This window comes from Xylophilus ampelinus (genome assembly GCF_003217575.1).
In the GTDB taxonomy this organism is placed as follows: Bacteria; Pseudomonadota; Gammaproteobacteria; order Burkholderiales; family Burkholderiaceae_C; genus Xylophilus; species Xylophilus ampelinus.
The window spans coordinates 1-57,318 of sequence record NZ_QJTC01000020.1 but is presented as its reverse complement, the minus strand read 5'-3'; the positions used below and the strand labels follow the sequence as shown (position 1 = coordinate 57,318).

The 57,318-nt window shown below is 68.0% G+C and carries 45 protein-coding genes and 2 pseudogenes (1 of these 47 only partly in view); 22 read left to right on the top strand and 25 right to left on the bottom strand.

The genetic code is table 11. The features are described 5' to 3' along the window. Positions 1-184 carry the beginning of a Fe2+-dependent dioxygenase gene (locus DFQ15_RS12890; RefSeq protein WP_110466362.1) on the bottom strand. Its footprint begins 509 nt before the window's first position, so only the first 184 of its 693 coding nucleotides appear in the window; it begins with the start codon at positions 182-184; its stop codon lies beyond the left edge, outside the window. A 148-nt stretch (positions 185-332) separates the two neighbouring features. Next, on the bottom strand, positions 333-2,633 hold the full coding sequence (locus DFQ15_RS12885; protein WP_233504493.1) for a TonB-dependent receptor: 2,301 nt from the start codon (positions 2,631-2,633) through the stop codon (positions 333-335). A 274-nt stretch (positions 2,634-2,907) separates the two neighbouring features. On the opposite strand from DFQ15_RS12885, the gene DFQ15_RS12880 reads away from it, so the two are divergent. Then, positions 2,908-5,103, top strand: coding sequence for a hypothetical protein (locus tag DFQ15_RS12880; RefSeq protein ID WP_110466361.1), 2,196 nt, complete (start codon positions 2,908-2,910; stop codon positions 5,101-5,103). Between the two features lie 56 nt (positions 5,104-5,159). On the opposite strand, the gene DFQ15_RS12875 is transcribed toward DFQ15_RS12880, so the two are convergent. Further along, positions 5,160-5,894, bottom strand: coding sequence for a 16S rRNA (uracil(1498)-N(3))-methyltransferase (locus DFQ15_RS12875; RefSeq protein WP_110466360.1), 735 nt, complete (start codon positions 5,892-5,894; stop codon positions 5,160-5,162). A 2-nt stretch (positions 5,895-5,896) separates the two neighbouring features. Further along, positions 5,897-7,045 carry an aminoglycoside phosphotransferase family protein gene (locus DFQ15_RS12870; RefSeq protein WP_110466359.1) on the bottom strand — a complete coding sequence of 383 codons (1,149 nt, stop codon included), beginning with the start codon at positions 7,043-7,045 and terminating at the stop codon, positions 5,897-5,899. A gap of 106 nt (positions 7,046-7,151) precedes the next feature. Here DFQ15_RS12870 and DFQ15_RS12865 point away from each other — a divergent pair, with 106 nt between their 5' ends. The 3 genes from DFQ15_RS12865 (at position 7,152) to rsmA (ending at position 12,043) form a co-directional block, all read left to right on the top strand. After that, positions 7,152-9,680 (top strand): LPS-assembly protein LptD, encoded by a 2,529-nt coding sequence (locus DFQ15_RS12865; RefSeq protein WP_233504490.1) that lies wholly within the window; start codon positions 7,152-7,154, stop codon positions 9,678-9,680. Positions 9,681-9,780: 100 nt separating this feature from the next. Next, positions 9,781-11,250: a peptidylprolyl isomerase gene (locus tag DFQ15_RS12860; RefSeq protein WP_110466357.1), complete on the top strand. Its 1,470-nt coding sequence runs from the start codon at positions 9,781-9,783 to the stop codon at positions 11,248-11,250. Between the two features lie 13 nt (positions 11,251-11,263). Then, a complete protein-coding gene (gene rsmA / locus DFQ15_RS12855) occupies positions 11,264-12,043 on the top strand; it encodes a 16S rRNA (adenine(1518)-N(6)/adenine(1519)-N(6))-dimethyltransferase RsmA (protein ID WP_110466356.1) in 780 nt (259 codons plus the stop codon). 174 nt (positions 12,044-12,217) lie between these two features. Here rsmA and DFQ15_RS17460 read toward each other — a convergent pair whose 3' ends face one another. The 4 genes from DFQ15_RS17460 to DFQ15_RS12840 form a co-directional block, all read right to left on the bottom strand. Next, the gene (locus tag DFQ15_RS17460; RefSeq protein ID WP_158529072.1) at positions 12,218-12,436 is read right to left on the bottom strand and encodes a hypothetical protein; all 219 of its coding nucleotides are present in this window, start codon (positions 12,434-12,436) and stop codon (positions 12,218-12,220) included. Further along, positions 12,415-12,840: a barstar family protein gene (locus DFQ15_RS12850; protein WP_055835908.1), complete on the bottom strand. Its 426-nt coding sequence runs from the start codon at positions 12,838-12,840 to the stop codon at positions 12,415-12,417. The genes DFQ15_RS17460 and DFQ15_RS12850 overlap by 22 nt, the downstream gene beginning before the upstream one ends. A gap of 90 nt (positions 12,841-12,930) precedes the next feature. After that, the gene (locus tag DFQ15_RS12845) at positions 12,931-13,359 is read right to left on the bottom strand and encodes a ribonuclease domain-containing protein (RefSeq protein WP_374941030.1); all 429 of its coding nucleotides are present in this window, start codon (positions 13,357-13,359) and stop codon (positions 12,931-12,933) included. A 214-nt stretch (positions 13,360-13,573) separates the two neighbouring features. Continuing rightward, positions 13,574-15,910 (bottom strand): NADP-dependent malic enzyme, encoded by a 2,337-nt coding sequence (locus DFQ15_RS12840; RefSeq protein ID WP_110466355.1) that lies wholly within the window; start codon positions 15,908-15,910, stop codon positions 13,574-13,576. 184 nt (positions 15,911-16,094) lie between these two features. Here DFQ15_RS12840 and DFQ15_RS12835 point away from each other — a divergent pair, with 184 nt between their 5' ends. From DFQ15_RS12835 to DFQ15_RS12820, 4 genes are all read left to right on the top strand, one after another. Then, a complete protein-coding gene (locus tag DFQ15_RS12835) occupies positions 16,095-17,147 on the top strand; it encodes an SPFH domain-containing protein (RefSeq protein WP_110466354.1) in 1,053 nt (350 codons plus the stop codon). A 133-nt stretch (positions 17,148-17,280) separates the two neighbouring features. After that, positions 17,281-18,774 (top strand): DUF4178 domain-containing protein, encoded by a 1,494-nt coding sequence (locus DFQ15_RS12830; protein ID WP_110466353.1) that lies wholly within the window; start codon positions 17,281-17,283, stop codon positions 18,772-18,774. Between the two features lie 68 nt (positions 18,775-18,842). After that, the gene (locus DFQ15_RS12825) at positions 18,843-19,070 is read left to right on the top strand and encodes a DUF350 domain-containing protein (RefSeq protein WP_110466352.1); all 228 of its coding nucleotides are present in this window, start codon (positions 18,843-18,845) and stop codon (positions 19,068-19,070) included. Positions 19,071-19,265: 195 nt separating this feature from the next. Then, the gene (locus tag DFQ15_RS12820) at positions 19,266-21,272 is read left to right on the top strand and encodes a glycoside hydrolase family 28 protein (protein ID WP_110466351.1); all 2,007 of its coding nucleotides are present in this window, start codon (positions 19,266-19,268) and stop codon (positions 21,270-21,272) included. 35 nt (positions 21,273-21,307) lie between these two features. Here the strand turns inward: DFQ15_RS12820 and DFQ15_RS12815 are convergent, their stop codons facing one another. Continuing rightward, entirely contained in the window at positions 21,308-21,553 is a 246-nt protein-coding gene (locus DFQ15_RS12815) for a hypothetical protein (RefSeq protein ID WP_110466350.1), read from the bottom strand. Positions 21,554-21,789: 236 nt separating this feature from the next. On the opposite strand from DFQ15_RS12815, the gene DFQ15_RS12810 reads away from it, so the two are divergent. From DFQ15_RS12810 to DFQ15_RS12780, 7 genes are all read left to right on the top strand, one after another. Further along, positions 21,790-23,340 carry a class I SAM-dependent DNA methyltransferase gene (locus DFQ15_RS12810; RefSeq protein ID WP_110466382.1) on the top strand — a complete coding sequence of 517 codons (1,551 nt, stop codon included), beginning with the start codon at positions 21,790-21,792 and terminating at the stop codon, positions 23,338-23,340. After that, on the top strand, positions 23,330-24,628 hold the full coding sequence (locus tag DFQ15_RS12805; RefSeq protein ID WP_110466349.1) for a restriction endonuclease subunit S: 1,299 nt from the start codon (positions 23,330-23,332) through the stop codon (positions 24,626-24,628). The genes DFQ15_RS12810 and DFQ15_RS12805 overlap by 11 nt, the downstream gene beginning before the upstream one ends. 95 nt (positions 24,629-24,723) lie before the next feature. Continuing rightward, positions 24,724-25,629: a DUF3800 domain-containing protein gene (locus tag DFQ15_RS12800; RefSeq protein ID WP_110466348.1), complete on the top strand. Its 906-nt coding sequence runs from the start codon at positions 24,724-24,726 to the stop codon at positions 25,627-25,629. Between the two features lie 164 nt (positions 25,630-25,793). Next, complete coding sequence (locus DFQ15_RS12795) at positions 25,794-29,060, top strand: type I restriction endonuclease subunit R (protein ID WP_110466347.1); 3,267 nt, start codon at positions 25,794-25,796, stop codon at positions 29,058-29,060. Further along, on the top strand, positions 29,057-30,604 hold the full coding sequence (locus DFQ15_RS12790; RefSeq protein ID WP_110466346.1) for a polyamine aminopropyltransferase: 1,548 nt from the start codon (positions 29,057-29,059) through the stop codon (positions 30,602-30,604). The genes DFQ15_RS12795 and DFQ15_RS12790 overlap by 4 nt, the downstream gene beginning before the upstream one ends. A gap of 221 nt (positions 30,605-30,825) precedes the next feature. Beyond that, on the top strand, positions 30,826-32,391 hold the full coding sequence (locus DFQ15_RS12785; protein WP_233504488.1) for an FAD-dependent oxidoreductase: 1,566 nt from the start codon (positions 30,826-30,828) through the stop codon (positions 32,389-32,391). A 454-nt stretch (positions 32,392-32,845) separates the two neighbouring features. Further along, positions 32,846-35,047 (top strand): TonB-dependent receptor, encoded by a 2,202-nt coding sequence (locus DFQ15_RS12780; protein WP_110466345.1) that lies wholly within the window; start codon positions 32,846-32,848, stop codon positions 35,045-35,047. A 139-nt stretch (positions 35,048-35,186) separates the two neighbouring features. On the opposite strand, the gene DFQ15_RS12775 is transcribed toward DFQ15_RS12780, so the two are convergent. From DFQ15_RS12775 to DFQ15_RS17450, 7 genes are all read right to left on the bottom strand, one after another. Next, positions 35,187-35,966 (bottom strand): ABC transporter permease, encoded by a 780-nt coding sequence (locus DFQ15_RS12775; protein ID WP_110466381.1) that lies wholly within the window; start codon positions 35,964-35,966, stop codon positions 35,187-35,189. 161 nt (positions 35,967-36,127) lie between these two features. After that, on the bottom strand, positions 36,128-36,970 hold the full coding sequence (locus DFQ15_RS12770; protein ID WP_110466344.1) for an ABC transporter ATP-binding protein: 843 nt from the start codon (positions 36,968-36,970) through the stop codon (positions 36,128-36,130). 104 nt (positions 36,971-37,074) lie between these two features. Next, positions 37,075-38,073 carry an ABC transporter substrate-binding protein gene (locus DFQ15_RS12765; RefSeq protein WP_110466343.1) on the bottom strand — a complete coding sequence of 333 codons (999 nt, stop codon included), beginning with the start codon at positions 38,071-38,073 and terminating at the stop codon, positions 37,075-37,077. A gap of 68 nt (positions 38,074-38,141) precedes the next feature. Continuing rightward, entirely contained in the window at positions 38,142-38,333 is a 192-nt protein-coding gene (locus DFQ15_RS12760) for a hypothetical protein (RefSeq protein ID WP_110466342.1), read from the bottom strand. Then, positions 38,330-38,482, bottom strand: a complete 153-nt coding sequence (locus tag DFQ15_RS17455; protein WP_158529071.1) for a hypothetical protein — start codon at positions 38,480-38,482, stop codon at positions 38,330-38,332. The genes DFQ15_RS12760 and DFQ15_RS17455 overlap by 4 nt, the downstream gene beginning before the upstream one ends. Continuing rightward, positions 38,479-39,789: an amidohydrolase family protein gene (locus tag DFQ15_RS12755; RefSeq protein ID WP_110466341.1), complete on the bottom strand. Its 1,311-nt coding sequence runs from the start codon at positions 39,787-39,789 to the stop codon at positions 38,479-38,481. The genes DFQ15_RS17455 and DFQ15_RS12755 overlap by 4 nt, the downstream gene beginning before the upstream one ends. Before the next feature lie 291 nt (positions 39,790-40,080). Beyond that, positions 40,081-40,233 (bottom strand): hypothetical protein, encoded by a 153-nt coding sequence (locus tag DFQ15_RS17450; RefSeq protein WP_158529070.1) that lies wholly within the window; start codon positions 40,231-40,233, stop codon positions 40,081-40,083. A 372-nt stretch (positions 40,234-40,605) separates the two neighbouring features. On the opposite strand from DFQ15_RS17450, the gene DFQ15_RS12750 reads away from it, so the two are divergent. From DFQ15_RS12750 to DFQ15_RS12740, 3 genes are all read left to right on the top strand, one after another. Then, a complete protein-coding gene (locus tag DFQ15_RS12750; protein WP_110466380.1) occupies positions 40,606-41,274 on the top strand; it encodes a DUF502 domain-containing protein in 669 nt (222 codons plus the stop codon). Between the two features lie 268 nt (positions 41,275-41,542). Further along, a complete protein-coding gene (locus DFQ15_RS12745) occupies positions 41,543-42,595 on the top strand; it encodes an alpha/beta hydrolase (protein WP_199399873.1) in 1,053 nt (350 codons plus the stop codon). 114 nt (positions 42,596-42,709) lie between these two features. Then, positions 42,710-43,123, top strand: a complete 414-nt coding sequence (locus tag DFQ15_RS12740) for a very short patch repair endonuclease (protein WP_110466340.1) — start codon at positions 42,710-42,712, stop codon at positions 43,121-43,123. Positions 43,124-43,312: 189 nt separating this feature from the next. On the opposite strand, the gene DFQ15_RS12735 is transcribed toward DFQ15_RS12740, so the two are convergent. Beyond that, the gene (locus DFQ15_RS12735; RefSeq protein WP_233504485.1) at positions 43,313-44,011 is read right to left on the bottom strand and encodes an Eco29kI family restriction endonuclease; all 699 of its coding nucleotides are present in this window, start codon (positions 44,009-44,011) and stop codon (positions 43,313-43,315) included. Beyond that, positions 44,008-45,228: a DNA cytosine methyltransferase gene (locus DFQ15_RS12730; RefSeq protein ID WP_110466338.1), complete on the bottom strand. Its 1,221-nt coding sequence runs from the start codon at positions 45,226-45,228 to the stop codon at positions 44,008-44,010. The genes DFQ15_RS12735 and DFQ15_RS12730 overlap by 4 nt, the downstream gene beginning before the upstream one ends. 217 nt (positions 45,229-45,445) lie before the next feature. Between DFQ15_RS12730 and DFQ15_RS18150 the strand changes: the two are divergent. Beyond that, positions 45,446-46,351: pseudogene (locus DFQ15_RS18150) on the top strand (Shedu anti-phage system protein SduA domain-containing protein); the annotation flags it as partial. Between the two features lie 331 nt (positions 46,352-46,682). On the opposite strand, the gene DFQ15_RS12720 reads toward DFQ15_RS18150, so the two are convergent. The 4 genes from DFQ15_RS12720 to DFQ15_RS12705 all read right to left on the bottom strand — a co-directional run bounded on the left by DFQ15_RS12720 (position 46,683) and on the right by DFQ15_RS12705 (position 50,866). Further along, complete coding sequence (locus DFQ15_RS12720) at positions 46,683-48,080, bottom strand: aminopeptidase P N-terminal domain-containing protein (RefSeq protein ID WP_110466337.1); 1,398 nt, start codon at positions 48,078-48,080, stop codon at positions 46,683-46,685. Next, positions 48,077-48,838, bottom strand: a complete 762-nt coding sequence (locus DFQ15_RS12715; RefSeq protein WP_110466336.1) for a nucleotidyltransferase family protein — start codon at positions 48,836-48,838, stop codon at positions 48,077-48,079. The genes DFQ15_RS12720 and DFQ15_RS12715 overlap by 4 nt, the downstream gene beginning before the upstream one ends. 304 nt (positions 48,839-49,142) lie before the next feature. Continuing rightward, the gene (locus tag DFQ15_RS12710) at positions 49,143-50,165 is read right to left on the bottom strand and encodes a hypothetical protein (protein WP_110466335.1); all 1,023 of its coding nucleotides are present in this window, start codon (positions 50,163-50,165) and stop codon (positions 49,143-49,145) included. A 311-nt stretch (positions 50,166-50,476) separates the two neighbouring features. Beyond that, positions 50,477-50,866: an S-adenosylmethionine decarboxylase family protein gene (locus tag DFQ15_RS12705; protein ID WP_110466334.1), complete on the bottom strand. Its 390-nt coding sequence runs from the start codon at positions 50,864-50,866 to the stop codon at positions 50,477-50,479. 295 nt (positions 50,867-51,161) lie between these two features. Between DFQ15_RS12705 and tkt the strand changes: the two genes are divergently transcribed. Together tkt and gap are read left to right on the top strand one after the other, a co-directional pair. Beyond that, entirely contained in the window at positions 51,162-53,201 is a 2,040-nt protein-coding gene (tkt, locus tag DFQ15_RS12700) for a transketolase (protein WP_110466378.1), read from the top strand. Positions 53,202-53,299: 98 nt separating this feature from the next. After that, positions 53,300-54,301: a type I glyceraldehyde-3-phosphate dehydrogenase gene (gene gap / locus DFQ15_RS12695; protein ID WP_110466333.1), complete on the top strand. Its 1,002-nt coding sequence runs from the start codon at positions 53,300-53,302 to the stop codon at positions 54,299-54,301. 144 nt (positions 54,302-54,445) lie between these two features. On the opposite strand, the gene DFQ15_RS12690 is transcribed toward gap, so the two are convergent. Both DFQ15_RS12690 and DFQ15_RS12685 read right to left on the bottom strand, forming a co-directional pair. Then, a complete protein-coding gene (locus DFQ15_RS12690; RefSeq protein WP_110466332.1) occupies positions 54,446-54,769 on the bottom strand; it encodes a hypothetical protein in 324 nt (107 codons plus the stop codon). Positions 54,770-54,921: 152 nt separating this feature from the next. After that, a complete protein-coding gene (locus tag DFQ15_RS12685) occupies positions 54,922-55,722 on the bottom strand; it encodes a DUF2076 domain-containing protein (protein WP_110466331.1) in 801 nt (266 codons plus the stop codon). Between the two features lie 299 nt (positions 55,723-56,021). Between DFQ15_RS12685 and DFQ15_RS12680 the strand changes: the two genes are divergently transcribed. Further along, positions 56,022-56,243 carry a DUF3606 domain-containing protein gene (locus DFQ15_RS12680; RefSeq protein WP_110466330.1) on the top strand — a complete coding sequence of 74 codons (222 nt, stop codon included), beginning with the start codon at positions 56,022-56,024 and terminating at the stop codon, positions 56,241-56,243. Positions 56,244-56,556: 313 nt separating this feature from the next. Here DFQ15_RS12680 and DFQ15_RS17575 read toward each other — a convergent pair. Then, positions 56,557-57,178: pseudogene (locus DFQ15_RS17575) on the bottom strand (transposase); the annotation flags it as partial. Between the last annotated feature and the right edge of the window lie 140 nt (positions 57,179-57,318).

Here is a 57,318-nt window from a genome sequence, read left to right as displayed (position 1 = left end):
GCAGCAGCAGTTGCTGCACCGCCCGCGTCGCGTCGCAATCCTCGGGCAGCTGCTCGTTGTTCTTCGCCTCGGCCGACTGGCTCCCCGCGGTGATCCGCCCGTCGCCCCACGGCGCCCCGGCCAGTATTTCGCGCGCCCGCGTCACTTCGGCCGGGGTCAGGACTTCACGTACGTGCAACAGCATGGTGTCGAATTATCCGGGGCACATCGCAGCCACGCGCCAGCGCCTCCCGTATTCCCAGGGACACCGCGGGACCGGCTTCGCCGGACCGCGGGTGTCGCCCCCGGTGAGGGGGGAGGCGGAGACACGAAGTGCGTAGCCTGGGGGAGAGCTAAAACCTCACGCCAAGGGTCGCCAGCACCTGGCGCTTCGGCCCCAGGATCGTGAAGCCCGGGTACAGCTGGTCGCCGTAGGCCTTGTTGCGCAGGTTGTTGACGTTGATCTGGGCGAACACGTCGGGGGTGAACTTGTACTCGGCCATCGCGTCGGCGACCATGAAGCCGGGCACGCGGGCGGTGGCCGAGGCGGCGCCGGTGGTGCCGGTCAGCGGCCGGTTCTCGGTGGCGCCGTGGCCGCCGAGGGCCAGGCGCAGCTTCGGCGTCGCCTGGTAGCTGACCCACACCGCGCCCGACTGCTTGGGCGTCAGGCCCACGCGCTGGCCGACCGAGGCCTGCGCACCGGCGGCGACGCCGGCCGCGTCGATCTTCGCGACCGGCACCCAGGTGTAGGAGCCGTAGACCTCCCACTGCGCGCCGATGCGGCCGACCACGTCCAGCTCCAGGCCGGCGGTGTGGCGCTTGCCCGAGAGGGTGTAGGCGGTGCCGGCGAAGTCGGCGTCGGTGGTGCGCTCGTTGTACTTCTCGGTGCGGAAGATCGCGCCGCGGGTCGAGAGCTTGCCGTCCAGCCAATCCAGCTTGGCGCCCAGCTCGATGTTGCGGCTCTTCTCCGGCGGGGTGTTGGCGTTCTGCGGGGTGACGTACTGGTAGGTGTCGGCCGAGGTGTTGAACGAGGTGCCGTAGGAGAGGTGGTACGACTGCGTCGGCGAGGGCTGGAACAGCATGCCGCCGCGGTAGCTCCACGGCGACTCCTTCAGCCGGGTGCGGGCGATGTTGGTCAGCGCGCCGTTGGCGCCGGTGGCATAGGCCAGCTGCTCGAAGTCGCCCTTGAAGTTGTCATAACGCACGCCGCCCAGCAGCTTCCAGGCCGGTGCCACCTGCACCAGGTCCTGCGCGTACACGCCGAAGGCCTCGGCGGTGTAGTTGCTGGAGTTGCGCCACTGCGGCGACAGGCGGGTGCCGACCAGCCCGGCCCCGTCGTCGGGCGTGCCGACCGTGGTGGCCGGCCGGGTGCCGAGGGTGCTGCCGTTGTTCTGGAAGCGGGCGGCCTCTTCGTGCGCCGCGTCCACGCCGGTCAGCACCTCGTGGCGCAGGCCGAACCAGTCGAAGGTGTTGCTGTAGTCGCTCTGCGCATACGTCGCCTTGTAGCGGTCCTTGCGCGGCGTGAGGCCCGAGCGGGTGAGGAAGGTGTCGGGGTCGAGCGAGGTGACCGCCGGCGCGCCGGTGGGACAGGCGCCGGCGGCCGTCGGCGCCGCGCCGCAGAAGCCGGCCGCGGTGCTCCACTGCGCGCGCTCGAACACGCCGCTGCGGATCTGGCTGCGCAGCTCGCCGCCGTGGTCGAACACGTGCTTCCAGGAGCCGTGCAGGTAGTTGGCCTCGCCGTCGACGAAGTCGGCGCGGGTGCCGTAGAAGTTGCCGGGCTTGACCGGTGCCAGGCCGCCGTTGAGGTAGCGGATCGCCGACATCGGCGTGTTGTTGTTCTTGAGGTGGAACAGGCCGACGGTGAATTCGTCGGCGGTGCCCAGGCCCCAGCTGAAGCTGGGCGCGATGCCGTTCTTGTCGATGTCGGCGCCGCCGTTGTCGGCCTTGTTGACCATCGCGTTGATCCGCAGGGCCGAGGTCTCGCCGGTGCGGATGTTGAAGTCGGCGGTGGTGCGCAGGTAGCCCGCGGTGCCCACGGTGCCGACCACGTCGGTCTGGTCGGCCAGCAGCGGTTTCTTGTTGACCTGGTTGACCACGCCGCCGGTGGAGCCGCGGCCGAACAGCATCGAGGCCGATCCGCGCATCACCTCGACCCGGTCGAGGTTGAAGGTGTCGCGGTCGTAGTGCGACGGGTCGCGCATGCCGTCGATCATCAGATCGCCGGTGCTGGCGATCGGGAAGCCGCGCAGGCGGATGTCCTGGTCGGTGCCGTTCTCGGTCGCGGCGAAGGTGATGCCGGCGGTGTAGTGCAGCGCGTCCTTGAGCGTGTCGAGCTTGATGTCGTCGATCAGCTTCTCGGTCACGACGGTGATCGACTGCGGGATGTCGCGGATATCCTGGTTGCCCTTGCCGATGCCGCTCCTGGTGGTCTGCAGCGCTTCCTTGCCCTGCGGCGCCTCGGCCTTCTCGGTGACGGTGACCGGCTGAAGCGATGCGTTGCCGGCCGGCGCCGACTGCGCCCAGCTGCCGACCGAGGCCGCCAGCATCAGCGCGCTCAGCGGGAACAGCGCCGGGTCGGCGGCGCACGGCAGGGCAGACGGTGTGTGGCGGGCGGGCCACCGGGACAGGGGAGCGGAGCGAGCGGAATCGGTCAAGGCGAATCTCGTCTGGAATGGTGTGTGGAAGCGCAGGCGCTGTTTGGCCGGATGTGACGCCGATTGCGCATCTTAACAATAACCAGTCGTATTTGCAGATGACGGGCGGCGACTTCGATATTCGATACACCGTTTCGTAACCGGCCTGCGCGGCGAAAAAATAACTCCTTACATTGGCGGTCCCCGGCCTGTCCGCCCAGGGCAGGCTTTACATGTCAACCGGCTCCGATGCTGTCCGTGGGGCGGCCGGCGGCCTTTTACAGGCGGAGATCGCATGCCATCTACCACCCTGAGCCCCTCCAACGTCGGCTTTTCACCCGAAGAAACAGCACTCGAAGCGCCGTTCCTGGAGACCGAGTGCCCGGCCCATTCGTCGACCCTGCCCGGCCGGAACGGGACAAGCGAGCTGACCGAGGCCTTGCAGCGGCAGCCCTCCCAGGAGGCATCCTCCAGCAGCGCCGCGTCGAGCGCCATCCAGCGTCCGCGCACCGGGAGCCTGCGCGAGTTGTTCCTGAAGGGTCTGAAGGAGGCCGAAAAAGACCGGCTGAACCAGCAGCTCGCCATGGCCGATGGGCTTCCTACCAAGCAACTGCGCCGCGAGGCGCGGACCGAGGCCAATCTGACGGGGATGCTGCGTCTGGGCATGCTGGAGGCGCAACTCCAGAAGATCCAGACCGCAGAATATCGTGCGCAACTGCGCCAGATCGTCAATACCGACAGGTTCAGGCAGCCGGAGGCATTGAAGGGCGCCGTCGCGCGCGGGGACGATGGCCTCCTGCATTCTCCGGACAAGGCCATCGACGCGGTGCTGCAGTTCGTGCAGATCAAGCCGGCGTATCGGGAGGCGGCGGCACAGCTCACGTTGCCGCCCGACGCGGAATTGCGACTGCCCCTGGAGGCCGACATCCTGCTGAATGCATGGGAGTTCGCCGCCGGCTGCAAGGTGCGCGAGTTGCATCTGGGCGGCGACGGGTCCGAGCCGGAAGAAGCCGATATCGATCTTTCCACCTATGCCGCGCGCGAAGCGATCAAGAAGGGTGCCAAGGCCTTCGGCGCGGATGCCAGCTTTCGGCCGATCACGATCGAGGACGTGACGGGCGAGTCCGACGTCGATCAGGAGACGCGCGCGCTCGTCGAGGGCCTGGGGCCCAATCCGCAGAACGCGCCGTTCTCCTTCCTGCAAGGCGTGCGCTACCGGGCGGACTCCAACGACGAAAAGCTGAAGGCGCTGGTCGGCCAGGCGCTCAGCGACCACGATCCGGCCACCCTTGAACTTCGTGGTCGCATGGGCGCACAGGCGGTCAATGCGGTGCTGACGCAAAAGCACCTCACCCCGGAGCTGGGCTGGGCGATCGCCGCCAGCCTGATCGGCAGCGGCGGGGTCGCCTTCGCACTGGACGTGCTCGCCTGGTCTGCCGTCCGTGCCGCCGTGGCGAAGACCTACGGTGAGGACCATCCGATCACGAATATGACCGAGGTCGTCCTGGCCTCGCTGACCGCCGCCGTGGCGGAAACCGCGGACTCCTGCGTGATCAAGCGCTTGCTGGGCCACTTCCGGGGCGAAGCCCTGATGCCCAAGTCGTTGGCCGAAGTCCTCAACGACCTCAAGGAATCGGCCATCTCCGGCGGCATCGCGGCGATCGGCGCGATCCCCAACAATGCGGCTGCCCTGACGCAACGCTGGGCCTCGCCGCAACTCTGGGCCATGCAGCCGGTGAGCGCGGTGACCAACCAGATCGCGGTGTCGACCTCGGGCGCCATGGTGCCGCGCGAGGTGGCCGCCGGGCATGAGGAGATGGCGGCCGGCGCGCTCGAACGGATGAACGAAGGCTTCTTCCCCGCACCCCAGCTGACGCTGCAGGAAGACGCCAGCGATGCGCAGCTGCACCGCGCTCTGGCCGAACACGTCAAGGAGGACACCAGGGCCGCCCTGGAGGTGGCGCCGGGCCATGGACTGGCCATCAATTCGATGGGCATCGGCTCGGTCATCAGCCTGGTCACTGGCTTTCTGCCCTTCGACACGTTGGCCCGCGCCAAGGTGGTGCCGGAAGTGGCCCAGAAGATCGTCACCATCATGGTGAACACACCGACCGAAGTGCTCAGCCTCGGTGCCGGCCTTCTGGGCGGCCAGTATTTCGGTGGCATAGGCGGCAAGTTCACCACAGACGAGGAGAAAAACCGCCTGATCGTCGAACTCATCGCCAAAAAGGCGGTGGAGCGTTGGTCGCAGGCCGAAGGAGGGACGGCGCCAAGCGTCGAAATCACAGAAAAGGAGCTGCGTGCGATCGAGCATCCGTCGCTGGCGCTGACATTCCCTGCCGGTCGCGCCATTGTCAACACCCTGAACGGTGTGACCGACTTGCTGGCCCGCACCTGGGGCGCCATCCGGGGAACGCCTTCCCAGGAGCTGGCAGAGCAGGTGAATGTCGATACGCTGCTGTCGCAGATGCCGGTGAACCGCCCGGCCTGAGTTCCGGGCTTTCGGCGGGCCGCGTTCCCGGAGTCGTCCCGCGCGGCCCGCGGTGGCTACAGTGCCAGTCGCGCCAGCACCGCCAGCGGAGCGGTCTCGGCCCGCAGCACCTGTGCGCCCAGCCGCACCGCTTTGAAGCCGGCCGCCAGGGCCGCGGCTTCTTCCTCCGGCGCCAGGCCGCCTTCGGGGCCGGAGAGCACGGTGACGGTGGCGCCCAGATCGGCGGCATCGGCCACCGCCTGCGCCAGCGGCACCGCCTGGGCGTGCAGGGAAAGCAGCAGGCGTGGGCCGCAGGCCTCCGACAGCGGCGGCAGGGACGCGAGCCACGCGGAGAGATCGGCCACCGGCGCCACGGCGGGCACCCGGTTGCGGCCGCACTGCTCGCAGGCGGCCACGGCCACCGCCTGCCAGTGGGCGATCTTCTTGTCGGCCCGCTCGCCCTTGAGCCGCAGCACGGTGCGGGCGGTGGCCAGCGGCTGGATGCCGGCGGCGCCCAGCTCGGTCGCCTTTTCAACCAGCCAGTCCATCCGCTCGTTGGCCGGCATGCCGACCGCCAGCACCACCCGCTGCGGTGCCTCGCGCTCGACGGCGGTGTGCGCACCCACCTGCACCTCGACTTCGTTGCGGCCCATGCGCAGTACGGCGCAGTCGTACTCGCCGCCCCGCCCGTCGAACAACGTCAGCGCATCGCCCGGCTGGTGGCGCAGCACCTGCACATGCCGCGCGGTGCCGGGCGGCAGCGACAGGGTCGCTCCGGTGGCGAGCGGCCCGGGGCAGTGGAAACGGGGCATGGTCAGACCCGGCCGAAGGCGAAGCCGGTCGAGGTCTCGATCTTCTCGACCTTGTCCACCAGCCGCAGCAGCGGCAGCAGCTCGCGGTAGCGGCCGGCGGTGGCGCGGATGTAGGCGATGAAGCGTGGCGTGTCGGCTAGGTACTTCGGCTTGCCGTCGCGCAGAGTGATCCGGGCGAAGATGCCGGCCACCTTCAGATGGCGCTGCAGGCCCATCCATTCCACCGCGCGGTAGAAGTCGCCGAAGTCCGGATCGACCGGCAGGCCGGCCTTGCGGGCATGCTCCCAGTAGCGCACCGTCACCTCCAGCACCATGTCCTCTTCCCAGCTCAGGAAGGCGTCACGGGTCAGGCTGGCGATGTCGTAGGTGATGGGGCCGTAGACCGCGTCCTGGAAATCGAGCACGCCCAGCGGGCCCGTGGGGTCGGCATCGTCCACCATCAGGTTGCGGGGCATGAAGTCGCGGTGCACGTAGACCGGCGCAGCCCTCAGGTTGTGTGCGACCAGGGTGTCGAAGGTGCTGGTCAGCGTGTCGGCCAAGTCGCCCTCGATGGCGACGCCGCGGTGGCGCGACAGGTACCAGTCGGGAAACAGTTGCAACTCGCGGTGCAGCAGCGGTGCGTCGTAGGCCGGCAGTTCGCCCGGGCGCGATGCGCTCTGCCAGGCGACCAGCGCCTCGATGGCGCGCAGGTAGCAGGGCAGGGCGCCGGCGGCATCGGCCGGGTCGATCGTCTCCAGCACGGTGCGCCGTCCCAGGTCTTCCAGCAGCATGAAGCCCTGCGCCGCGTCCCAGTCCAGGATACGCGGCACCCGCACGCCGGCCGCGTCCAGCAGGCCGGCCACGTGCACGAAAGGCCGGCTGTCTTCCAGGGCGGGCGGGGCGTCCATCACGATCGCGGTGCCGCCGCGCACGCCCGATGCGTCGAGCCGAAAATAGCGACGGAAGCTCGCGTCGGCCGAGGCCGCGCGCAGCGTCTCGGGGCGCACGCCGTGCGCCTGCGACTGCGCCGCGAGCCATCCTGCGAACGCGGCGCCGCGCGCCGGATCGGCCCAGGCGACGGGCCCGGTGTCCGCAGGAGAAGAAGAGGTCGCGGGGCCGGCATGGGCGCCGGGTATGGGCAGGCCGGCGGCCGGGGAAGCGGATGGGGTCATGGATAATCCCGATTCTACAAAGCCGACCCCCGGGCGCCGGCCTGCGAATCCTTGCCGACCTTCCCCCTCCCCGCACGCAGCGCACCGCCGATGGATGTCCCGACCGATGCATGACCTGACGACGACACCATCGGCTCCGCGCCCCCGCCGCGGTCGCCGTGGCGGCCCTGCGCGCCTCTCGACCCGCCTGACGCCCCTGGCTCTGGTGGCCGCCGCATTGCTGCAGGGCGCCCCACTGCGGGCGCAGAACATCGGCGAGGCACCGGTGGCCGACGCGCCGGCAGGTGCGGCGACCGCTACGGCGGCCAACAAAGCAGCCAGCACCGCGGCGAACGCCCTGGCCGCTCCCACCGGCAACGCCGTGGCCGACGCGCCCCTGGTGCTGCGCCGCACGCCGCTGCTGCGCGAGACGATCGACGGCAACGAAGGCAAGCAGCGCCCAAGCTTCGTCACCGGCGACAGCATCGACGGCACCGCCGACTTCAACACCATCGTCAAGGGCAACGCCGAGCTGCGCCGCGGCCTGCTGGTGATCCGCGCCAACCAACTCGAATACACCCAGCCCGACGACCTGGCCAAGGCGCTGGGCGACGTCTACATCAACCGCGGCGGCGACATCTTCCAGGGCCCGCAGCTCGAGCTGCATGTCGACGCGTTCGAGGGCTTCTTCGTCCGCCCGCGCTACGTCTTCATCAAGAACGACGCGCACGGCGAGGCCGAGCGGGTCGACTTCATCGACGAAGAGACGATGGTGATCCACAGCGGCAACTACACCACCTGCGTGCGCCGCCCCGGCGCCGGCTGGGTGCCCGAGTGGATGGTCACCGCCCGCACGATCACGATCGACCAGCGCGCCGAGACCGGCACCGCCGAGGGCGCGGTGGTGCAGTTCAAGGGCCTGCGCACGCCGGAACTGCCGAGCGTGACCTTTCCGCTGTCGGAAACCCGGCAGTCGGGCCTGTTGCCGCCGGTCTTCGGCATCAACAACGTCAGCGGCGCCGAGACCACGGTGCCCTACTACTGGAACATCGCGCCCAACCGCGACGCCACGCTCTACCCGACGATCATGAGCAAGCGCGGCGTCGATTTCGGCGGCGAATTCCGCTACCTGGAGAGCAACTACCGCGGCCAGATGCGCGGCAACTACATGCCCACCGACAAGCTGCGCGAGCGCGAGCGCTGGGGCATCGCGGCGCAGCACTTCGACACGATCGACACCGGCATCGCCGCGATCGGCACCGTCGGCATGAACCTCAACCTCAACCAGGTGAGCGACGACAACTACTGGCGCGATTTCACCCGCACCGTGGGCTCGCTCACCCAGCGCCTGCTGCCGACCGACCTGACCTTTCTCTGGGGCAAGGGCGACTTCTCGGCCTCGGCCCGCGCCCTCAAGTGGCAGGTGCTGCAGGACGTCAACTCGCCGATCACTCCGCCCTACGACCGGCTGCCGCAGGTCACCGCCAAATATGCCAAGGTGGACTACGGCGGCTTCGATTTCTCGGTCGATGGCGACTACACCCAGTTCCAGTCGCGCACCGCGCTCACCAACCAGCCCAACGCCAACCGCAGCGTCGCGATGGCGCAGGTCAGCCACCCGTGGGTGGCACCGGGCTGGTTCATCACGCCCAAGGCGCTGATCAACAGCGCCAACTACAAGTTCGACAGCCCGCTGGCCTCGAACAACCAGACCACCGCCAGCCGCACCGTGCCGACGGTGAGCCTCGACAGCGGCCTGGTCTTCGAGCGCGACACCCGGCTATTCGGCCGCAACCTGATCCAGACGCTGGAGCCGCGCGCCTTCTACGTCTACACGCCCTTCGTCGACCAGAACTACCTGCCGGTCTACGATACGACGCGGGCCGACTTCAACTTCGCCTCGATCTACACCGAGAACGCCTTCGTCGGCCAGGACCGGATCTCCGACAACAACCTGCTGACCGTCGGCACCACCACCCGCTTCATCGACGCCGACACCGGCGCCGAGGCGGCACGCTTCGGCATCGCGCAGCGGCTGCGCTTTCGCGACCAGCGCATCGTGATGCCCGGCGAATCCACCGTCACCGATCGGCTGAGCGACATCATGCTGGGCGCCTCGATCAACTGGACGCCGCGCTGGGCCTTCGACTCGACCGTCCAGTACAACCCGAAGACCGACCGCTCGGTGCGCTCCTCGATCGGCGGGCGCTTCAACCCCGGCGACTTCCGCACCATCAGCGCGGCCTACCGCCAGCAGCGCGGCACCAGCGAGATGATCGACATCGGCTGGCAGTGGCCGATCAACGACCTCTGGAGCTGGGGCAACCGCGACATGACCCGCATCGCGGGGCGCGGCCTGGGCCCGGGCAACGTCTACGCCGTCGGCCGCATGAACTACAGCATGCTCGACAGCAAGATCGTCGATTCGGTCGTCGGCCTCGAGTACGAGGGCGACTGCTGGATCGGCCGGGTGGTGCTGGAGCGGCTGCAGAGCAGCAACACCACCGCCACCAAGCGGATCCTGTTCCAGGTCGAGTTCTTCGGCTTCTCCAGCGTCGGCTCCAACCCGCTGCAGGTGCTGCGCCGCAACGTTCCGCGCTACCAGTACCTGCGCGAGGACATCGCCACCCCGAGCCGTTTCAGCCGCTACGATTGACCGCACTGCCGGAAGCCCCCGGCGGGCGGCCATCGACGACACCCTCACCGATCGCTCCTCCAGAATGCAACTCCTGCCCCGCCCTGCGAGTCCTACCGCCATGAAGATCCGTGCTCACGTCCTGCCGCTGGCCTGCCTGGCGACCCTGATGGCCTCCGGCGCGCTCGCGCAGGGTCTGCGACCGTCGGGCTCGCCCGGCATGGGGCTGCCCCGCGGCGCCGGTGCCGACGCGATCGCGCCGGCCATGCCGGTCGGCTCCTCTTCCGGCAGCCCGCGGGGCGCGGCCGGCGCGTCTTCTTCCGGCGCGTCGCTGTCGTCGTCGTCTGCCTCGCCGCAGCAGGCCGACTACATCGTCGCCATCGTCAACTCGGAGCCCATCCTCAACAGCGAGGTGCGCATCCGCGCCGAGCGCGCCGCCCAGCAGGCGGCCCAGGCCGGCAATCCGCTGCCGCCGCGCGACGTCTTCGTGCGCCAGGTGGTCGAGCGGCTCATCAACGAAAAGGCCCAGCTCCAGCAGGCCAAGGACACCGGCATCAAGGTCGACGACGCGGCGGTCGACCAGGCCGAGCAGAGCGTGGCGCGCCAGAACGGCGTCGAGGTGGCCGAGATGCGCCGCCGACTCGCCGCCGACGGCATTCCGCAGGCCCGGTTCCGCGAGGACCTGCGCAACCAGCTCACCCTGCTGCGGCTGCGCGACCGCGAGGTCGAAGGCCGGGTCAAGGTCAGCGACCTGGAGGTCGACCAGTACATCCGCGACCAGCGCGGCAAGCCCGCTGACCCCGCCAGCGTCGAGATCAACCTGGGCCACGTACTGGTCATCGTGCCCGAGAACGCCACGCCCTCCGAGATCGCCACGCTGCAGGCCAAGGCCCAGCGCGCCGCCGACCGGGTGCGCGCCGGCGAGGACTTCGGCAAGGTGGCCGCCGAGATGTCGGACGCGGCCGAGCGCACCAGCGGCGGCCAGCTGGGCCTGCGCAGCAGCGACCGCTATCCGCAGCTCTTCGTCGACGCGGTCAAGAACGAGGCGGTCGGCGGCATCGTCGGCCCGATCCGGTCGCCCGCCGGCTTCCACGTGCTCAAGCTGATCGAGCGCAACCAGGGCGGCATCGGCACCGGCGTCGTCACCCAGACGCATGCCCGCCACATCCTGCTGCGCGCCGGCCCGCAGCTGACCGAGGCCGCCGCCATCTCGCGGCTGCAGGACTACAAGCGCCGCATTCAGTCGGGCCAAGCCGATTTCCAGTCGCTGGCGCGCGAATATTCGAGCGACGGCAGCGCCAAGGACGGCGGCGACCTGGGCTGGGCCAACCCCGGCCAGTTCGTGCCCGAGTTCGAGGAGGCCCTCGACGGCATGGCCCCGGGCGACATCAGCCAGCCGGTGGTGTCGCGCTTCGGCGTCCACTTGATCCAGCTGGTCGAGCGCCGCCAGCACACGCTGACCCAGCGCGAGCAGCGCGACCTGGCCCGCAGCGCCGCCCGCGAGAAGAAGCTCGACGAGGCCTTCGTCACCTGGGCGCAGGAAACCCGTGGACGGGCCTACGTCGAGTTCCGCGAGCCGCCCCAGTGGTGAGGCCGCACCGCGCATGAGGCACATCGCACGCAAGCGCTTCGGCCAGCATTTCCTGTCCGACCGCGGGATCATCGAGGACATCGTCCAGGTGATCGACCCGCAGCCGGGCGACCCGATGGTCGAGATCGGCCCGGGCCTGGCGGCACTGACCCAGCCGCTGGTCGAGCGCCTCCGCGGCAAGCTCACCGTGATCGAGCTCGACCGCGACCTGGCGGTGCGCCTGCGCGCCCGGCCGCAGCTCGACGTGATCGAATCCGACGTGCTGAAAGTGGACTTCACCGAAGTCGCGCAACGGCTGGGCGCTCCTAAATTGAGAGTGGTGGGCAACCTGCCCTACAACATCTCGACCCCGATCCTGTTCCACCTGCTCGACCAGGTGCAGGTGGTGCGGGACCAGCACTTCATGCTGCAGAAGGAGGTGATCGACCGCATGGTCGCCCGCCCCTCCACCGCGGCGTACGGCCGGCTGTCGGTGATGCTGCAGTGGCGCTATGGGATGGAGAACGTGTTGTTCGTGCCGCCCGAGAGCTTCGATCCGCCGCCGCGGGTCGACAGCGCCGTGGTCCGCATGGTGCCGCACGAGGCCCCCGCCGCGGTGGACGTCAAACGCCTCTCCGCCCTGGTCCAGGCCGCCTTCAGCCAGCGCCGCAAACTGCTGCGCCATTCCCTCGGCCCCTGGCTGGTGCAGCAGGGCTTCGCCGGCAGCTTCGACCTGCAACGCCGCGCCGAAGAGGTGCCGGTGGACGAATTCATCGCGCTGGCCCTCAGCCTGCCCGCAGCCGCGGAGCGCTGAGCACAAGGCCCGGTCAGCCGCCTTCCCCTAACCAGGCGCCCAAAGAAAAACCCGCTTCGGCGGGTTTTTCTTTACCCAGGGCTGCCACCGATCCGGCTCCGCCGGTCGGCCGGCAGCGCCCCCAAGGGGGAGGCGAAGCGCAGCGCAGCCTGGGGGTTGGCTCTACGGCCGCCTTCAGGCGGCCGAGAGCCAATAGCCCGCATTGAATGGACTGCTCATCCGCAACGCCAACGGCGACACGTCGACGAGCTTGTCGGTCGGCATCTTTTCTGCCGGCTCGGTGGCGGCATCGATCGCGATGCTGCCGGGCACGGCTTCCGCCGCGGGGGCCTCGTTCGCCCGTTCTGCTTGGCTGGTGGATGCAGAACGGGCTACAGAAAAGAATAGAAACACCGGAACGGTATCTTTCGGTCCCCCCAATAGTCGGACGCCTCGCGGAAGATGTCGAGCAGCTGTTCGCGCGCTTCCTTGTCGAACTTCGCGTGAGCCGGGATCTGCTCCAGTACCACGATGAAGCCCGGCTGCGGGCCCGATTTATGCAAGGGATCGGTCATGCAATCGTACAACGCGTCGAAATTCTTGCCGAAGTGCGACGGGAAGGTGAACTGGGCTGCGATCGTGTCGAGCACATCCTGCTTGGACTGCGACTCGGCCAGGTTGGCGTAGAGGAAGTGATGGCCCAGGCTCAGTGCGGCATCGCGCAGGTCGGGCACGCGGAAGGCGCGGATCGACTGCACGATGTTGTTCCGGACGCCGCGCAGGGGGGCATCGTTATCCTTACGAAGTGGCGTATCCATCTCCGCTGCTCTTTCTTCTCAAAGGGTCCAAAAATCCAGGCGCGGCCATGTGCCGCCCGTCCTGCCGGTGCGCTCCGCTCCGTGCCGCCCTCAGGGCATGATCTCGCGGAAGCTCGTGTAGTGATCGTCGGTGTAGTAGCAGCGGTCGGGCGTGCGGGGCGCACCGCCGCATACGATGCGGTGCGCTCCCCGGTTGCGGGCCCGCGGCGTTTCCACGGTGTACTCTCGGTAGTGGCCTCGGGTGCGGGCCGGTAGAATCCGCTCGCGATTGCCGAAGACCGAGCCGTCCTTGTCGTGCCGGAACGGCCCGCCCGCCAGGATGCGCGAATAGGTATCGCGTCCTTCGAGAGGGAGCTGGGCAAGGGGGACGGCAGCCGTCGGCGCATCTGGAAGCGGGGACCGGGCCAGTGCCGCGTCTGCAGCCACAGTCGCCAGCAAGACGAGGGCACCTGTGCGCGCCGCCGCCATTGCCGTGGAGAACGCATCGGACGCCGTTCTCCGCACCCCAACTCGCACCATGAAAACACACCTTTCGGAAATTCAGGGTGCCTGCGGGGCCTGGACGGCCCCTACGGGTTAACCCCAAAATTCAATCTGGTAGTGTGACGGAAAGCGGCCCGCAGTGCAAGTATTCACTTGCTGCTGCAGGCTGCGGACAGGGCTTTCGCGGAGTATTTATCCGCCTGAAAAACCGGCTCGGCGCCGCCCGGCGCGCCTGGTGCCGGACCGGCTTTCAGCGCGACGCGTTGGCGTCGGCGACGGTGAGGGCGGTCATGTTGACGATGCGGCGCACGGTGGCGCTGGCCGTCAGGATGTGCACCGGCTGCGCGCAGCCGAGCAGCACCGGCCCGATCGCAATGCCGCCGCCGGCCGCGGTCTTGAGCAGGTTGTACGAGATGTTGGCCGCGTCGATGTTGGGCATCACCAGCAGGTTGGCGTCGCCCGCCAGCGAGCTGTGCGGCATGATCTGCGCGCGATGGGCGCCGTCGAGCGCCACGTCGCCGTGCATCTCGCCGTCCACCTCCAGCCAAGGGGCCTGGATGCGCAGCAGCTCCAGCGTGTGGCGCATCTTCAGCGCGCTCGGCTGGTTGCTGCTGCCGAAGTTGGAGTGGCTCAGCAGGGCGGCCTTGGGCTTGAGGCCGAAGCGCACCATCTCCTCCGCCGCCATCACCGTGATCTCGGCCAGCTGCTCGGCGGTCGGATCGTAGTTGACGTGGGTGTCGACCAGGAACACCTGGCGCTCGGGCAGCAACAAGCCGTTCATGCAGGCGAAGGTGTTGACGCCGGCGCGCTTGCCTATCACCTGCTCCACGTAGTGCAGGTGCATCTGGGTGTGGCCCCAGGTGCCGACGATCAGGCCGTCGACCTCGCCCTTGAAGAGCAGCATCGAGCCGATCAGCGCCAGTCGGCGGCGCATCTCGATCTTGGCCGTCTGCACCGTCGTGCCCTTGCGCTCGGTCATGCGGTGGTAGGTCTGCCAGAAGTCGCGGTAGCGCTCGTCGTGCTCGACGTTGACGATGTCGTAGTCGCGGCCCTGCACCAGGCGCAGGCCGAACTTCTCGATCCGCTGGGCGATGACCGCCGGCCGGCCGATCAGGGTGGGGCGCGCAAGGCGCTCGTCCACCACGATCTGGGCGGCGCGCAGGACGCGCTCTTCCTCGCCCTCGGCATAGGCCACGCGCTTCTTGGTGGCGGAGGCCGCCTTCGCCGCGGCGAAGATCGGCTTCATCATCGAGCCCGAGGCGTAGACGAAGCTCTGCAGGCTGTCGCGGTAGGCGTCCATGTCCTTGATCGGGCGCAGGGCCACGCCGCTGGCGGCGGCGGCTTGGGCCACGGCCGGGGCGATCTTGATCATCAGCCGCGGATCGAAGGGCTTGGGGATCAGGTATTCCTTGCCGAAGGCCAGCGGCTCGCCGGCATAGGCGGCGGCGACCACCTCGCTCTGCTCGGCCTGGGCCAGCTCGGCGATGGCGTAGACGGCGGCGATCTCCATCTCGTCGGTGATCGTGGTGGCGCCGGCATCGAGCGCACCGCGAAAGATGTAGGGGAAGCACAGGACGTTGTTGACCTGGTTCGGGTAGTCGGTGCGGCCTGTGGCCATGACCACGTCGCCGCGCACCGCATGCGCGTCTTCAGGGGATATCTCGGGGTTGGGGTTGGCCAGCGCGAAGATGACCGGGTGGGCGGCCATCCTGGCGACCATCTCGGGCTTGAGCACACCGCCGGCCGACAGGCCCAGGAACACGTCGGCGCCCTCGATCACTTCGTCGAGCGAGCGGGCCTCGGTCGGCTGGGCGAAGAAGGCCTTGTCCTCGTCCATCAGCTCGGTGCGGCCTTCGTAGACCACGCCGGCCAGGTCGGTCACGTAGACGTTCTCGCGCTTGAGGCCCACCTTCAGCAGCAGGGTCAGGCAGGCGAGCGCCGCGGCGCCCGCGCCCGAGGTGACCAGCTTGACGTCGCCGATGTTCTTGCCCACCACCTTCAGGCCGTTGAGCATGGCCGCGGCCACGGTGATCGCGGTGCCGTGCTGGTCGTCGTGGAAGACCGGGATCTTCATACGCTTGCGCAGCTCGCGCTCGACGTAGAAGCAGTCGGGCGCCTTGATGTCCTCGAGGTTGATCGCGCCGAAGGTGGGCTCCAGCGCCGCGATCACCTCGACCAGCCTGGCCGGGTCCTTCTCGGCGATCTCGATGTCGAACACGTCGACGCCGGCGAACTTCTTGAAGAGCACGCCCTTGCCCTCCATTACCGGCTTGGAGGCCAGCGGCCCGATGTCGCCCAGGCCCAGCACCGCGGTGCCGTTGGTGATGACGGCCACCAGGTTGCCGCGGCTGGTGTACTTGAACGCGTTGTTCGGGTCCTTGACGATCTCCTCGCACGGGGCCGCCACGCCGGGCGAGTAGGCAAGGGCCAGGTCGCGCTGGTTGGTCAGTTGCTTGGTCGCGGTGATCGCGATCTTGCCGGGCCGGGGGAACTCGTGGTACTCGAGCGCCGCGCGGCGCAATTCGGCACGCCGCTCTTCCAGGTGGGTCTCTGCGGAGGTGGGCGTGGGGGTGGAAGGCGTGGACATTCGGGCATCTCCTGCGGCGGCGGCGAAGAGGCCGCTGCGCGCCTGGGCGCGGCCCGTGGCCTCCGGGTGAAAGCGATTGTAGACACCGGTTTCAAGCCGGCCGGGCCGGGTTTCCGGCCGACCGTCGACGCGGGGCCGGCAGTATCATCCGCGGCACTGCCACCACCTGCACCGGAGCAATGCCATGGCCCTGATGGATTTCATCAAGAAGCAGTTCATCGACATCCTGCAGTGGGCCGAGGAGGGCGACGGCACGCTGGCCTGGCGCTTCCCGATGCGCGACCTGGAAATCCAGAACGGCGCGACGCTGGTGGTGCGCGAATCGCAGGTCGCGATCTTCGTCAACGAGGGCCAGGTGGCCGACGTCTTCGGCCCGGGCACCTACGAGTTGACCACGCAGACGCTGCCGGTGCTGACCTACCTGCGCAACTGGGACAAGCTGTTCGAGTCGCCCTTCAAGAGCGACGTCTACTTCTTCAGCACCCGCCAGCAGACCGACCAGAAGTGGGGCACACCCCAGCCGATCACCATCCGCGACGCGGACTTCGGCGCGGTGCGGCTGCGCGCCTTCGGCAACTACAGCTACCGGGTGGCCGACCCGAAGCTGTTCCACACCGAGATCTCCGGCACCCGCGCCGACTACGCCACCGGCGACCTCGACGGCCAGCTGCGCGGCCTGGTGCTGCAGAACATCAGCAACGCGATCGCCGCCAGCGGCGTAGCCTTCCTCGACCTGGCCTCCAACCAGACGATGTTCGCCGACGCGCTGAAGACGCAGCTCCAGCCCGCGTTCGCCAGGATCGGCCTGCAGCTCGACACGATGACGGTGCAGAACCTCTCGCTGCCCGAAGAGCTGCAGAAGGTCATGGACCAGAAGATCGGCATGGGCATGGTCGGCAACGACATGGGCCGCTTCATCCAGTACCAGACCGGCCAGGCGATCCCGAAGATGGCCGAGGGCGCGGCCGCGGGCGGTGGCATCGCGGGCGACGCGATGGGCCTGGGCGCCGGCGTGGCGATGGGCCAGATTCTCGCGCAGAACCTGCAGCAGGGCCTGCAGGGCGCGGGTGGTCCTGCCGCACCTGCGGCGGCCGCCGCCACAGCAACAGCGCAGCCGGTGCGCGCCGAAGACGTGATGGCCACGCTGGAGAAGCTGGGCGAGCTGAAGGCCAAGGGCATCCTGACCCAGGAAGAGTTCGACGCCAAGAAGGGCGAGCTGCTCAAGAAGCTGGTGTAGCCCGGCGTGCAAAAGGCTTGCGCCCCGGCCGGGTTCGCGTTCGCGTTTGCTATCGATTTAGTAGCTGGCAGTCGGTTCCGGACTTCGGCTCCAGGCACTTTTTGCTGGAAAACGAGCGTTCCAAGGCGGCACCATGGCTGAGCCGGCCGCCCAGCGCGTCTACCGGGCGCCGTGCCCCGGCTGCGGCGCGCCGGTCGATTTCCGCAGCGCGCAGTCGACCCACGCGGTCTGCGCCTATTGCCACAGCACGATCGTGCGCAGCGGCGAGCAGCTGGCGCGCATCGGCCGCATGGCCGAGCTGTTCGACGACCACAGCCCGCTGCAGTTGATGGCCTCGGGCGTGCATGCCGGCCAGCCGTTCACCCTGGTCGGCCGGCTGCAGTACCGCTCCGACGCCGGCACCTGGAACGAATGGCATGCGGCGATGGCCGACGGCAGCTCGGCGCTGCTGGCCGAGGACAACGGCAGCTACGTCTTCGCCCGCCCGGTCGTGCTGCCGATCGACGCGCCGCCGCCCGAGGCGCTGCGCCTGGGCGCCCGCACCGCCGTCGCCGGCCAGAGCTACAGCGTCGCTTTCCAGGGCATGGTCACGCTGCTGGCGGCCGAGGGCGAGCTGTCGCACATCGCGCCGCTGGGCACGCCCTTCCCGGCGGCCGAGCTGCGCAGCGACGACGGCGCGGTGTTGTCGCTCGATTACTTCCAGCAGCCGCCCGAGTCCGCGCGCGGCACCGCGGTGCGGCTGGAGGACCTGAAGTTCTCGGGCCTGCGCGACGCCGTGTCGGAGAAGACCGAGACCGCCCGCCGGTTCGCCTGCCCCAACTGCGGCGCGCCGGTGCAGGTGCAGCTGGAGGACAGCAAGGCCGTCACCTGCCCGAGTTGCCGCAGCATCATCGACCTGACCGCCGGCATCGGCGGCGAGTTGCGCCACGCGCTGCAGGACGAGCCGCTGCGGCCGCTGATACCGTTGGGCAGCATCGGCCAGCTGCAGGGCGCGCAGTGGCAGGTGGTGGGCTTCCAGCACCGCATGGGCCGCGAGGCCGGCGACGACGAGAGCTTCGGCTGGAGCGAGTACCTGCTCTACGAGCGACGGCGCGGCTTCAGCTTTCTGGTGGATGCGGAAGACGGCTGGAGCCTGGTCAAGCCGATCACCGGCGCGCCCAAGCTCGGCCGCGGCCAGGCGCAGGCCAAGTACCTCGGCACCGCCTACACGCTGCGGAGCCGCTACGATGCCGAGACCACCTACGTGCAGGGCGAGTTCTATTGGCCGGTCGAGCGCGGTCAGAAGACCGCCAACGCCGACTACCTCTACCACCGCCAGCTGCTCTCGATGGAGCGCAGCCGCAGCGAGGTGACCTGGTCGGCCGGCAGCCGGCTGGAGGGCCGCACCGTCGCCGCCGCGTTCAAGCTGCCCGAGGAGAAGCAGGCCGTCATGGCGCGCGGAGAAGGCCGGCTCACCGCGGGCATCGGTTTGGGCGGCATCCTCATCCTGGTGCTGCTGCTGGTCCTGGTCGTGCTGCTGGTCGGCCGCTGCAGCAGCTGCGACCCGCGGCGCGAGAACTGCGGCAGCGGAGCGCGCAACTCGGGCGGCGCCTGGGGCGGCTATTCCAGCGGCGGCGCGCACAAGTAGCCGGTGCCCAACGCACGGCTGCGCCACTGCCTATTCACCATCCAACGCGTTTCCCACGGAGGCTCTTCATGCACTTCATCGAATGGTTCAGACCCGCCGCTTTCGTCGGCTCCATCCTCTTCGCGCTGGTCGGCGTGGTGGTGTTCTGGGTGTGCTTTCTGATCATCGATAAGATCACCCCGGTCGACCTGTGGGCCGAGATCGTCGAGAAGCAGAACGTCGCTCTGGGCCTGGTGGTGGCCGCGATGTGTCTCGGTATCTCGCTGATAGTGGCCGCGGCGATCCATGGGGGATAAGGGACGCGGCGGGCTCTATCGCCAGGCCCGGGACAACGCGTCGCGCCGTACAACATCTTGTAATTGAATGAAGATACTGTTTAAAAAGGGGAATTAAACGACGTTAGTGCTGGACAGAAGGTGTTTCCTCGCGGGATAGTGTCGGTGTTGTCATACAACATATTACAAAGCGGTCATACCGCAGAAGGAAACACCATGGAAAAGTACCGTCCCCCCACCACCATCGCCGCATCTTCAGGCCTGTATGCGGACCGCCGCGGCTTTTTGCTGGGCGCCGGCACCGTCGTCGGCGGCGCGCTGTTCGGCGGCCTCGAAGCCTTTGGCCGCACGGGCAATGCAGGAGCCGACGAAACAGGTGCCACCGACCCCGGCGATCCGATCTGGGGCGTTGCCGGTGCGGCCACACGCATCGTCGAAGCGCTGCGGTCGGTGTCGCAGGCCGCATTTCCGGCGCGCGATTTTTTGGTAACCGATTTCGGCGCACTGCCATGCACCGTGGTGGATTCACCCAACCCGTACACCAGCGCCACGCTGTCGCCCGCCAGTGCGGGTTCTGGCACAACCCATGCACCCAGCTCCTTCGACGCGCGCCCGGCGTTTCTGGCCGCGATCCGCGCCTGCAACGCCGCCGGCGGCGGCCGGGTGGTGGTGCCGCCGGGCACTTGGTACTGCGCCGGGCCGATCGTGCTGCTGAGCCATGTCAATTTTCACCTGAGCGCCAACTGCCAGATCTATTTCAGCCCGCGGCCCGCCGACTATGCCAAGGACGGCCCGGTGGACTGCGGCGCGAACGGCCGGCTCTACTACAGCCGCTTCCAGTCCAACGACTGCCTGAATTTCGGCTCGCCGGTCTATGCCCATAACCAGACGCAGGTTGCGATCACCGGTACCGACCGGACGTCGATCCTCAACGGGCAGGGCATGACGCCCTTCGCCGGTACCGGAAACACGTCCACCTGCTGGTGGACCTACAAGGGCAGCAAGGGGCAGTACGGCTTCGTCGATGCCGCCACCACGCCGTCGGCGGCCTCCAACAACCCGCTGAACATCGACCTGCGCACCAAGGTGCCGGGCATCAGCGACACGCTCTACCAGCAACTGACCGACCCGGTCACGCCCTGGCAGCAGGACCAGAACTACCTGCCATGCCTGTCGGAGGCGGGCGTGTCGATCGAGCAGCGCATCTTCGGACTGGGCCACTACCTGCGGCCCAACATGGTCACCTTCATCGGCTGCACCGACGTGCTGATGGAAAACTACCAGACCCGCAACACGCCGTGCTGGCAGCACCACCCGGTCGCCTGCCGCAACGTGGTGATCCGCGGGGTGCTGGTCGATAGCACCGGCCTGAACAACGACGGCTTCGACCCCGACGCCTGCGACATGGTGCTCTGCGAGAACGTCGAGTTCAACACCGGCGACGACTGCATCGCGATCAAGTCCGGCAAGAACCTCGACGTGCAGTACGGCCCGGCGCAGAACCACGTGATCCAGAACTGCATCATGCAGAGCGGCCACGGCGGCCTGACCCTCGGCAGCGAGATGAGCGCCGGCATCCAGAAGGTCTATGCCCGCAACCTGGAGATGCGCAACATCTACTGGGCAACCAACGCACTCAACATCGCGATCCGGATCAAGACCAACATGAATCGCGGCGGCTACGTGCGCGATCTCTACGTGGACAACGTGATCCTGGCCCACGGCGTCAGCCTCTCGGGGCACGGCTACGGCTCGTCGATGCTGGCGGGCAGCCCGATCAACGGCACCGTGCCGGCGGGCGTAGCGACCGCCACGGCGGCCAATCCGGCCGCATCCGAGGGCGGCATCATCACCTTCGACTGCGATTACCAGCCCTCGAAGGACGCGATCCGCAGCCGGCCTCCCTCGGTGCAGAACATCCAGATCTCGCGCGTGAGGGCCGGCAATGTCACGGTGGGCGGCGCCACGGCGTCGTGCTTCCAGGCGATCGTGGCGCAAGGGCCGGTCAAGCAGGACTACAACGGCCCGCAGCCGGTTCCGGCCGTCCCGGCGATCACCGGCGTGACGATCAGCGACTGCGATTTCGGCACGCCGGTCGCGGTCGGGCCGGCCAGCGCCACCAAGCCGGGGCCGGTCTATGCCTTCAACGTGCACGACATCGTATTGAAGAACGTGAAGATCGCCGGCACGGTCTACAACACCACGATCAGCGACGCCCGCTGACGGGCCCTGCCGCCGGCGGCGATGGCGGCCGGCGGCTAGAGCGTGTCCCACCACAGCCCCGCGCAGAGCGCCATGCCCACGGCGTACAGCAGCCAGGTGCGCGACACCGCGTACGGATAGAACATCAGCGCCGCGCCGATCCACGTCGACGCGCGGCGCCCATCCCGCCGCCCGCGCCGCCACGCCCACAGGCCGACCAGCCCGAAGACGATGCTGCCGACGATGTAGGCGGGCGTGGGCAGTGCGATGCCCAGGGCGGTGAGGGTGTCGAGCGGTTCCATGGTGGGAGTTTGAACGATGGGCGCGGCTTGGTGCTGGCATGGCTCTCACGTTCGATCTATTGCCCGGGTCGTTTAGGAAATGGTCATCCGCAGGTAAGCTCAAACGCACGTTGGCAGCAGCAAGCCGCGCTGAAGGACGTGGCTTTCGAGGCTACAGCGAGAACACTGCTGTCGTCGAGCTGATGCCACGCAGCCGTTCTGTCCTTTTCTACAAAGCCATCGACCTCCTGAAATCCGTGATCGCCGACATCCGCAAGACACTCTGGGCCACCGCAGACAAGCTGCGCGCCAACATGGACGCCGCCGAATACAAGCACCTGGTGCTCGGCCTGATCTTCGTCAAATACATTTCCGACACCTTTTCCGCCCGCCGTGTCGAGCTGACCGCCCGCCTCACCAACCCCGACGACGAATATTTCTACGGCGACGCCGACCCCGCCGACATCGAAGCCGAGCTGGAAGACCGCGACTACTACAAAGAGGCCAATGTCTTCTGGGTGCCCGAAGGCGCGCGGTGGGAGGCCCTGCGCAATGCCGCCAAACAGCCCGACATCGGCAAGCGCATCGACGACGCCCTGACCCACATCGAGGTCGAGAACTTTAAGCTCAAAGGCATCCTGGACAAGCGCTACGCCCGCGCGCAACTGCCCGACGGCAAGCTGGGCGAGCTGGTCGACCTGGTCTCCACCATCGGCTTCGGCGACGACTCGGCGGTGGCCCGCGACGTGCTGGGCGAAGTGTACGAATACTTCCTGGGCATGTTCGCCAGCGCCGAAGGCAAGCGGGGCGGGCAGTTCTACACGCCCGCCAGCATCGTCAAAACCCTGGTCGCCATCCTGGCCCCGCACGAAGGCAAGGTGTACGACCCCTGCTGCGGCAGCGGCGGCATGTTCGTGCAGTCCGAGAAGTTCATCGAAGCCCACGGCGGCAAGCTGGGCGACGTGAGCATCTACGGCCAGGAAGCCAACCCCACCACATGGCGCCTGGCCGCGATGAACCTGGCCATCCGCGGCATCGACTACAACCTGGGCCGCGAGCCGGCCGACACCTTCATCCGCGACCAGCACCCCGATCTGCGGGCCGATTTCATTTTGGCCAACCCGCCCTTCAACGTCAGCGACTGGTGGCACGGCAGCCTGGAAGGCGACCCGCGCTGGGAGTACGGCGACCCACCCCGCGGCAACGCCAACTACGCGTGGCTGCAGCACATGCTGCACCACCTGCGACCCACCGGCCGCGCCGGCATCGTGCTGGCCAACGGCAGCATGAGCAGCAGCCAGAAAAACGAAGGCGTGATCCGCGCCGCCATGGTCGATGCCGACGTGGTCGAAATCATGGTGGCCCTGCCCGGCCAGCTGTTCTTCAACACCCAGATCCCCGCCTGCCTGTGGTTCCTGGCCAAGCGAAAGGCACGCGAGGGCGAGGTGCTGTTCATCGACGCCCGCAAGCTGGGCCGCATGATCAGCCGTGTGCAGGCCGAGCTGACCGACGAGACGATTGCCCGCATCGAAGCCTTGGTGGCCGCCTGGCGCGGCGAGCCGGGCGCGGGCAGCTATGAGGATGTGAAAGGCTTCTGCCGCAGCGTGCCCTTGGCCGAAATTGCGCAGCATGGCCATACGCTTACTCCTGGCCGCTATGTGGGCGCGGAGGAGGCGGAAGACGACGGCGAAGGCTTTGCCGAGAAGATGATCAAGCTCACCGAGAAGCTGGGCGAGCAGATGGCCAAAGGTGCGGAGCTGGATGCGGTGATTAGGGCGAAGTTGGGGGGGCTGGGGTATGAGTTCTGAGTGGCCGACGAAGCGGCTCGCAGATATCTCCGAGGTAATTACGGGATTTCCCTTCAAGAGTGAAAATTACCTACCACCGAAACATGGTGTTCGTGTTGTTCGTGGCGACAACGTCACAGAGCGGTATGTAAGGTGGGGCGAAAAGGAGAAATGCTGGTCAGATATAACAGACGATCTCAAACCATACGCACTTCGATCTGGTGATGTCGTTATAGGTATGGATGGGTCAAAAGTTGGAAAGAACTTCGCGGCAATTTCTCCTAATGACGAGGGCTCACTGCTGGCGCAGCGAGTGTCTCGAGTGAGGGCGCAGGAAGGTGTTAGTCAAGACTACCTCCGCTATGTCATCTGCAATGATTCATTCACACAGTACGTACAAGCGGTTCACACCGGCACTTCGATACCTCACATCAGCAAAGGGCAAATAGAAAATTTTGAAGTCGTTGTTCCGCCGCTTGAAGATCAACTACGAATAGCTACGGCCCTCATATCAATCGACGACCGCATCACCCTCCTACGCGAAACCAACGCCACCCTCGAAGCTATCGCACAGGCGCTGTTCAAATCCTGGTTCGTCGATTTCGACCCCGTGCGCGCCAAGATGGAAGGCCGCACGCCCGAAGGCATGGACGAGGCAACCGCTGCGCTCTTTCCCGATGGGTTTGAACCGTCGGAGTTGAGGGATGTGCCGAGGGGGTGGGGAATTGGCAGCGTCTACGACATTTCAAAGGTTATCTATGGTGCTCCCTTCGCTTCCAAGCTCTTTAAGGCCGCGTCACCTGGAAGGCCGCTGGTACGCATCCGAGACCTCAAGGATGAGCGTCCAGGCATATTCACTGAAGAGATTCATCCCAAGGGTTACTTACTAAAGCCCGGTGATATAGCAGTCGGGATGGATGGTGAATTTCGTGCGTATGTCTGGGGGGGCGAGACCGCTTGGCTCAACCAGCGAGTGTGCGTGTTCCACCCGATTAACGGCGCCGGTTCGGCTTTCGTGCGTCTCAGCGTTGCGCCACTGTTGGCAGCAGTCGAGGCATCGGAAACTGCAACAACAGTTATTCATCTTGGCAAGAACGATATTGACCGCTTCAGAATCATCTTGCCTTCTTCTACTGTGCTTCACGCATTTGCAAGCGTTGTTGAGTCGGTGTACGAGAGATTGGTGTTGAACAAACAGGAAATCAAAACCCTCTCCACCCTCCGCGACACCCTGCTCCCGCGCCTGATCTCCGGCCAGTTGCGCCTGCCGAAAGCCACATTCAATGACGAGATCGCATCAAGCGGTTAGCTGCAAGCATGACCGCTCTGTTTTTAATAGCTGGTTGCGCGCGCAGTACATCGGCCACGAGCTCCTTGGGCACGTAACCTCACCCCTACCAAACCATGACACCTTCCGGAACGCAATACGCGCTTTTCGAGTCGGTTGAACCCACGCCGGTGGAACACGCCCCGAAGGAGCCTGCCGTTCGCCGCTTCAGCGACTACGTGGTGTATGTGGACGAAAGCGGAGACCACTCCCTGGCCAGCATCGACAAGGACTACCCGGTATTCGTGCTGGCGCTGTGCATTTTTCACAAACGGCACTATGCAGAAAAGATCGTGCCTGCGGTGGAGAAGCTCAAGTTCAACTACTTCGGCCACGACAGCGTGGTGCTGCACGAGAACGAGATTCGCAAGCAGAAGGGCGACTTCGCCTTCCTGGCCCACCGTGCCACGCGCGATGCGTTCATGGCGGGGGTGACCTCCATCATGGAGGCCAGCAACTTCATCCTGGTTGCCTGCGTGGTGGACAAGGCCCGCGTGAACTGTGCTGCGGGGGCTGCCAGCAACCCGTATCACATTGCGCTGGGCATGGGTCTGGAGGCACTGCGCAGCTTTCTGGCCGAGAAGGGACAAGACGCGGTGAAGACCCATGTGGTCGTGGAGTGCCGGGGCAAAAAGGAAGATGCCGAGCTGGAACTGGAATTTCGCCGCATCTGCGATGGCGACAACCCGGGCAACCGGGTTTTGCCGTTCGACGTGGTGTTTGCCGACAAGAAAACCAACTTGGCGGGCCTGCAGCTGGCAGACCTGGTGGCAAGCCCCGTGGGCCTGAACTACCTTCGCCCTGCCCAGCCGAACCAGGCATTCGAACTGCTGAAGAAAAAGTTTTTCTGCGACGGTGGTCGCGCTGGCGTGGGCGCGGGGTTCGAGGACATCGGTCTGGTGATCTATCCGCCCCAGAAAGCGAAAAGCCCCGATGAACCCACCGAGGCTGTAGCGCCGACCAGGAACCCCCAATCCACTTAGGCCGCGAGTTTAGCCTAACGCTTGCATTGCTGCCAACAAAATGGAACTGTTCGAAAACAGGGCAAGAAAAGGGCATTTCGACGACGAACCTGTTGCAAGGCAAGCCCCTACCAGCGCTCCATCGCGTCGATGAAGTCTGAGCCTGACAAGAACGAGAGCGAGCCATGACCGAAGACCAACTCGAACGCGAAACGCTGGCCTGGCTTCGCGACGTGGGCTACACCCACCGGCACGGCCCGGACATTGCCCAGGATGGCGCCACGCCCGAGCGGGCCGACTACCGCCAGGTGCTGCTGCCCCACCGCCTGCGCGAAGCCGTGGTCCGGCTCAACCCTGGCGTGCCGTTGGCGGCGCGGGAGGACGCGTTCAAACAGGTCGCTGATCTGGGCATTGCGTCGCTGCTGCAGGCCAACCGCGCTTTCCACAAGCTGCTGGTGGGCGGGGTGCCGGTGCAGTACCAGCACGACGGCGAAGCCCGGGGCGATTTCGTGCGGCTGGTGGACTGGGCTGCTCCTGAGAAAAACGAGTGGTGGGCGGTGAGCCAGTTCACCATCAAGGGCCCGCACAAGACGCGGCGGCCCGACATCGTGCTGTTCGTCAACGGCCTGCCGCTGGTGCTGCTGGAGCTGAAGAACCCGGCCGACGGTAACGCCAGCATCTGGAAGGCGTACCACCAAATCCAGACGTACAAGGAGCAGATCGCCGATGTGTTCCAGTACAACGAGCTGCTGGTGATCTCGGACGGTACCGAGGCGCTGATGGGATCGCTCTCGGCCGATGCCGACCGCTTCATGGCCTGGCGGACGATCGACGGTGTGACGCTGGACCCGCTGGGGCCGTTTCAGGATCTGCAGACGCTGGTGCGTGGCGTGCTGGCACCCGCGTATTTGCTGGACTACCTGCGCTACTTCGTTTTGTTCGAGGACGACGGGCAGCTGGTCAAGAAAATCGCGGGCTACCACCAGTTCCATGCGGTGCGCGCGGCCATCGACGAAGTGGTGGCCGCATCGCGCCCGGGCGGCTCGCGCAAGGGGGGCGTGGTTTGGCACACGCAAGGCAGCGGCAAGAGCATCACCATGACCTGCTTTGCCGCCCGCGTGATGCAGGAGCCCGCGATGGAGAACCCCACCATCGTGGTGATCACCGACCGCAATGATCTGGACGGGCAACTGTTTGGCGTGTTCAGCCTGGCGCAAGACCTGCTGCGCGAGCAGCCCGCGCAGGTGCTGACGCGGTCCGACCTGCGCGCCAAGCTGGCCCATCGGCCCTCGGGGGGCATTGTGTTCGCCACCATCCAGAAATTCATGCCGGGCGAGGACGAAGATACTTTCCCCTTGCTGTCGGAGCGCAGCAACATCGTGGTGATCGCCGACGAAGCCCATCGCACGCAATACGGTTTCAAGGCCACGCTCAAGACCCGGCAGCGCGGCTTCGATCCGAACAGGACTTTGGTGCTCGATGGGCACGCGCCAGCAGCTACGAAAAGCCTGGTGACCAGCGATGCCGGCAGCAGCGCTTTCCCCGCCGACTTCGAGCCCCCAGCGTACAACCTGAGGCGGGGCGTGGCGCCGGACGCAGGCCTGCAATCCACTTGGCAAGCGGGCTACGCCCAACACCTGCGCGATGCGCTGCCCAATGCCACCTTCGTCGGCTTCACCGGCACGCCGGTGAGCAGTGCCGACCACAACACCCGCGCGGTATTCGGCGAGTACATCCATGTCTACGACATGCAGCAGGCCAAGGAAGACGGCGCCACGGTGGCCATCTACTACGAGTCCCGGCTTGCCAAGCTGCGTCTGCGGCAAGAAGATTTGCCCACTATCGATGACGAGGTGGACGAGCTCGCCGAGGACGAGGAAGAGGGCACGCAGGCACGCTTGAAGAGCCGCTGGGCAGCGTTGGAAAAGATCGTGGGCGCGTCGCCCCGTGTGGCCAGTGTGGCGGCCGACCTGGTGGCCCATTTCGAAGAGCGCAGCACGGCCCAGACGGGCAAGGCGATGGTGGTGGCCATGGGCCGCGAGATCTGCGTGCATCTGTACGACGAGATCGTGCGGCTGCGTCCCGACTGGCACGACACCGACCCCGAGAAGGGCACCATCAAGATCGTGATGACCGGTACTGCCAGCGACAAGCTGCTGCTGCGCCCGCACATCTACGACGGCAAGGTGAAAAAGCGGCTGGAAAAGCGTTTCAAGGACCCGGCGGACCCGCTGCGTATCGTCATCGTTCGCGACATGTGGCTTACGGGTTTCGACGCGCCGTGCGTGCACACGCTGTACGTGGACAAGCCCATGAAGGGCCACAACCTGATGCAGGCGATTGCCCGGGTGAACCGCGTGTTCAAGGGTAAGCAGGGCGGGCTGGTGGTGGACTACATCGGCATCGGCAACGAGCTCAAGGCCGCGATGAAGGAGTACACCGCCAGCAAGGGCCGCGGCACGCCCACGGTGGATGCCCACGAGGCCTACAGCGTGCTGATGGAAAAGTTGCATGTGCTGCAAACCCTGCTGCACGGCTGCGACTACGGCGACTTCCTGACCGGCGGACACAGCGCCCTGGCGCGGGCCGCCAACCATGTGCTGGGCCTCAGGCCCGAAGGCGGCCAGGACGGCAAGCGCCGCTTTGCCGACACCGCCCTGGCGCTGACGCTGACGCAGGCATTTTCGCTGTGCTGCACCCTGGACGAGGCCAAAGCGGTGCGCGAGGAAGTGGCTTTCATGCAGGCGGTGAAGGTGCTGCTGACCAAGCGCGAGCTCATTGCGAAAAAGCGCACCGACGAACAACGCGACGAGGCCATCCGCCAGATCATCAGCAACGCGGTGGTGTCGGACCAGGTGGTGGACATCTTTGACGCCGTGGGGTTGGACAAGCCCAATATCGGCCTGCTCGACGATGGCTTCCTGGCACAGGTGAAGAACCTGCCTGCGAGGAATCTGGCAGTGGAGCTTTTGGAGCGGCTGCTGGAGGGGGAGATCAAAAGCCGCTTTGGCAGCAACGTGGTACAGGAAAAGAAGTTTTCGGACCTTCTGGGCAATGTCATCAAGCGCTACCAGAACCGCTCCATCGAAACCGCCCAGGTGATGGAAGAGCTGGTGGACATGGCCCGAAAGTTTCGCGATGCGGCTGGGCGCGGCGAACAGCTGGGACTGTCGGATGACGAGATGCGCTTCTACGACGCGCTGGCCGTCAACGAGTCGGCCGCCCGGGAACTGACCGACGAAACCCTGAAAAAGATCGCCCACGAGCTCACCGAAAACCTGCGCCAGAACCTGAGCGTGGACTGGAGCGAGCGCGAGAGTGCGCGCGCCAAGCTGCGGCTGATGGTCAAGCGCATCTTGCGCAAGTACAAATACCCGCCGGACGCGTCGGACGCAGCGGTGGAACTGGTGCTGCAGCAGGCCCAGAAGCTCGGCGAGGCGTGGGTGGCATGACAGTGACACAGGCATCACCCGACACAGCCCCCGGACACACTGGTCCCCGCCCCATCCAGGTCGCCCTGCTCGCCAGCGTCTTCGTCATCGCCGCCTGTGGGCTGCTCTACGAGCTGGCGGCGGGGGCGCTGGCCTCCTACCTGCTGGGCGATTCGGTGCTGCAGTTCAGCACGGTGATCGGCACCTACCTGTTCGCGATGGGGGTGGGCAGCTGGCTGTCGCGCTACCTGGAGCGGCAGCTGCCGGCGCATTTCCTGCGGATCGAACTGCTGGTGGCGCTGGCGGGCGGGCTGCTGCCGGGGCTGCTGTTCCTGGCGCATGCCTGGGTGCCGGGGGCGTTCCGGCTGCTGCTCTACGGCCTGGTGTTCGCGGTGGGCGTGCTGGTGGGGCTGGAGATTCCGCTGGTTATGCGGATCCTGAAGCGCAACGTGCAGCTGAAAGACCTGGTGAGCCAGGTGCTGACCTTCGACTACCTGGGCGCGCTGGCGGTGTCGTTGGCCTTCCCCTTGCTGCTGGTGCCGCACCTGGGGCTGGTGCGCACCGGGCTGCTGTTCGGGTTGCTGAACGCGGCCGTCGCGTTCTGGGCGCTGTGGCTGTTCCGGCACGAGCTGCCGCGGCCCGGCGCGCATGCGCTGGCCTGCGCGGGAACGGCGGCCGTTCTGGCGGCGGGCTTCGCCGGGGCCGAGCGGATTACCACGCTGGCCGAGGACCGGTTCTACCAGGACGGCATCGTCTTCGCCGCCACCTCGCCCTACCAGCGCATCGTGGTGACCCGCGGGCGCGGCGGGCACCGGCTGTTTCTCAACGGCAACCTGCAGTTCGCCGAGCGCGACGAGTACCGTTATCACGAGGCGCTGGTGCACCCGGCGATGGCCGCGCACGGCGCGCCGAAGCGGGTGGCGGTGCTGGGCGGCGGCGACGGCATGGCGGTGCGCGAGATCCTCAAGTACCCGTCGGTGGAGCAGGTGACCCTGGTGGAGCTCGACCCGAACATGACCCGGCTCTTCGCCGAGCACCCGACGCTCGCCGCGCTCAACGGGCATGCGCTGGCCTCGCCCAGGCTGAAGATCGTCGACGCCGACGCCTTCGGCTGGCTGCAGCAGGTGCAGGACACCTTCGACGTGATCGTGGTCGATTTCCCCGACCCGACCAACTTCGCGATCGGCAAGCTGTACACCCAGTCCTTCTACGCCCTGCTCGACCAGCGGCTGTCGGCCAGCGGCTACGCGGTGGTGCAGACCACCTCGCCGCTGGTGGCGCGGCGCAGCTTCTGGACGGTGGTGCGGACGATCGAATCGACCGGCCTCTCCGCCACGCCGTACCACGCGCATGTGCCCAGCTTCGGCGAATGGGGTTTCGTGATCGCCAGCCGCCGGCCGTGGCACCTGCCGACCGCGCTGCCGGCGGGGCTGCGGTTCCTCGACCTGCCGACGCTGCCGCTGCTGTTCGACTTTCCGCGCGACATGGCGCGGGTGCCGGCCGAGGTGAACCGGCTGTCGAACCAGGTGCTGGTGCGGACGTACGAGGACGAGTGGGGAAGATGACGATCGCCCCCAGGCTCCGCACTGCGTGTCTGCGCCTCCCCCCGCTCCGGGGGCGATACCGGCGGACCGGCGAAGCCGGACCCACGGTATCCCTGAGCGGGGCGCGGGCCGGCGTGGGGTGGCAGCCGCAGGGAATCGCGCATGCGGCGGCGTGAGCTGCTGAAGCAGGCGGGTGCCGCGCTCGGCGGCGGGTGGGCTGCGAGGGCCGCAGCCCGGACGGTGTGCCGGGCGGATTCGCCGGCACGGCGGTGGAGCGGGGCCACCTGTTGCGCACGCCGCGCGACTGGCCGGTGCCGGCGGTGGTGCGCCGCACCGGGGTGCTGATCGCGGGCGGCGGCATCGCCGGGCTGGCGGCGGCGCGGGCGCTGCGGCTGCGGGGGCAGGGCGATTTCGCGCTGCTGGAACTGGAGGACGCGGCCGGCGGCAACAGCCGTGGCGGCAGGGTGGGCGGCATCGCCTGCCCGCTGGGCGCCCACTACCTGCCGGTGCCGGGCGACGAGGTGCCGGCGGTGCAGGACCTGCTGGAGGAGCTGGGCCTGCGCCGCCGGGTGGCGGGCCGGTGGGAAGTCGACGAGCGCCACCTGTGCCACAGCCCGCAGGAGCGGCTCTTCTTTCGCGGCGAATGGCAGGAAGGCCTGCTGCCGCTGCAGGACGTGGGCGAATCCACCCTGGCCGCCTACCGCGGCTTCGCGCAGCGGGTGGCGGCGCTGCAGCGGGCGGCGCGCTTCGCGATCCCGGTGCAGCGTTCGGCCTTCGCGCCGGTGCAACTGGCGCTCGACGCGATCACCTTCGACACCTGGCTGCAGCAGGAGCAGCTGCCCGATCCGCACCTGCGCTGGTACCTCGACTACTGCTGTCGCGACGATTACGGCGCCGGGCTGGCGCAGGTGTCGGCCTGGGCCGGCATACATTACTTCGCCAGCCGCCACGGCTTCCACGCCCCGGGCGAGGCCGAGGCCGAGCGCGACCCGGTGCTCACCTGGCCCGAGGGCAACGGCTTCCTGACGCGGGCGCTGGCCGCGCCGCTGGGCGACCGGCTGCGCACCGGCCGCACCGTGCTGCGCATCGAGGACGGCCGCCACGGCGTGACCGTCGACGCCTGGGACCATGCCGCCCGGCAGGTGGAGCGCTGGGAGGCGGCGCAGTGCATCGTGGCCCTGCCGCTGCACGTGGCGGTGCGGGTGGTCGCCCAGCCGCCCGAACTGCTGCGCACCGCCGCCGCCGCCACGCCCCACGCGCCCTGGCTGGTCGCCAACCTGCACCTGGACGCGCCGCTGCACGACCGCCCCGGCGCCGCGCCCGCCTGGGACAACGTGGTCTACCACGAGGCCGTGGCCGACGACACCGGCGGGTTCGTCGGCCGCGGCCTGGGCTATGTCGATGCCCGCCACCAGACGCTCGACCCGACGCCCGGCCCGACGGTGCTGACCTGCTACCGCGCCCTCGGCGACCTGCCAGGCAGCCGCGCAGCGCTGCTGGACCGGCCGTGGCAGGCCTGGCGCGACGCGGTGATCGCCGAACTGGCGCTGCCCCACCCCGACATCGCCGCGCGCGCCACCCGGATCGAGATCACCCGCTACGGCCACGCGATGGCGGTGCCGGTCCCGGGAACCTTCAGGCGAATCGGCCTCCAGCCGGCGCGGGACGCCGGCAAATTGCTCTCAAAAAGAGAGCACTCCGGCACGGTGTACGGCCGGCTGCGGTTCGCGCACAGCGACTGGTCGGGCTATTCGGTGTTCGAGGAAGCGTTCAGCCGCGGGCATGCGGCCGGCGGCGACGGCGCCTGACGCGCGCGCCTCCAGGCGAGCCGATCGACAGAACATGGCCCGGTCTGCCCGTGATCGCCGGGCGCGGCTTCGCCCGCACCGACGGCGAGACCGTGCAGTGGGAGCCGGGCGACGCCTTCTTCGTCCGCGGGCGGCCGGCCGGTCACCTTCGGCGCCGGCGATGCAGATCGTGCAGGACGACGGGCTGCACTACCACGCACGCCCCATGGGTTTCGCCTTTGTCGGCGATTTTTGAGCTGAAAGTACCTGCAGCCATTGTTCCGCGCCGACATGCTGCTATATAATTAATAGCATCACGACCCTTTGCCCCGACCGCCCGGCCGACGGACGGCCGTGTCTGGTCAGCTTCCGTTCAGGCGCGGTACCCTACGCTGCGCACCCTTCAGCCAGCCAGCCACGCGCCCGCGCAGTAGCCAGCCGTTTCAGAACTTTCCACGGCACAAGGTACTTCGTCATGCATGGCTTCGCGCGGCTCGGCCGCACCCCTCGCACTTTCCGGCCGCGTGCGGTCTCGCTGGCTGCCGCCGGCCTCTTCGCGGGGCTCGCGGCGCTGGCCGCGCAGGCCCGGGCCCAGGCGCTTCCGCAGGTCGACGTGTCGGCCGGGCAGGAGCACGGCGCGCAGTACGCGCCGGCCAACACCGCCACCGGCGCCAAGGTCGATGCGCCGCTGCGCGACATTCCGCAGTCGGTCAACATCGTCACCCAGGAGGTGATGCGCGACCAGGGCGCCCGCAGCGTGCAGGACGTGATGAAGACGATCCCCTCGGTGGGCCTGGCCACCGGCGACGGCCAGCGCGACGCGGTGGTGATCCGCGGCTTCACCGCGCTCAGCGACATCCTGCTGGACGGCGTGCGCGACGATTCGCAGTACTTCCGCGACCTCTACAACATCGAGCGGGTCGAGGTGGTGAAGGGCCCGGCGGCCGCGCTGTACGGCCGCGGTTCCTCGGGCGGGCTGATCAACCTGATCACCCGGAAGCCGGGCTTCGCCGCGGGCGGCGATGCGGGCATCACTCTGGGCAGCTACGGCCTGAAACGCAGCGACCTGGGGCTGAACCGGCCGGTGTCCGACACCGTGGCGGTGCGGCTCGACGCGGCGGTGGAGGACTCGGGCAGCTACCGCACCAACGGCTACCTGCGCAGCCAGGCCGTCTCGCCCGGCATCCTCTGGAAGGACGGCGACCAGAGCCTGCTGCTGCAGACCAACTACCAGCACCAGGAGCGCGGGATCGACTTCGGCATCCCGGGCCTGCTCTCCACCGGACGGCCGGCCAACGTTCCGATCGGCACCTACTACGGCGCGGCCGACGCCTACGGCCTGGACCACACCCGCTCGACGATGCAGACCAGCACCGCCCAGTACAAGCTGCGCCTGTCCGACACCACCGGCTTCACCGACACGCTGCGCTACTACGACTATTCGCTCGACCGCCGGCACACCCGCATCGGCTCGGTCAACGACGGCAACGGCACGGTGCCGCAGGCGCTGATGCTGCGCGGCGCGGTGCAGCGCTACGAGCACGGCTGGTTCAACCAGAGCGAGTTCACCCACGACATCGCCTGGGGCGGCGCCGGCCACAAGCTGCTGGCCGGCGCCGAGTTCGGCGAGCAGGACCGCCACCAGGCGATCACCAACGCCGCCACCAACCGGGCCGGCTACTCCTTCGCCACGCCGGTCTTCGCGCCGGTGGGCCGCAACCTGCCCTACGAGGTGCCGGTGGCGCAGTCGCTCTCGCCCGCGGTGGGCACCACCGTCAACACGACGCGCAGCGTGTACCTGCAGGCCCTCTCGACCTGGACGCCCACCGTCAAGAGCCTGCTGGGCCTGCGCTACGACGCCTTCGGCCAGAAATACGACGACGAGCTGCCCGCCGCCGCCAACCTGGCGCGCACCGACCGCAACCTCTCGCCGCGCGCCGGCCTGGTGTGGCAGCCCACGGCGGCGCAGAGCTACTACGTGTCGGCGACGAAGAGCTACCAGCCCTCGGGCGAGGCCGGTCCGCTGGCGACCACCAATGCGCAGCTCAAGCCCGAGCAGAGCGTCAACCTGGAGCTGGGATCGAAGACCGACCTGTTCGACGGCGCGGCCTCCTTCACCGCCGCGCTGTACCAGCTCACCCGCAGCGACGTGAAGTACACCGATCCTGTACTCAACAAGCTGGTCAACGTCGGCGAGCAGCGCGCCCGCGGCCTGGAGCTGACGCTGGCCGGCCAGGTCGCCGCCGGCTGGCAGGTGCTGGCGGGGTACTCGTACCTCGATGCGCTGGTCACCAACGGCGTCGGCACCGTCACCGCGCCGTTCGGCTCGGCCCGGCCCACGCCGCTGCAGGGCAAGCGCCTGGCGCTGGCCCCGCGCCACACCTTCAGCCTGTGGACGCTCAAGTCGCTCGACGCGCTGCTGCCCGGCGTGCAGGCCGGCGCCGGCATCAACGCGCGCACCGCCAGCTTCGCCAACGTCGACAACACGGTCTCGCTGCCAGGCTACGCCACGGTGGACCTGGCGCTGTACTGGCGGCCCGCACCGAAGGGCTGGAGCGCGGCGCTCAACCTGAAGAACGTTTTCGACCGCCGGTATTTCATCTCGGCTAACAACGACATCGGCATCCTGCCCGGTGCGCCGCGCACGCTGGAGCTGAGCGCGCGCTACGCGTTCTGAGCCCCTCGGTTTTCACACCGCGCGTGTATTCGCCCACGCGGGCTTCGTACCGTTTCGACGGTGCGCCGCCCACCCTGGATTCCTGTTCTCTTCCGTCCGGGAAACCATGGCCTGGGCCCCGCCTCGTCGGCGATGGCGTTCATGGGGTCTCCGAAAAATGCCAGGACCCGAGCGCCCGGCGGGTCAGCCACGACATGGCGGCGAACAGCACCACGCCGGTCAGCGAGATCAGCAGCAGCGCGGCGAACATGCGCGGAATATTCAGCTGGAATCCCGCCTGCAGGATCTGGTAGGCCAGCCCCGCGCCGGTGCCGCCGGTGCCGGCCACGAACTCGGCCACCACCGCGCCGATCAGCGCCAGGCCGCTGGAGATGCGCAGCCCGCCGAAGAAGTACGGCAGCGCGCTCGGGATGCGCAGCCGCACCAGTTGCTGCCAGCGGCTGGCCCGGTTCAGCTGGAAGTAGGCCTGCAGGTCGGGGTCGATGCTGCGCAGGCCCAGCGTGGTGTTGCTGATGATCGGGAACAGCGCCACCAGCGTCGCGCAGATCACCATCGAGGCTAGCGGGTCGCGCACCCAGATGATGATCAGCGGCGCCACCGCCACGATGGGCGTGACCTGCAGCAGAACCGCGTACGGGAACAGCGCCGTCTCGATGCGCCGGCTCTGCACGAAGACGAAAGAGATCAGCACGCCCATCACCGTGGCCGCGATGAACGCCAGCAGCGTGATCTTCACCGTCACCCACAGCGCCAGGCCCAGCGGCGCCCGGTCGGCGAACAGCGTCTGCAGCATCAGCAACGGCGAAGGCACCAGGTAGGGCGGCAGCTCCAGCCCGGTGACCAGGGCCTGCCAGACCGCCACCAGCACCACGCCGACCAGCAGCGGATAGACGACGCGCTGCACCCGGAGCTGCTGCATCGGCGGCACCCGCACGGCTGCGCGGGCCGGCGGCTTCCAGCCGGCCGGCGGTGCGCGGAAGACCGGTGCGGCGGGCACCGCGGGGACCGGCACCGCGGCCGCCGCAGGGGCTGCCGACGCGGCCGGCGCTTCCGCCGGGAAACCGTGGTTCTGCGCCGTGCTCATGCCGTTTCCCCCTCGGTGCTTTCGCTGGCCCGCAGCAGGCTGTCCTGCAGCTGCCTGGCATAGCGGGCGAACGGGGGCGAGACCATGAAATCTGCGGTGCGCGGGTAGGGCGCGTCGATGGCGAACTGCTCCACCACCCGGCCCGGCCGGGCGGCCATCACCACCACGCGGCTCGACAGGAACACCGCCTCGTGGATCGAGTGGGTGACGAAGACAACGGTGAGTTTCCTGCGCCGCCACAGGTCGAGCAGGTCTGCGTCGAGCTTGTGGCGGGTGATCTCGTCGAGCGCGCCGAAGGGCTCGTCCATCAGCAGCAGATCGGGCTGCGTGACCAGGCCGCGCGCGATCGAGACGCGCATCTGCATGCCGCCCGACAGCGCGCGCGGCAGCGCGTCGGCGAATGTCGCCAGGCCCACCAGTGCCAGCGCCTCGGTCACGCGGGTATCGGCCGCCTTGCGCTCCACGCCCGCCAGGTCCAGCGGCAGCCGCACGTTGGTGCGCACGCTCGCCCAGGGCATCAGCGTAGGCGACTGGAACACGAAGGCCATCTTGCGGCCGGTCGCGTCCAGCCGCTCCACCGGCATGCGCCACAGCAGCAGTCGGCCGTCGGTGGGCTCCAGCAGGCCGGCCACCATCTTCAGCAGCGTGCTCTTGCCGCAGCCCGAGGGGCCGAGCAGGGTGACGAACTCGCCTTCCTCGATGCGCAGGTCCACCGGCAGCAGCGCCTGCATGCCGTTGGAGTAGATCTTCTCGACGCAGAGGCATTCGACGGCGGGTGCCGGCGCATGCGGTTCGGTCGTCGGCAGCGCGGCGGGCGCGCCGGTGGCGGCGGGTTTCATGGGAGCCTTTCGGTGCGGGGCGCCGCCCGAGGGGGCGGGCGGTGCGCCCCGTGCGGTGTCGGGGCCGCAGCGGTGGAGGAGCGGGGCAACGGGCGGCGCCGCGCTTACGGCAGCACTTTCGCGTCCTTGATGAACGATGTGGTGTAGGTCTTGGCCAGCTCGGTCTTGGCCGGGTCGAGCAGCTGGGCCGACACCAGGAAGTCGTAGCTCGCCTTGGCGCGCGCATCGGTGATCGTGCCGATGCCCTGGGTGGCCGCGTCGCCGCCGGTCACCATGCCCAGCTCCTTGAGCTTGGCGACGCCGTAGGCCAGCTGGTCGTCGGTCATGTTGGGGTTGTCCTTCTTGATCAGCGCGTTGCCGGGCGCGGGGTCGGCCAGATAGCTCTTCCAGCCCTCGGCCGAGGCCTTCACGAATGCGGCGACCGCCTTGGCGCGGTCCTTCAGCGTCTTGTCCATGCAGGTCACGGTGGTGGAGTAGGCCGGGAAGCCGTGGTCGCTGAGCATCAGGATGTTGGCCTTCACGCCGGCCTTCTGGACCGCGTAGGGCTCCGACGTCAGGTAGCCCTGCTGCGCGGTGTTCTTGTCGGCGACGAAGGGCTGGATGTTGAAGGTGTAGGGGCGCGTCTGGCTGTCGGTGAAGCCGTACTTGGCCTTGAGCCACGGCCAGTAGCCGCGGTTGGCCGACTGGGCGATCAGGATCGTCTTGCCCTTCAGCTGCTCGAAGGTGGTGACGTCCTCGTGCGCGATCAGCACCTGCGGGTCCTTCTGGAACACGGCGGCGACGGTCGTCACCGGCACGCCGCCCTCGCGCACCTGCATCATCTGCAGGTCGCTCGATCCCATCACGCAGTCGGCCTGGCCGGCGGCCATGATCTGCACGATGTTAACCTGCGGGCCGCCCATCTTCACCGTCACGTCGAGGCCCGCCTTCCGGTAGAGGCCGGTGGCGATCGCCTGGTAGAAGCCGCCGTGCTCGGCCTGCGCGTACCAGTTGGTCATGTAGACGAACTTCTCGGGTGCCTGTGCCTGTGCCTGTGCGGCGCCGGTGGCGGCAGCCAGTGCGAGGGCGAGGGTGCCGAGGCGGAAAGCGGTGCGGTTGCGCATGGGACGGCCTTTCGGTGGAACGTGGAGGGGTGGGAAGGATACGGGGTGCGATGCGAGGAGCGCGCCGTTCAGGCAGGCGCCGCGAGCCCCGCGGCGGTTTGGAAGAAGCCGATGCGGCGGTCGCGCTCCCAGGCGGACTCGGTGCGCACCACCCAGCGCAGCGCATGCGGCTCGGTCAGCACCTGCACCCGGCTGGCGGCCAGCGTCTCGAAAATCTCCTTGCCCTGTTCCGCCGTGGCGGTGGGCCGATCGCCGTTCACACCGGTGGGGCCGAACGCGCGCGCCGTCCAGGCGCAGGCCGGGCGTTGAGGCCGGCCGCCGGGTCGACCGGGATCACGCCCGAGAGGTAGACCGTGTGGCCGATCCGGCGGCAGGCGGCATGGCGGGCCACGGATTGTGCGCCGGTCATGTTAAAGCTCCTTCTGTCGAGACCATCGAGGGGGGCGCGGCGGTGGTACAGGTGGCGGTGACACCCGCCGGCACGCCGGCACGCCAGACGGTGCGCGGCTGGCTGCGCGAGGGGAAGCTCCAGGCGTCGGCCGCGGTGAAGACCACCAGGTCGGCCGGATCGCCCGGCCGCAGCGGCAGCCGGCCGGGGCTGCGGCCGAGCCAGTCGGCGCGGCAGAGCGCATCGGTCCAGGTGTCGAAGGGCTGGCCCAGCTGCGCGGCCAGCACGCCGGCGGCCAGCGACTCGACCGGGTCGTAGCTGCCGACCGGGCAGAACGGGTCCTGCACGTTGTCGCTGGCCACCAGCACCGGGATGCCGCGGGCGCGCGCTTCCTTCACCAGTGTCAGGCCGCGCTGGCGCGGGCTGCGGCCGGCGACCGCGTCCTGCAGCAGCAGGTTGGTCAGCGGCAGGGTGACCAGCGTGATCGGCGCGTCGGCCACCGCGTCCAACACCGCCAGCGCCTCGGCCTCGGGCTTGGCCGCCAGCGCGCAAGTATGGCCGCAGACCGCGCGGCCCCGATAGCCGATGGCCTTCAGGTGGCGGGCGATGTGCAGCAGGCCTTGCGCGCCGGCGTGCAGTTCCTCGTCGACGTGCAGGTCCAGGTCGAGGTCGTGGCGCGCCGCGGCGTCGAGCAGATGCACCAGTGCCTGCGGGTCCCAGCGGGTCGAGTGCACGAAGCCGCCCAGCAGGGCGCCGGGGCCGCTGTCGACGACCTTGCGGGCCAGCATGTCGGCGGTGGCTGCGTCGGTGAACAGGTGCAGCGGCATCAGGCTGACCCGCTCCAGCACGATGCGGTCGCGCCATGCCTCGGACAGGCCGCGCAGCACGTCCCATGCGACCGGCACCGCCGCGGGTTCCCACCAGTCGCAGTGGGTGCGCAGCTGCGTTACGCCTGCCTCCCAGGCCCACTGCAGGGCCTTGGAGGCGCGGGCTTGGACGTCGGCCGGCGTCCAGTGGGCGCGGTCGGCCTTCATGGCGTCGATCGCGCCCAGCAGGCCGGGCTCGACGGTGCCGATGCGGGGCAGGGTGAAGGATTTGTCGAGGTGGGTGTGGGCGTCGACCAGGCCGGGGAGGACCGGGGCGCCGTGGAGGTGGTGGATGCCGTCGGCCGGCGGCGCCTGCTCCTGCGCGGGGGTCGTGCGGGCGATGCGGCCGTCGGCGGTGAGGTGGATGTCGGCGAGGGTGGGGTGGCCTGACGGGAGGCTGGGCCAGTCGGGGGGGAGAAGCCAGCGGGGGAGGCGGGCCTGGTGGAGCAGGGTGGCGGGCATGGCGGTGTTTCTTGCTGGCGGCGGCGTGGGGTGGGCGGGCGGGCGGTTGGCGCCAGGGGCTGGCGGTCAGTTGGCGGTGGCCGGGTGCCGGGTGCTGAAGCTGGCACCTGCACCTGCACTTGCACTTGTACTGATGCCGGCAGCTGGTGGCTGGTTGTTCGCTCCCTCTCCCTCTCCCTCCGGGAGAGGGTTGGGGTGAGGGCCGCGCCCGGCTGGCCATTGCCTGACGCCTGTCGAGTCAGCGGCCCGGCTTCCATGTCTTTTAACCTCTCCCATGGGAGAGGGAACAAGTCAGGGCAGCGCCGCAGAGCGGCTCGACAGCCCCTCATCGCCAACCCCGAACGCCCGCCCCACCCGTGCCAGGAACCCCTCCAACGCCTCGGCGTGCGGGCTGGCGTGGTAGCTGGTCTCCACCGGGTGGCAGCAGACGACGAGGATGCGCATCTTTCCGACCGTTTGAACTGATCGAACGGCCCGATTCATGCAAGCGGCGTGCCACGGAAGGTGGGCGGCCGGCTACCGCGGGCGTGGGGCGCCAGCGCGGCGCCGTGGCGTCAGTCTGGCGCGGGGCCGCGGGCCGGCAGCGCGGAATCGGTGATCTGGCGCACGATGGGGGCATGCTCGATCGGGGCGTCGGGCGGCAGGGCGGACAAGGGCCGGATCCAGTGCGCATATGCACCTACGTCGCAGTGCATAACACGCTCTGAACACGAGGCCGCCGCTGCCCGGTGCCGGCCCGGCACACCGTGCAACACCCCTGCGCGGGCCGCGGGGTATGCTGCGCCCCCACCTCCCGACGCCTGCCCCCCCATGACCATGAAACGCTTCACCCAGTACTTCCTCCGCGGTTTGATCACCGTGCTGCCGGTGGTACTGACCCTCTACCTGCTCTGGCTGTTCCTGAGCGCGGTGGAGGACCTGGCGCTGGTGGTGCTGCGGCCGATCATCGGCAGCTTCTACGTGCCGGGCATGGGGCTGGTGCTGGCGGTGGCCTTCATCGTGGGCGTGGGTTTCATGGTGTCGAAGGCACGGGTGCGGCGGTTGCTGCACTACGTGGAGCTGCCGTTCACCAACATCCCGGTGGTCAAGAGCGTGTACTCGTCGTTGAAAAGCTTCGCCGACTACTTCACCCCCTCGGGCAACAAGCAGGCCGGCCAGCAGGTGGTGCTGCTGCGCTGGCCCGGCGACCAGCTGGAGATGGTGGGCCTGGTGACGCGGCGCGGCATGCACGGCCTGCCCGACGGCTTCCTGCCCGGCGACCGCGTCGCGGTGTACCTGCCGATGGGCTACAACATCGGCGGCTACACCGTCTTCGTGCCGGTGGAGTGGGTGCACCCGATCGAGATGTCGGTGGAGGAAGCGATGCGCTCTTCGCTGATCGCCTGGATGGCCCGTGCCACGCCGGCTGCAGGCGCCCCTGCGCAGCCGGATGTCGACACCGACGTCGACGCGGTGCCGCCTCCCTTCCGGACCGGGCCGCGCTGAAGGCGAAGCTCCTATTTTAATAGCGTAAGGTCGATGTGTGGAGCCGGCTGCGGCATGGTGCGGCATCTGGAACGGGCCGCGCTCCCGCGGGTTCGGCACGGCGCGCACTGGCCTCCACCATGCGGTGGCTGACGCACCACTGCCGTCGCACCGACAGGACGCCCGGCCGACGGACGACGCAAAGGAGGGCTTGCCACGCGCAGGACCGGCGCTGTCGCCGCGTTCCTATGCACGGGTCGAAACCATTCCATCCGAAAGCCACAACTCCATGACCCTCAACCTCTCCCTACGCTCCATCGGCGCCGCTGCCGCCGTCGCCGCCTTGACGGCCGCCTCCCCCGCCTCCCCCGCCGGCACGCCCGACGCCGACATGCAAGCCGTGCTCGACGCCCAAGCCAGCCTCAAGCCCAAGCCGATCGACACCCTGACCCCGCCCGAAGCCCGCAAGCAGCCCACGCCGGCCGACGCGGTCAACAAGCTGCTGAAGGCGCAGGCCCAGCCCACCAAGCCCGAGCTGCTGGTGCCCGGCATCGTCGCCAAGGACACCAACGTCGCCGGTGCCACCGGCCAGCTGCCCGCCCGCATCTACACCCCCCAGGGCCGCGGCCCGTTCCCGGTGATCGTGTACTTCCACGGCGGCGGCTGGGTGATCGCCGACCGCAAGGTCTACGACGGCGGAGCCCGTGCCCTCGCCAAGTCGGCCAACGCGGTCGTCGTATCGGTGGACTACCGCCGCGCGCCCGAGGCCAAGTTCCCGGCCGCCTGGGACGACGCCCTGGCCGCCTACAAGTGGACGGCCGACAACGCCGCCAGCCTGAAGGGCGACCCGGCCAAGCTGGCCCTGGCGGGCGAGAGCGCCGGCGGCAACCTGGCGGTGGCCACCGCCATCGCCGCGCGCGATGCCAACCTGCCGAAGCCGTTGCACGTCCTGTCGGTCTACCCGGTCGCGCAGACCAGCCTGGAAACCCCGTCGTACAACGAGTATGCCGCCGCCAAGCCGCTCAACAAGCCGATGATCGAATGGTTCGTCAAGCACACGACCAACTCGCCGGCCGATCTGAAGGACCCGCGCATCTCGCTGGTCGACGCCAACCTGGCCGGCTTGCCGCCGGTGACCATCATCAACGCCGAGATCGACCCGCTGCGCGACGACGGCGCCCAGCTGGAAGCCGCCCTGCGCAAGGCCAACGTGCCGGTCGAGCGCAAGCTCTACGACGGCGCCACGCACGAGTTCTTCGGCATGGCCGCCGTTGTGCAGAAGGCCCGTGACGCCCAGGCCTTCGCCGGTCAGCGCCTGAAGCAGGCCTTCGGCACGCCGTAATCCGAAAGCCGAAAGGCTCGAGAAAAAACCCGCTCGGTGCGCAGGCCCCGGCGGGTTTTTTGATGAAGTCGTCCGGCTCAAATACGCAAATTCTCAATTACCTACCGTCATAGGATGGCACGCGCACAGTCGTTCCGGGTATATAGACAAAAAGTGGACACATTAAGCCAGGAGCGTCGCTCCGCCATCATGAGCAGCATCCGTAGGTCGGGAACAAAGCCTGAGCTCATTCTCCGTAAAGCTCTGCACAGGCGCGGTTTTCGTTACATCATCGGCGATAAGCGGTTGCCAGGCTCCCCCGATTTGGTCTTTCCAAAATACAAAGCTGCGGTTTTCGTGCACGGCTGCTTTTGGCATGGACACGACTGCCGCCAAGGGCAGACTCCAGCGACCAATACGGAGTTTTGGGGGGCCAAAGTTTTGGGCAACCGAGCACGCGACGTCAGGAAGGAGCAGGCGCTGCGCGAGCTGGGTTGGAGGGTATTCACCGTCTGGGAATGTGACCTCAAAGCCACTAAGAGCGGCTAACACAACCCAGCGAAGCGGTTCTGGCTAGGCGCCGCATCGCAGACAGTACGAGTAGTACGACAAGGTGCGGCAACGACGCCAGAAGGGTTGTGTTAGCCGCTCTAAGCGCGAGGCGCTTGTCGCCAACTTGGATGTAGCCTTGAAGACCCCCTCGTCAGACTCTCTGGTCGAAGGCCAGACGGTCTCCGCTCAGATGTCGGTCTCTTCGTTGCTCGAAGCCACAGGTGGAGGCACGGGCAAAGCGGGAGCCACTTCCACGAGTTGCGACGTGGGGATGGTGAAGTCCCGCAAGTAGCTTTCGGCTTCGCGCGCGATCTCCTCTGCGGAGACCGGCTGTTCTGCCAGCGCCAAGGCCCACGGCCGACCTGGGTGGAGCTGGTCCCATCGGGGTTTAGCCCCGTTGTTCCGGCCCTTGCCGGGCGCGTGATTGCCAAAGCCCGCTACCGTCGTATTCCACACGGGCGCGAACTTGGCGATCAAAAGGGACTCACCCAGAGGGATCCAGATGTCCTCCACCACCAAGTAGCGGCAATGGAAATCCGCAACGTCGAGGTTCTCGGCCTGGGCGACGCTGCGAGCATGCTCGCGCAGCCGTTTTTGCAGATCGGAGCCCGCTGCCCCGGTTCCGCCACCAATGCGCGCGCCTTCCGGTACCGCTTTGCCCACGTAGATCGGCAGGGCGAAACGGCCCTCCTGGTTAGCCGAACTCAACGCCGCGTAGCAGGCGAAGGGACCGGTGTAATAGATCGCATAGATGCCCGCTCCTTCGAACTGTGGCAGGTTGGCGAGCGGCTGCGCGGGCTGTGCCAGCATCGCTTGAGCTACGCTGGCTCCGAGATGTTTGCGTTCCAACGGATTGAACGGGACGACGTTGCTTGCCACGCTCACGCGACGCCTCTCAGACGCAGTTGCCGCGTCGACAGGCTGGAAAGGTCCTTCGCGATCAGGGCCTCTGCCACGGAGCGCGCCACCACATGGCCGAGGACGACAGGCACTGCGTTACCGAGTTGGCGCATAGTCTCAGTCCACGAGCCGTGGAAGACAAAGCCATCCGGGAAGGTTTGCACGCGGGCCGCTTCGCGAATCGTCAGATACCGCGGCACGCCGTTGTTGTCCACAAGCATGTTCTCGCCGCCAGGTACACCGTGGCCGCCAGCCTTGAGCGTCTTGGACGGCAAGTCTATCGGGCTGCCCGTGTGACCGGGGTAAGAGCGCGCTCCGCCTTGGAAACGATGGTCCTTGAATGCTCGCGCCGCCTTCGACTGGGGATCGGGCAAACCCACGAGCGCGTCGCGAATCGTGCGCCAAGGCCTCGCGGATTCGAACGGGAGCCGGTGCTGGACCGTGCGCGATTGAGCTGCGACGCTTTCTGGAGCGGCGGGGCGATCCTTTTCGGCGACCTTGTGGCGATCCCAGTATTCGCCAGTGATCCACTGGTCGCGAAACAGCGCGGCTTGGCTATGGGTCTCCTCCGGAAAGCTCCAATCCACACTCAAGTCGCTGCGGAAGCCCACCAGAAATATGCGTTCGCGCTTTTGAGGAACGCCATAGTTCGCGGCGTTCACCAACGTGGGAATGATGTTGTAGGCCAAGCCGGTCGAATGCAGCTTGCCGGAGCTGTGCTCAGCTTGTAAGCGCATTAGATGGTCGAACCACGTCTCGTTCTTGCGCCGCTTGACCTCTGGGAACTCCAGTTGGAACTGAATGTATTGGAAATAGCTGGCGAACGAGGCGCGAGTCAGGCCTTTGACGTTCTCGATGATGAACGCGCGTGGCCGCAGTCGACGCACGATTTCCACCGTAGCGGGGAACATGTCTCGGGTGTCGTCGTGGGCCTTGTGCTTGCCGCCCATGGAGAAGGGCTGGCACGGCGGGCCGCCGGCGAGCAGGTCGACCTGTTCATTGACGGTCGACCAATCGAAATCGCGGACGTCGCCTTCCTGAAGCGGCCAGTCGGCGACGAGGGGGTAGCCTCGCTCTTGGTTCTGTCTGATCGTGTCGCAGGCCCACTTGTCCCACTCCACCACGGCGAGCGGCTTGAAGCCCGCGAGTCCAACGCCAAGAGCCAGTCCACCAGCGCCAGCGAAAAGCTCAACTGCCTTCATGCGAGGGTTCTCCGAATGTATGGTCTTAGATGGCGTCGAACTGTATAGGAATCCAGCTCTCCAGACGCCCCGCGCTACGAAAAACCGCATGAACTCGCAAGAAACTACGTCACCGCTTGGCGAGTTCGAAGGCATTCGCTTTAATCGGCCACCGGGGAGGGATTAACATCTTCGCGCCAAGCGCCGCGGCTCTAGCGCCGCCGTCCAGGAGGCCTGTATGTCCGCTGTCGAGGGGTTGCTCAAGAGAGTTCTACGCACAAAACCGACGGTGGTGACGCGCGCGTTTTTGTGGAAGATTCGGCACAACACCGCGCGCGAGGACATCCGCCTCAAGATCGGCCGCTACAAGAAGTCCGGCTGGTTCGATGTTCCGGAGGAAGTCGAGAACACGCAGCCCAAGTCCGAGCTGACGCTCGACCACGAAGAGTTCCAGGCGTTGATCGGTTTCTTGCAGGAGAGTTACGAGCCATTCAAGCAGGGCGTGAAAGCCTTCATCCCGCTCGACCGGCCTTTCGATCCGTCCAACGCCGAACAGATCAAGGCGCTCTTTTCGCTGCCAGCCAAGGCCGACTTGGTCCGATTCATTTTGAATAACGAGATCATTCCCGACGAGTTGGAGGAGGGGCTCAGGCAAGCCCGTAGAGTTCGAGCCGTCAAGGAGCTCCGAGCCATGCTCGACGCCGATCTTGTGGAGCAGCGTTGGCAAAAGTGGTTCGAGCAAAACAGCTGGGTGCTCGGCAGCGACTTCGTCCGCATCCTAGACGAGCGGCGCATCGACGCGCGCAACATCTCAGATTTCTTGATGGAGGCCTACGACGGCTTTCTCGACGTGGTCGAAATCAAGCGACCGGGCGGAGGCATGCAGTTCTGGGCCGCGACGCTGGACCATGGCAACTCGGTCCCGTCCACCGACTTGATCAGGGCCATCACGCAGTCGTCGCGTTACCTTCACGAGATCGAGCTCGAGGCCAACAGCGACAAGTTCATTGCTAGCGTGGGCGGCGTGAAGACGGTCAAACCCCGCTGCGTGCTCGTCTTTGGCCGATCGGTCGACTGGACCGGGGAGCAGTGCGAGGCCTATCGGATCCTCAACGCGAGCTTTCACAACATCAACATCCTGACTTATGACCATGTTCTCGCGCGCGCCGAGCGGATCGTCGACATTGGCGAGCGGTCCGCAGCTCATTTGACTCGACCTGTCGGCGCAGTCGCGCTGACTAGTCACAGGGACGATGGCGTTGGGACGACTTGGAGCACTTGTGATGGGAAGGATGGGCGTGTGCAGGCTATGAGACAAAAAGGCCGATCTCCAGTCAAGCCACATCATTCCAACGTTCGCGTTCGAGCGGCAGCGAGCGTCCTCCGGCAACGGGCATGTAAGAAGTTCGAACGAGCCCAATGCGATTTAGCTAACTCTCTTCGGCCAACGCACTACGTCGACCGGCGGCGACATATCAACCGCGCATCAGCGCCTCGATCTCGTCGGCCTGCACCGGCACGTCGCGGGTGGTCAGCTCGCAGCCCGACTCGGTCACGATCGCGTCGTCCTCGATGCGGATGCCGATGTTCCAGAAGTCCTCGGGCACGCCCTCGGCGGGGCGGATGTAGAGGCCCGGCTCGATGGTGGTGACCATGCCGGGGCGCAGGATACGGCTCGGCCGGCTCTGCAGTATTTCGCCGCTCAGCGGGTCCTTGCGCTCGGTGAATCGGCCGGCCTCGCTCGGCTCCACGTAGCTGCCGCAGTCGTGCACGTCCATGCCCAGCCAGTGGCCGGTGCGGTGCATGTAGAACGGGAAGTAGGCGCGGTTCTCTATCACGTCGTCCACGCCGCCGGCCGCGTCCGCTTTCAGGATGCCCAGGTCCAGCAGGCCCTGCGACAGCATCCGCACCGTGGCGTCGTGCGCATCGGCGAAGCGGGCGCCGGCTTTGGTCGCGCCGACGGCCGCGGCCTGGCTGGCCAGCACCAGGTCGTAGACCGCGCGCTGCGGCCCGGTGAAGCGGCCGTCGGCCGGGAAGCTGCGGGTGATGTCGCCGGCGTAGCCTTCGTATTCGCAGCCGGCGTCGATCAGCACCAGCTCGCCGGCGCGCAGCGGTGCCACGTCGGCCCGGTAGTGCAGCACGCAGGCGTTCGCGCCGGCGGCCACGATCGAGGTGTAGGCCGGAAACTGCGCGCCGCAGCGGCGGAACTCGTGCAGCAGCTCGGCCTCGAGGTGGTACTCGCGCGCATCCTCGCCCGCCCGCAGCATCCGGGCCGAGGTCCGCATCGCGCGGATGTGGGCCTGGGCGCTGATCCGGCCGGCGCGGCGCATCAGCGTCAGCTCGTGCGCGTCCTTGGTCAGCCGCATCTCGTCGAGCGGGCCGCACAGGTCGCGCTGCGTCTCGGGGCAGATCGCGCCCATCCGCACCCGGGCCCGCACCTTGGCGAACCAGCCGTCCACCCGCGTCTCCAGCCCGGCATGGGTGGCGAAGGGGTACCAGACGGCGTCGCGGTTCTCCAGCAGGCGCGGCAGGCGGGCGTCGAGTTCGGCGACCGACACCGCGGCGTCCACGCCCAGCGCCTCGGGCGCGGCGTCGGGGCCCAGGCGGTAGCCGTCCCAGATCTCGCGCTCCAGGTCCTTCGGTGCGCAGAACAGGGTGCTGCGGCCGTCGCCGGTCAGCACCAGCCAGGCGTTGGGCTCGGTGAAGCCGGTGAGGTAGTAGAAGTAGCTGTCGTGCCGGTAGGGAAAGTCGCTGTCGCGGTTGCGGCCGCGCTCCGGCGCGGTGGGTACCACGGCGATGCCGTCGGCGCCCAGCAGGGCGGCCAGGCGGGCGCGGCGGTCGGCGTGGATCCGGGTGTCGAGGGGTGCGGTCATGGGGTGTTGAGCAGGGCGAGTCGTTCGGGCGTGCCCACGTCGGTCCAGCGGCCGGTGTAGAGCGAGGCACCGATCCGGCCATTGTCCATCGCATGGCGCAGCAGCGGCGCCAGCGGCTGGGCCAGGCCCTGCGGATTGCCCGCCGCGATGCCGCACCAGGGCGGCATGAACAATTCGCGCCGGTAGAGGCCGATGGTCGAGAAGGTGTGGCGCGGGGCGGCCGGGTCGGTGGGTGTGTTCACCGCCAGCCCGTCGGGGCCGATGCCGAAGTCGCCCTGCGGATGGTGCGGCGGGTTGGGCACCAGCCAGAGATGGGCCAGGCGGTCGCTGGCGACGAAACGATCCCGCTCGGCCTGAGCGAACGCGAAGTCGGGCGCGAACACGTCGCCGGCCGCCACCCAGAACACGTCGTCGAGCAGCGGCAGGGCACGCACGATACCGCCCAGCGTCTCCAGCGCGTAGCCGAAGTCCTGTTGCTCGCGGGAGTATGAAATCGATAGCGGGTGGTCGGCGTCCAGCGACGGCTGCGGGCCGAAATGGTCTTCGATCTGCTCGCCCAGCCAGCCGGTGTTGACCGCCAGGTGCCGGCAGCCGCCGGCGGCCAGGGCCTGCATCGGCCATTGCATCAGCGGCCGGCCGCGCACCGGCAGCAGTGGCTTGGGACAGGTATCGGTCAGCGGCCGCATGCGCTCGCCGCGGCCCGCGGCCAGCAGAAGTGCGCCGGCCAGGGCGGGGACGGCGGAGTTGGGAACAGGCATGGTCCGCGATTATCCGGAGTGCGGCGGCGCGTTGCGCGCGCACCGGATGCCGGTCGTCGGCCCCGGGCCCGCCGGATGCGAAACCGGCCCGCATGCGGCGAGTGCATGCGGGCCGTTTCCGGTAAGGCCCGGGCCCCGCCGTTGCGGACGGCGGACCCGGGCTCGCTACGCCTTCGCGTCAATGCAGGAAGAGCGCCAGCAGGATGATGATCGGGATCGGAACACCGAGAAAAAGCAGCAGAAGTGAGCGCATGGGAATCTCCGGAAAATGAAGGAAGAAGGGAAGTGCGTATGTGGCGGCGGATCAGAGATCGCGCTGGCGGCCACCCCAGGTGGCGGCATAGCTGGCGACGAAGGCACCGATCAGCAGCGAGACGAAGAGCCACAGAGCGGCGGCGGCCGAGGCCTTGCGCGCCTTGTCGGCGGCTTCGCGGGCGGTGTTCTCGGCATCCTGCAGCTTGGCCTTGGCCTTGGCGTAGGTGTCGTTCACCCGCTTCTCGGAGGCTTCCTGGCCCATGCCGGTGCGCTGGGCGATCAGGCTGGCGACATAGCGCACGTCGTCTGCCGGCATCGATTCGGCGCGGATGCTGTTGACCATGATGCGGCCCACTTCGGCGGCGGTCGAGGCGGCCACCGGTTCGGTATTGCGCGGTGCCGTGGCGGCCGGCATCGCCGCGGCGGCGGGGGCTGCCGGGTCGGCACCGGCGGCGGCAGGTGCCGTGGCAGCCTGCGACGCGGCATCGGGGCGGAACAGCGAATCGACGAAGTAGCCGTAGACCGACGAATTGCCGCCGCCCGAGGACGAATTACCTGCACTGCTGCCGATGGCGGCGCCCGCGGCACCCGCGGTGGTCACCGCGGCGCCGGCCACCGATGCACCGGCCTTGGCACCCATGCCGACCACGTTGCCGATGGCCGACGCCAGGAACGCGGCCGTCACCAGCGAGGCCACGGCCCAGGCCAGGAAGCCGTGGGCGGTGTCGCGGAAATACACCTCGTCGGTGTGCACGCCGGCCCAGCGGGTGCGCAGCCGGCCCGCCAAATAGCCGCCCATGCCCGACGCCGCTAGCTGGGTGAAGGTGATCCAGAACACGCCGGCAACGCCGAGCGTCGTCGCGCTCGCGCCCTGTGCCGACCACGGCGAGGCGGACGACAGGCCCAGGCCCGAGCCGAGCAGCAACAGGATCATCGACAGGGCGGCGGCGGCGATCGCACCGGCCACGATGGCGCCCCAGGAAACGGCGCTGCCGGTGGCGGACGGCACGCCCGGGGCGTGGACCGCGACTGCGCCAGGCAGGTCGGTGGCAGGAGGGTGGTTGTAGTTCATAGATGTGGCCCCGGGAAAGATTGGACTTGCACCTTGGCTTTCTCCCCGGAAAGGGAGTGTGGGTAACCGGATGCATCCGGCGTAGGCGGGCGCCCCGTAGCGGTGCAGCGGTCGCGGGCCTGCCGGCTGCCGGCCCGGCCAGGGCAGTGTGTCGCCCTGCAGGCGGCGCCATAGCCGCTGCAGCCCGGCCTTCACGTCCGGCCGGTTGGCAAGGTCGCGCGGCGGTGGCGCCACGAGGCGGCCGCCCTCCCGCTGCGCCACCCCGAAGCTGAAGCGACCGAACGCGGACCCGTCGAAGTGCATAACACGCTCTAACCCGGGACCGGTGGCACCGCGCCGCGCTCCAGCGCTTGGCGCACCGCCCGCACCGGCTGGAACAGTACGATCAGCGCCGCCTCCAGCGCCCTGGCCTCGGCGGAATGGTCGCCACCGAAATTGCAGACGTACACGTCGAGGGTCACTGCCCGGCGCTCGGGCCAGGTGTGGAGGCAGAGGTGCGATTCGGCCAGCAGCACCGTGGCGGTGACGCCGCCCGGCCCGTCGGCCGTCGGCGGAAAGCCGTGCGCCAGCCGCGCCACCGGCTGCAGGCCGGCGGCGATCGCCCGGGCCTCGCAGGCAGCCAGAAGCGCGTCGGCATCGGTCAGCCAGTGTGCGTCGCAGCGGCAATCATGGAGGTCGGCGGTGAGGTGCAGGCCGTGCATGGCGGGCACTGTAGCGGAATGCGCGGCGGGTGGTCCCGGGCGACGCAACGCCGCGCGGCCGCGCCCGGCCTGTAGCGCGGCGATACGTGCCGCGCGCGCCCGCCGGTAAAATGCCGGGTTGCCCGCAGATACCTGCCTGTTTCCTCCTCTCACTTCCGAAGCCTTTCCGGAGCCGCCGCCGATGGCCATCAACGAATCCCCCGCGTCCGTCCCTTCGTCCGAGGTCCAGCCTCCTGCCGCCGTCGCCGTGCGCGACGTCGCCTCGTCGCCGGCCTCCGCCGCGCCCGACGTGGCCATGGCCAACGCGATCCGCGCCCTGGCGATGGACGCGGTGCAGCAGGCCAACTCGGGCCATCCCGGCGCGCCGATGGGAATGGCCGACATGGCCGTCGCACTGTGGGGCCGCCACCTGCGCCACAACCCGGCCAACCCGCAGTGGGCTGACCGCGACCGCTTCGTGCTCTCCAACGGCCACGGCTCGATGCTGCTCTACGCGGTGCTGCACCTGACCGGCTACGACCTGCCGATCCACGAGTTGAAGAACTTCCGCCAGCTGCACAGCAAGACCCCGGGCCACCCCGAAGTCGGCTACACGCCCGGCGTCGAGACCACCACCGGCCCGCTGGGCCAGGGCATCACCAACGCGGTCGGCTTCGCGCTGGCCGAGAAGCTGCTGGCCCGAGAATTCAACCGCGCCGACCACACGATCGTCGACCACCACACCTACGTGTTCCTGGGCGACGGCTGCCTGATGGAAGGCATCAGCCACGAAGCGGTGGCGCTGGCCGGCGCCTGGAAGCTCAACAAGCTGGTCGCGCTGTACGACGACAACGGCATCTCGATCGACGGCCAGGTCGCGCCCTGGTTCGTCGACGACACGCCCGCCCGGTTCCGCGCCTGCGGCTGGAACGTGGTCGGCCCGGTCGACGGGCACGACGCTCAAGCGGTGGCCGCGGCCATCGCCAGCGCCAGGACATCGGCCGACAAGCCGACGCTGGTGGTGTGCAAGACCGCCATCGGCAAGGGCTCGCCCAACCGCGCCGGCACCAGCAAGGCCCACGGCGAGCCGCTGGGCGCCGACGAGATCGCACTGACCCGCCACGCCCTGTCGTGGGCCCACGTGCCCTTCGAGATCCCGGCCGACGTGTGCGCCGCCTGGGATGCGAAAGAGGTCGGCGCCCGGGCCGAGGCCGACTGGAACCAGCGCTTCGCCGTCTACCAGACCGCCTATCCCGAGCAGGCCGCCGAGTTCACCCGCCGGATGCGCGGCGAGCTGCCGAAGCACTTCGCCCAGACCGCGGTCGACACGGTGATCGCCGCCCACACCAAGGCCGAAACGGTCGCCAGCCGCAAGGCCAGCCAGCTCGCGCTGGAGAGCTTCACCGCCGCGCTGCCCGAGCTGCTCGGGGGCAGCGCCGACCTGACCGGCTCCAACCTCACCAACACCAAGAGCACCCCGCCGCTGCGCTTCGACGAAGCCGGCAACGTGGTGCAGGTCGAGTCCGCCGTCGGCACCCCGGTCGGCGGCCGCCACATCAACTACGGCGTGCGCGAGTTCGGCATGGCCGCGATCATGAACGGCGTGGCGCTGCACGGCGGCTTCATCCCCTACGGCGGCACCTTCCTCACCTTCAGCGATTACAGCCGCAACGCCATCCGCATGGCCGCGCTGATGAAGCTGCGCGTGGTCCACGTCTTCACCCACGACTCGATCGGCCTGGGCGAGGACGGCCCCACCCACCAGTCGATCGAGCATGCCGCCAGCCTGCGCCTGATCCCCAACCTCGACGTCTGGCGCCCCGCCGACACCGCCGAGACGGCCGTCGCCTGGGCCGTGGCGATCCAGAACCAGGACCGCCCGACCGCGCTGCTGCTCTCGCGCCAGAACCTGCCCTATGCCGCCAAGGACGACCTGGGCGAGATCAGCCGCGGCGCCTACGTGCTGAGCGAGCCGGCCGCCGTCGGCCTGAAGGGCAAGAAGGCCCGCGCGGTGATCCTCGCCACCGGCTCCGAAGTGCAGCTGGCGCTGAAGGCGCAGGAGCTGCTGGCCCGCGACAGGATCGCGGTGCGGGTGGTCTCGGTGCCCAGCACCACCGCCTTCGACCGCCAGGACGCGGCCTACAAGGCGTCGGTGCTGCCCGCCGGCCTGCCCCGCGTGGCGGTCGAGATGGGCGTGACCGACGGCTGGTGGAAGTACGGCTGCGACGCGGTCGTCGGCATCGACCGTTATGGCGAATCGGCGCCGGCCAACGTGCTGTTCCAGCAGTTCGGCTTCACGCCCGAGAACGTGGCCGCCACGGTGCGCAAGGTGCTGGCCACGGCCGGCCGCAGGTAGAAGAGCAAGACCGCCGCGGCGCCGCCGGCTGCAGGGCCGGGCGTGCCGCCGGCGGCAGGGTTTCGTGAACGGTTTCGCAACATCCAGGAGCAAGTGACATGAGCATCAAGATCGGCATCAACGGCTTCGGCCGCATCGGACGCAACGTGCTGCGCTCGGCCGTGCAGAATTTCTCGGACATCGAAGTCGTCGGCATCAACGACCTGCTCGAGCCCGACTACCTGGCGTACATGCTGCAGTACGACAGCGTGCACGGCCGCTTCGACGGCAGCCTCGCGGTCGAGGGCAGCACCCTGATCGTCAACGGCAAGAAGATCCGCCTGACCCAGGAGCGCGACCCGGCCAACCTGAAGTGGGACGAGATCGGCGCCGACATCGTGCTGGAAGCCACCGGCCTGTTCCTCGACAAGGCCGGCGCCGGCAAGCACCTGGCCGCGGGCGCCAAGAAGGTCATCATCTCTGCCCCGTCGAAGGACGACACGCCGATGTTCGTGCGCGGCGTCAACTGCGGCAGCTATGCCGGCGAGGCGATCATCTCCAACGCCTCCTGCACCACCAACTGCCTGGCGCCGCTCGCCAAGGTGGTCCACGACAAGTGGGGCATCAAGCGCGGCCTGATGACCACGGTGCATGCCACCACCGCCACCCAGAAGACGGTGGACGGCCCGTCCAACAAGGACTGGCGCGGCGGCCGCGGCATCCTCGAGAACATCATCCCGAGCAGCACCGGCGCCGCCAAGGCGGTGGGCGTGGTGATCCCCGCGCTCAACAAGAAGCTGACCGGCATGAGCTTCCGGGTGCCGACCTCCGACGTGTCGGTGGTCGACCTGACCGCCGAGCTGAGCAGCCCGGCCACGCTCGACGAGATCAAGGCCGAGATCAAGGCCCAGTCCGAAGGCGCGCTCAAGGGCATCCTGGGCTACACCGAGGACAAGGTCGTCGCCACCGACTTCCGCGGCGACACCCGCACCTCGATCTTCGACGCCGACGCCTCCATCGCGCTCGACAGCACCTTCGTCAAGCTCGTCGCCTGGTACGACAACGAATGGGGCTATTCGAACAAGTGCCTGGAAATGGTCCGCGTGGTGGCGGCGAAGTAATTCGCGCCTCCCGCCCACGAAAAATGCGCTCTCGGGCGCGTTTTTTCATGGGGGCGACTGCCGGGCGATTTTTTGCCCGAACAGGGCTGCAGCCGTTGTCGAAGGCCGGCCTCCAGCTATCGAAAAAATAGCGCGGATCGGGCGCTAAGCCGGCGTTTCGTCGGCCGCTTCGGGCGGCCAGTCGAGCAGTTCGGCCAGCCGCCGCACCACCCAGCGGGCTTCGACGTGCAGCAGGCCCGCCTCGGGCACCGCCAGCGTCGCGTAGAAGCGCTGCAGCAGAGCATGCTGCTCGGCGAAACCGTCGGGCTGCAGGGCCAGGGCCTGTCCGGTCAGGTGCTGGGCCAGGTCTTCGCAGAGTTCGTAGCGGCCCTGGACGGCGGCCAGCGGCGCAGTGGGGCGCTGGCGCTCGTCGAGGTAGAGCGCGTGGAAGGAAGGCGGCAGCGACAGCTGGTTTTCGTCGTAATCCATGCGCAAGCCTATCACCCGCAGGGGCTTCGGCTCACCCCCAGGCTGCGCGCTTCCAGTCTTCGCCCACCCCTGCGAGGAGACGCTACCGGCGGCCCTGCGGAGCCGGTTCCGCGGTATCCGGGATGGGGCGGCCTTCGCGGTGGCCGCGATCGTCAGATGAAGTTGTCGCCGTCGTCGTCGGCGAAGCCGCCGTCGTCCACCAGCCAGCTCCCGCCGCCGTCGTCGGCGACGGTTTGCCGCGAGGCGTCGGCGTCGTTGCCGTTGTCCGAGAGGAACGGACTGGCGGAGCCGCTGCCGGCCAAAGCATCGTCGCGCGGGCCGAGCGCATCGCCGATGCGGTGGTTGGCGGGGTCGTCGTGCCCGCCGGCCGTGGACGGTGCGAGCGACGATTCGTCCACCAGATGCTTCGCGGCGCCGCCGGCATGCTCGCCCCAGTGCTGCAGGCCGTTGAACAGGAACATGCCGCCGGCCACGCCCGCCGCGGTGGCGGCGGCCTGGCCCAGGAAACCGGAGCCGCCGCCGGCCGGGGCGGCCTGCATCGGCGCCATCGGCGGCTGGCCTGCGGACGGCGGGGCGCCGAAGAGCCGCTCGCGCCAGCCGCCGGCCGGTGCCGATGGCGACTGCACCGCCGCAGCGGGCGGAAAGCTCGCAGGCGGCGGCATGTAGGTCTGCGACGGCGCGCGGCCGAAGCCCGGCTCCGGCGTGGGCGCGGGAGAGAGGAAGCTGCCTTCGGCCGGCGCCGTGGCCTGCTTCAGCTGCGCGATCTGCCGCTGCGCGTCGTCCAGCGCCTGCTGCAGCAGCAGGGCGCGCTGCACCAGCAGATAAGGCGCGTCGGGCTGTACCGCCAGCCGTTCGCGGATCAGGGCGTCGGCGGCCGGGTCCTTGGCGACGCTTCCCACCCGGGCCAGCCGGTCCAGGAAGTCGTCGAGCATGCGGTGTTCTTGGGGCGTCATGGTGCGGGCATCCTTGTGTCGTGAACCGTCCGGGACGGCGGGCAGGCGGTACGACTGTCGCACGCGGCGGATGTTCCGCGGCCCACGGCCGGTTAAGCCTGGTCTAAGCGAAGGCCACCCGGCACGGCTGGCGCTCGACGAGGCCTGGGCCCGGCGCGCGGTGCTGCGCCGCACCCGGCCGGGCCAGACGCTGGCGCCCCCGGCGCGCGCAGCGATGCGCGCCCTTTGCCTACACGCGGTGCGGCGGGGCTTCCGTACGGTGCACCGCTTCACTGATCCACGACTTCCAGGACACCGGCATGACCACTTCCACCACCGGCGGCACCCAGCCCGACCGCATCGACATCGCAGACCCCGGCGCACGCGCCGAATGGGCCGAGAAATTCGACGTGAGCGAAGACCAGCTACAGGACGCGGTGAAGGCCGCCGGCGACCGCGCGACCGATGTCGAGATGCACCTCAAGGGATCGCGCAGCATCACCAATGCCGACCGTGTGGACGAACTCGGCGCCGGCAACTGAGCGGGTGCGAGAAGACCCGCTGCGCGACCCGATCGCGCGGCTGTGGTACTTACCATAGGGCCGTGCTGCTCGCCACAGTTCTTGCGCAGCTTTTAGAGCGGCTAACACAACCCAGCGAAGCGGTTCTGGCTAGGCGCCGCATCGCAGACAGTACGAGTAGTACGACAAGGTGCGGCAACGACGCCAGAAGGGTTGTGTTAGCCGCTCTTAGAGGGCTTCGACACCTCCAGCCGGCCCCGCGGTGCGGCTGGCTTTTTTATGTCGCGCGCCGCAGCGGCAAATGCGCCAGCACTTCCACCTGTCGCTGTAGCACTCATGCCTGCGCTCCCATCAAACGCCCCCGCGCCATCCACAAGTTGGACAACGTACACAAAGTGTGCAGCTGCGCGGTGTTCTTGGTCAGACCCGGCAGCGCACCTTTACGTGTCCGAACTAACGCTTGATCATCCGAAACGGATGTTCGACTTAGCCTGGATGATGGCCTTGAGGCGTTCAAGTCGGATGGTAAGGTCTTCAGCAGTTTGCAGTTGTCCAGCAGTTTGCGTTTGCCCGGCCGCATCGCAATGTTCGCGCGCACGCCGTCCTTGGCGTCGGGGAGCTGGTTGGCGCCCTGGTAACCGGCATCGCCCCAGGCTTCGGTTTCCTCGCCGTGCAGTGAGGTGTGGGCCCGACCACATCGCTGACGCCGCCGGCGCTGCCGCGCACGGTATGCACCAGGCCCGGGTCGGCATCCACGCCGATGTGGGCCTTATTGGCCGTTGTACACTGATTGCTCTCCTGGCTTTGCCTCATCTGCGGGTCGCGTTCTCCAGAGCCGTTCGTGGTCGAATTGGGCGCGGCGATCAACTTGGCGTCCACCACTGTGTCGGCGCGCAGCAAAGGCCTTTAGCGCTAATCAGTTCGCTGATGAGCTCCAGGATCTGCGGGGCCAGCTGCGTCAAGCAGCACATTGGCGCGAGTTACGCAGACCTGCCTTAAGGAAGGTCTGCATAAATCCCTCGCGCCCATGGTTGGCATCTGCGCCAAGTGCTGAGACGATAGAGGCATGAAGCAAACAAGCCTTGTGGTGGGTACA

Excerpts from the sequence above, each read along its gene's own strand:
- DFQ15_RS12880 (WP_110466361.1), top strand. The coding sequence starts at position 2,908 with ATGCCATCTACCACCCTGAGCCCCTCCAACGTCGGCTTTTCACCCGAA.
- DFQ15_RS12875 (WP_110466360.1), bottom strand. The coding sequence starts at position 5,894 with ATGCCCCGTTTCCACTGCCCCGGGCCGCTCGCCACCGGAGCGACCCTG.
- DFQ15_RS12870 (WP_110466359.1), bottom strand. The coding sequence starts at position 7,045 with ATGACCCCATCCGCTTCCCCGGCCGCCGGCCTGCCCATACCCGGCGCC.
- DFQ15_RS12865 (WP_233504490.1), top strand. The coding sequence starts at position 7,152 with ATGCATGACCTGACGACGACACCATCGGCTCCGCGCCCCCGCCGCGGT.
- DFQ15_RS12860 (WP_110466357.1), top strand. The coding sequence starts at position 9,781 with ATGAAGATCCGTGCTCACGTCCTGCCGCTGGCCTGCCTGGCGACCCTG.
- rsmA (WP_110466356.1), top strand. The coding sequence starts at position 11,264 with ATGAGGCACATCGCACGCAAGCGCTTCGGCCAGCATTTCCTGTCCGAC.
- DFQ15_RS12850 (WP_055835908.1), bottom strand. The coding sequence starts at position 12,840 with ATGGATACGCCACTTCGTAAGGATAACGATGCCCCCCTGCGCGGCGTC.
- DFQ15_RS12845 (WP_374941030.1), bottom strand. The coding sequence starts at position 13,359 with ATGGTGCGAGTTGGGGTGCGGAGAACGGCGTCCGATGCGTTCTCCACG.
- DFQ15_RS12840 (WP_110466355.1), bottom strand. The coding sequence starts at position 15,910 with ATGTCCACGCCTTCCACCCCCACGCCCACCTCCGCAGAGACCCACCTG.
- DFQ15_RS12835 (WP_110466354.1), top strand. The coding sequence starts at position 16,095 with ATGGCCCTGATGGATTTCATCAAGAAGCAGTTCATCGACATCCTGCAG.
- DFQ15_RS12830 (WP_110466353.1), top strand. The coding sequence starts at position 17,281 with ATGGCTGAGCCGGCCGCCCAGCGCGTCTACCGGGCGCCGTGCCCCGGC.
- DFQ15_RS12825 (WP_110466352.1), top strand. The coding sequence starts at position 18,843 with ATGCACTTCATCGAATGGTTCAGACCCGCCGCTTTCGTCGGCTCCATC.
- DFQ15_RS12820 (WP_110466351.1), top strand. The coding sequence starts at position 19,266 with ATGGAAAAGTACCGTCCCCCCACCACCATCGCCGCATCTTCAGGCCTG.
- DFQ15_RS12815 (WP_110466350.1), bottom strand. The coding sequence starts at position 21,553 with ATGGAACCGCTCGACACCCTCACCGCCCTGGGCATCGCACTGCCCACG.
- DFQ15_RS12805 (WP_110466349.1), top strand. The coding sequence starts at position 23,330 with ATGAGTTCTGAGTGGCCGACGAAGCGGCTCGCAGATATCTCCGAGGTA.
- DFQ15_RS12800 (WP_110466348.1), top strand. The coding sequence starts at position 24,724 with ATGACACCTTCCGGAACGCAATACGCGCTTTTCGAGTCGGTTGAACCC.
- DFQ15_RS12795 (WP_110466347.1), top strand. The coding sequence starts at position 25,794 with ATGACCGAAGACCAACTCGAACGCGAAACGCTGGCCTGGCTTCGCGAC.
- DFQ15_RS12790 (WP_110466346.1), top strand. The coding sequence starts at position 29,057 with ATGACAGTGACACAGGCATCACCCGACACAGCCCCCGGACACACTGGT.
- DFQ15_RS12780 (WP_110466345.1), top strand. The coding sequence starts at position 32,846 with ATGCATGGCTTCGCGCGGCTCGGCCGCACCCCTCGCACTTTCCGGCCG.
- DFQ15_RS12775 (WP_110466381.1), bottom strand. The coding sequence starts at position 35,966 with ATGCAGCAGCTCCGGGTGCAGCGCGTCGTCTATCCGCTGCTGGTCGGC.
- DFQ15_RS12770 (WP_110466344.1), bottom strand. The coding sequence starts at position 36,970 with ATGAAACCCGCCGCCACCGGCGCGCCCGCCGCGCTGCCGACGACCGAA.
- DFQ15_RS12765 (WP_110466343.1), bottom strand. The coding sequence starts at position 38,073 with ATGCGCAACCGCACCGCTTTCCGCCTCGGCACCCTCGCCCTCGCACTG.
- DFQ15_RS17455 (WP_158529071.1), bottom strand. The coding sequence starts at position 38,482 with ATGACCGGCGCACAATCCGTGGCCCGCCATGCCGCCTGCCGCCGGATC.
- DFQ15_RS12755 (WP_110466341.1), bottom strand. The coding sequence starts at position 39,789 with ATGCCCGCCACCCTGCTCCACCAGGCCCGCCTCCCCCGCTGGCTTCTC.
- DFQ15_RS17450 (WP_158529070.1), bottom strand. The coding sequence starts at position 40,233 with ATGCGCATCCTCGTCGTCTGCTGCCACCCGGTGGAGACCAGCTACCAC.
- DFQ15_RS12750 (WP_110466380.1), top strand. The coding sequence starts at position 40,606 with ATGAAACGCTTCACCCAGTACTTCCTCCGCGGTTTGATCACCGTGCTG.
- DFQ15_RS12745 (WP_199399873.1), top strand. The coding sequence starts at position 41,543 with ATGACCCTCAACCTCTCCCTACGCTCCATCGGCGCCGCTGCCGCCGTC.
- DFQ15_RS12740 (WP_110466340.1), top strand. The coding sequence starts at position 42,710 with ATGGCACGCGCACAGTCGTTCCGGGTATATAGACAAAAAGTGGACACA.
- DFQ15_RS12730 (WP_110466338.1), bottom strand. The coding sequence starts at position 45,228 with ATGAAGGCAGTTGAGCTTTTCGCTGGCGCTGGTGGACTGGCTCTTGGC.
- DFQ15_RS12720 (WP_110466337.1), bottom strand. The coding sequence starts at position 48,080 with ATGACCGCACCCCTCGACACCCGGATCCACGCCGACCGCCGCGCCCGC.
- DFQ15_RS12715 (WP_110466336.1), bottom strand. The coding sequence starts at position 48,838 with ATGCCTGTTCCCAACTCCGCCGTCCCCGCCCTGGCCGGCGCACTTCTG.
- DFQ15_RS12710 (WP_110466335.1), bottom strand. The coding sequence starts at position 50,165 with ATGAACTACAACCACCCTCCTGCCACCGACCTGCCTGGCGCAGTCGCG.
- DFQ15_RS12705 (WP_110466334.1), bottom strand. The coding sequence starts at position 50,866 with ATGCACGGCCTGCACCTCACCGCCGACCTCCATGATTGCCGCTGCGAC.
- tkt (WP_110466378.1), top strand. The coding sequence starts at position 51,162 with ATGGCCAACGCGATCCGCGCCCTGGCGATGGACGCGGTGCAGCAGGCC.
- gap (WP_110466333.1), top strand. The coding sequence starts at position 53,300 with ATGAGCATCAAGATCGGCATCAACGGCTTCGGCCGCATCGGACGCAAC.
- DFQ15_RS12690 (WP_110466332.1), bottom strand. The coding sequence starts at position 54,769 with ATGGATTACGACGAAAACCAGCTGTCGCTGCCGCCTTCCTTCCACGCG.
- DFQ15_RS12685 (WP_110466331.1), bottom strand. The coding sequence starts at position 55,722 with ATGACGCCCCAAGAACACCGCATGCTCGACGACTTCCTGGACCGGCTG.
- DFQ15_RS12680 (WP_110466330.1), top strand. The coding sequence starts at position 56,022 with ATGACCACTTCCACCACCGGCGGCACCCAGCCCGACCGCATCGACATC.